The sequence below is a fragment of the Mycobacterium deserti genome (assembly GCF_025345615.1).
GTDB lineage: Bacteria > Actinomycetota > Actinomycetes > Mycobacteriales > Mycobacteriaceae > Mycobacterium > Mycobacterium deserti.
In genome coordinates, this window is record NZ_JAODWD010000003.1 from 735,110 (window position 1) to 792,086 (window position 56,977).

56 protein-coding genes and 1 pseudogene (2 of these 57 cut by a window edge) are annotated in these 56,977 nt (G+C 67.0%); 38 read left to right on the plus strand and 19 right to left on the minus strand.

Translation table 11 applies throughout. The features are described 5' to 3' along the window. The 7 genes in view from pyrR to pyrF are tightly spaced (at most 41 nt apart) and all read left to right on the plus strand, a layout consistent with a single transcriptional unit that may run on beyond the window. Window positions 1-581, plus strand: partial view of a bifunctional pyr operon transcriptional regulator/uracil phosphoribosyltransferase PyrR gene (gene pyrR / locus N4S67_RS15005; protein WP_260993758.1) — the 3' portion only. The gene continues 4 nt to the left of window position 1, outside the view; the window shows 581 of its 585 coding nt (coding positions 5-585); the start codon falls outside the window, past its left edge; its stop codon occupies window positions 579-581. Continuing rightward, window positions 578-1,522, plus strand: coding sequence for an aspartate carbamoyltransferase catalytic subunit (locus tag N4S67_RS15010; protein ID WP_260993759.1), 945 nt, complete (start codon window positions 578-580; stop codon window positions 1,520-1,522). The genes pyrR and N4S67_RS15010 overlap by 4 nt, the downstream gene beginning before the upstream one ends. After that, complete coding sequence (locus N4S67_RS15015) at window positions 1,519-2,823, plus strand: dihydroorotase (protein ID WP_260993760.1); 1,305 nt, start codon at window positions 1,519-1,521, stop codon at window positions 2,821-2,823. Before N4S67_RS15010 ends, N4S67_RS15015 begins: the two co-directional genes overlap by 4 nt. Further along, window positions 2,820-3,317, plus strand: coding sequence for a PH-like domain-containing protein (locus tag N4S67_RS15020; RefSeq protein WP_260993761.1), 498 nt, complete (start codon window positions 2,820-2,822; stop codon window positions 3,315-3,317). Before N4S67_RS15015 ends, N4S67_RS15020 begins: the two co-directional genes overlap by 4 nt. Before the next feature lie 11 nt (window positions 3,318-3,328). Further along, complete coding sequence (gene carA / locus N4S67_RS15025) at window positions 3,329-4,468, plus strand: glutamine-hydrolyzing carbamoyl-phosphate synthase small subunit (protein WP_260994047.1); 1,140 nt, start codon at window positions 3,329-3,331, stop codon at window positions 4,466-4,468. A gap of 41 nt (window positions 4,469-4,509) precedes the next feature. Further along, window positions 4,510-7,848, plus strand: a complete 3,339-nt coding sequence (gene carB / locus N4S67_RS15030; protein ID WP_260993762.1) for a carbamoyl-phosphate synthase large subunit — start codon at window positions 4,510-4,512, stop codon at window positions 7,846-7,848. Continuing rightward, window positions 7,845-8,663, plus strand: a complete 819-nt coding sequence (gene pyrF, locus N4S67_RS15035; protein ID WP_260993763.1) for an orotidine-5'-phosphate decarboxylase — start codon at window positions 7,845-7,847, stop codon at window positions 8,661-8,663. Before carB ends, pyrF begins: the two co-directional genes overlap by 4 nt. A gap of 50 nt (window positions 8,664-8,713) precedes the next feature. On the opposite strand, the gene N4S67_RS15040 is transcribed toward pyrF, so the two are convergent. Continuing rightward, window positions 8,714-9,055, minus strand: coding sequence for a hypothetical protein (locus N4S67_RS15040; RefSeq protein ID WP_260993764.1), 342 nt, complete (start codon window positions 9,053-9,055; stop codon window positions 8,714-8,716). Window positions 9,056-9,609: 554 nt separating this feature from the next. Here N4S67_RS15040 and mihF point away from each other — a divergent pair. The 5 genes from mihF (at window position 9,610) to metK (ending at window position 13,483) form a co-directional block, all read left to right on the plus strand. Then, window positions 9,610-9,927, plus strand: coding sequence for an integration host factor, actinobacterial type (gene mihF, locus N4S67_RS15045; protein ID WP_003889986.1), 318 nt, complete (start codon window positions 9,610-9,612; stop codon window positions 9,925-9,927). A 10-nt stretch (window positions 9,928-9,937) separates the two neighbouring features. Beyond that, a complete protein-coding gene (gene gmk, locus N4S67_RS15050; protein ID WP_260993765.1) occupies window positions 9,938-10,525 on the plus strand; it encodes a guanylate kinase in 588 nt (195 codons plus the stop codon). Window positions 10,526-10,575: 50 nt separating this feature from the next. Next, on the plus strand, window positions 10,576-10,893 hold the full coding sequence (gene rpoZ / locus N4S67_RS15055) for a DNA-directed RNA polymerase subunit omega (RefSeq protein WP_390893369.1): 318 nt from the start codon (window positions 10,576-10,578) through the stop codon (window positions 10,891-10,893). Between the two features lie 18 nt (window positions 10,894-10,911). Further along, window positions 10,912-12,162 carry a bifunctional phosphopantothenoylcysteine decarboxylase/phosphopantothenate--cysteine ligase CoaBC gene (gene coaBC / locus N4S67_RS15060; RefSeq protein WP_260993766.1) on the plus strand — a complete coding sequence of 417 codons (1,251 nt, stop codon included), beginning with the start codon at window positions 10,912-10,914 and terminating at the stop codon, window positions 12,160-12,162. Window positions 12,163-12,274: 112 nt separating this feature from the next. Continuing rightward, entirely contained in the window at window positions 12,275-13,483 is a 1,209-nt protein-coding gene (gene metK / locus N4S67_RS15065) for a methionine adenosyltransferase (RefSeq protein ID WP_260993767.1), read from the plus strand. A 3-nt stretch (window positions 13,484-13,486) separates the two neighbouring features. Here metK and N4S67_RS15070 read toward each other — a convergent pair whose 3' ends face one another. After that, window positions 13,487-14,965 (minus strand): flavin-containing monooxygenase, encoded by a 1,479-nt coding sequence (locus N4S67_RS15070; protein WP_260994049.1) that lies wholly within the window; start codon window positions 14,963-14,965, stop codon window positions 13,487-13,489. A 140-nt stretch (window positions 14,966-15,105) separates the two neighbouring features. Here N4S67_RS15070 and N4S67_RS15080 point away from each other — a divergent pair. Beyond that, a pseudogene (locus N4S67_RS15080) lies at window positions 15,106-15,375 on the plus strand (helix-turn-helix transcriptional regulator); the annotation flags it as partial. Here the strand turns inward: N4S67_RS15080 and N4S67_RS15085 are convergent. Then, a complete protein-coding gene (locus N4S67_RS15085) occupies window positions 15,353-15,994 on the minus strand; it encodes an HD domain-containing protein (RefSeq protein WP_260993768.1) in 642 nt (213 codons plus the stop codon). The pseudogene N4S67_RS15080 and the gene N4S67_RS15085 overlap by 23 nt on opposite strands. An 83-nt stretch (window positions 15,995-16,077) precedes the next feature. Here N4S67_RS15085 and N4S67_RS15090 point away from each other — a divergent pair, with 83 nt between their 5' ends. Next, complete coding sequence (locus N4S67_RS15090) at window positions 16,078-17,037, plus strand: GlxA family transcriptional regulator (protein WP_260993769.1); 960 nt, start codon at window positions 16,078-16,080, stop codon at window positions 17,035-17,037. Between the two features lie 3 nt (window positions 17,038-17,040). On the opposite strand, the gene N4S67_RS15095 is transcribed toward N4S67_RS15090, so the two are convergent. Next, window positions 17,041-17,433, minus strand: coding sequence for an ester cyclase (locus N4S67_RS15095; RefSeq protein WP_313959949.1), 393 nt, complete (start codon window positions 17,431-17,433; stop codon window positions 17,041-17,043). Window positions 17,434-17,459: 26 nt separating this feature from the next. Then, window positions 17,460-18,431: an alpha/beta hydrolase gene (locus tag N4S67_RS15100; protein WP_260993771.1), complete on the minus strand. Its 972-nt coding sequence runs from the start codon at window positions 18,429-18,431 to the stop codon at window positions 17,460-17,462. On the opposite strand from N4S67_RS15100, the gene N4S67_RS15105 reads away from it, so the two are divergent. The 8 genes from N4S67_RS15105 to ribD are packed head-to-tail and all read left to right on the plus strand — an operon-like array spanning window position 18,430 to window position 27,519. Further along, on the plus strand, window positions 18,430-19,149 hold the full coding sequence (locus tag N4S67_RS15105) for a lysoplasmalogenase (RefSeq protein ID WP_260993772.1): 720 nt from the start codon (window positions 18,430-18,432) through the stop codon (window positions 19,147-19,149). The genes N4S67_RS15100 and N4S67_RS15105 overlap by 2 nt on opposite strands. Window positions 19,150-19,197: 48 nt before the next feature. Next, window positions 19,198-21,144, plus strand: coding sequence for a primosomal protein N' (locus N4S67_RS15110; RefSeq protein ID WP_260994050.1), 1,947 nt, complete (start codon window positions 19,198-19,200; stop codon window positions 21,142-21,144). Between the two features lie 36 nt (window positions 21,145-21,180). Beyond that, window positions 21,181-22,992: a DUF2207 domain-containing protein gene (locus N4S67_RS15115; protein WP_260993773.1), complete on the plus strand. Its 1,812-nt coding sequence runs from the start codon at window positions 21,181-21,183 to the stop codon at window positions 22,990-22,992. After that, a complete protein-coding gene (locus tag N4S67_RS15120) occupies window positions 22,986-23,522 on the plus strand; it encodes a LemA family protein (RefSeq protein WP_260993774.1) in 537 nt (178 codons plus the stop codon). The genes N4S67_RS15115 and N4S67_RS15120 overlap by 7 nt, the downstream gene beginning before the upstream one ends. Before the next feature lie 22 nt (window positions 23,523-23,544). After that, window positions 23,545-24,474, plus strand: a complete 930-nt coding sequence (gene fmt, locus N4S67_RS15125) for a methionyl-tRNA formyltransferase (protein ID WP_260993775.1) — start codon at window positions 23,545-23,547, stop codon at window positions 24,472-24,474. Further along, window positions 24,471-25,838: an RsmB/NOP family class I SAM-dependent RNA methyltransferase gene (locus N4S67_RS15130; protein ID WP_260993776.1), complete on the plus strand. Its 1,368-nt coding sequence runs from the start codon at window positions 24,471-24,473 to the stop codon at window positions 25,836-25,838. Before fmt ends, N4S67_RS15130 begins: the two co-directional genes overlap by 4 nt. 5 nt (window positions 25,839-25,843) lie before the next feature. Next, window positions 25,844-26,521 (plus strand): ribulose-phosphate 3-epimerase, encoded by a 678-nt coding sequence (rpe, locus tag N4S67_RS15135; protein WP_260993777.1) that lies wholly within the window; start codon window positions 25,844-25,846, stop codon window positions 26,519-26,521. Further along, window positions 26,518-27,519 (plus strand): bifunctional diaminohydroxyphosphoribosylaminopyrimidine deaminase/5-amino-6-(5-phosphoribosylamino)uracil reductase RibD, encoded by a 1,002-nt coding sequence (ribD, locus tag N4S67_RS15140; protein WP_260993778.1) that lies wholly within the window; start codon window positions 26,518-26,520, stop codon window positions 27,517-27,519. The genes rpe and ribD overlap by 4 nt, the downstream gene beginning before the upstream one ends. Here the strand turns inward: ribD and N4S67_RS15145 are convergent. Genes N4S67_RS15145 through N4S67_RS15155 form a run of 3 tightly spaced genes read right to left on the minus strand, consistent with a single transcriptional unit; the run spans window position 27,500 to window position 30,175 of the window. Further along, complete coding sequence (locus N4S67_RS15145) at window positions 27,500-28,513, minus strand: ABC transporter ATP-binding protein (RefSeq protein ID WP_260993779.1); 1,014 nt, start codon at window positions 28,511-28,513, stop codon at window positions 27,500-27,502. The genes ribD and N4S67_RS15145 overlap by 20 nt on opposite strands. Window positions 28,514-28,516: 3 nt before the next feature. Then, the gene (locus N4S67_RS15150) at window positions 28,517-29,566 is read right to left on the minus strand and encodes an ABC transporter permease (RefSeq protein ID WP_260993780.1); all 1,050 of its coding nucleotides are present in this window, start codon (window positions 29,564-29,566) and stop codon (window positions 28,517-28,519) included. 45 nt (window positions 29,567-29,611) lie between these two features. Continuing rightward, window positions 29,612-30,175 (minus strand): type 1 glutamine amidotransferase domain-containing protein, encoded by a 564-nt coding sequence (locus N4S67_RS15155; protein ID WP_260993781.1) that lies wholly within the window; start codon window positions 30,173-30,175, stop codon window positions 29,612-29,614. A gap of 173 nt (window positions 30,176-30,348) precedes the next feature. On the opposite strand from N4S67_RS15155, the gene N4S67_RS15160 reads away from it, so the two are divergent. Further along, window positions 30,349-30,507: a hypothetical protein gene (locus tag N4S67_RS15160; RefSeq protein ID WP_260993782.1), complete on the plus strand. Its 159-nt coding sequence runs from the start codon at window positions 30,349-30,351 to the stop codon at window positions 30,505-30,507. Between the two features lie 8 nt (window positions 30,508-30,515). On the opposite strand, the gene N4S67_RS15165 is transcribed toward N4S67_RS15160, so the two are convergent. Both N4S67_RS15165 and N4S67_RS15170 read right to left on the minus strand, forming a co-directional pair. Further along, window positions 30,516-32,165, minus strand: coding sequence for an MFS transporter (locus N4S67_RS15165; RefSeq protein ID WP_260993783.1), 1,650 nt, complete (start codon window positions 32,163-32,165; stop codon window positions 30,516-30,518). Next, the gene (locus N4S67_RS15170; RefSeq protein ID WP_260993784.1) at window positions 32,165-32,866 is read right to left on the minus strand and encodes an LppX_LprAFG lipoprotein; all 702 of its coding nucleotides are present in this window, start codon (window positions 32,864-32,866) and stop codon (window positions 32,165-32,167) included. The genes N4S67_RS15165 and N4S67_RS15170 overlap by 1 nt, the downstream gene beginning before the upstream one ends. 78 nt (window positions 32,867-32,944) lie before the next feature. On the opposite strand from N4S67_RS15170, the gene N4S67_RS15175 reads away from it, so the two are divergent. The 5 genes from N4S67_RS15175 to N4S67_RS15195 all read left to right on the plus strand — a co-directional run bounded on the left by N4S67_RS15175 (window position 32,945) and on the right by N4S67_RS15195 (window position 36,481). Beyond that, entirely contained in the window at window positions 32,945-33,547 is a 603-nt protein-coding gene (locus N4S67_RS15175; RefSeq protein WP_260993785.1) for a riboflavin synthase, read from the plus strand. A gap of 217 nt (window positions 33,548-33,764) precedes the next feature. After that, a complete protein-coding gene (locus N4S67_RS15180) occupies window positions 33,765-34,049 on the plus strand; it encodes a WGxxGxxG family protein (protein WP_260993786.1) in 285 nt (94 codons plus the stop codon). A 170-nt stretch (window positions 34,050-34,219) separates the two neighbouring features. Then, a complete protein-coding gene (locus N4S67_RS15185) occupies window positions 34,220-35,545 on the plus strand; it encodes a bifunctional 3,4-dihydroxy-2-butanone-4-phosphate synthase/GTP cyclohydrolase II (RefSeq protein ID WP_260993787.1) in 1,326 nt (441 codons plus the stop codon). A gap of 70 nt (window positions 35,546-35,615) precedes the next feature. Then, window positions 35,616-36,035, plus strand: coding sequence for a 6,7-dimethyl-8-ribityllumazine synthase (gene ribH, locus N4S67_RS15190; RefSeq protein WP_260994051.1), 420 nt, complete (start codon window positions 35,616-35,618; stop codon window positions 36,033-36,035). Continuing rightward, window positions 36,032-36,481, plus strand: a complete 450-nt coding sequence (locus N4S67_RS15195; protein ID WP_260993788.1) for a PH domain-containing protein — start codon at window positions 36,032-36,034, stop codon at window positions 36,479-36,481. Before ribH ends, N4S67_RS15195 begins: the two co-directional genes overlap by 4 nt. On the opposite strand, the gene N4S67_RS15200 is transcribed toward N4S67_RS15195, so the two are convergent. Continuing rightward, complete coding sequence (locus tag N4S67_RS15200) at window positions 36,468-36,929, minus strand: GNAT family N-acetyltransferase (protein WP_260993789.1); 462 nt, start codon at window positions 36,927-36,929, stop codon at window positions 36,468-36,470. The genes N4S67_RS15195 and N4S67_RS15200 overlap by 14 nt on opposite strands. Continuing rightward, a complete protein-coding gene (locus tag N4S67_RS15205; protein ID WP_260993790.1) occupies window positions 36,926-38,884 on the minus strand; it encodes a gamma-glutamyltransferase family protein in 1,959 nt (652 codons plus the stop codon). Before N4S67_RS15205 ends, N4S67_RS15200 begins: the two co-directional genes overlap by 4 nt. Window positions 38,885-38,936: 52 nt before the next feature. Between N4S67_RS15205 and uvrC the strand changes: the two genes are divergently transcribed. From uvrC to ppc, 10 genes are all read left to right on the plus strand, one after another. Further along, window positions 38,937-40,922 (plus strand): excinuclease ABC subunit UvrC, encoded by a 1,986-nt coding sequence (gene uvrC / locus N4S67_RS15210; RefSeq protein ID WP_260993791.1) that lies wholly within the window; start codon window positions 38,937-38,939, stop codon window positions 40,920-40,922. 11 nt (window positions 40,923-40,933) lie between these two features. Continuing rightward, on the plus strand, window positions 40,934-41,845 hold the full coding sequence (gene rapZ, locus N4S67_RS15215) for an RNase adapter RapZ (RefSeq protein ID WP_260994052.1): 912 nt from the start codon (window positions 40,934-40,936) through the stop codon (window positions 41,843-41,845). Continuing rightward, window positions 41,842-42,864 (plus strand): uridine diphosphate-N-acetylglucosamine-binding protein YvcK, encoded by a 1,023-nt coding sequence (gene yvcK, locus N4S67_RS15220; protein ID WP_260993792.1) that lies wholly within the window; start codon window positions 41,842-41,844, stop codon window positions 42,862-42,864. Before rapZ ends, yvcK begins: the two co-directional genes overlap by 4 nt. Beyond that, a complete protein-coding gene (whiA, locus tag N4S67_RS15225; protein WP_260994053.1) occupies window positions 42,861-43,838 on the plus strand; it encodes a DNA-binding protein WhiA in 978 nt (325 codons plus the stop codon). Before yvcK ends, whiA begins: the two co-directional genes overlap by 4 nt. 5 nt (window positions 43,839-43,843) lie before the next feature. After that, window positions 43,844-44,557, plus strand: a complete 714-nt coding sequence (locus tag N4S67_RS15230) for an ABC transporter substrate-binding protein (RefSeq protein WP_260993793.1) — start codon at window positions 43,844-43,846, stop codon at window positions 44,555-44,557. Between the two features lie 78 nt (window positions 44,558-44,635). Beyond that, a complete protein-coding gene (gene gap / locus N4S67_RS15235) occupies window positions 44,636-45,655 on the plus strand; it encodes a type I glyceraldehyde-3-phosphate dehydrogenase (RefSeq protein ID WP_260993794.1) in 1,020 nt (339 codons plus the stop codon). A 2-nt stretch (window positions 45,656-45,657) separates the two neighbouring features. Continuing rightward, window positions 45,658-46,872: a phosphoglycerate kinase gene (locus N4S67_RS15240; protein ID WP_260993795.1), complete on the plus strand. Its 1,215-nt coding sequence runs from the start codon at window positions 45,658-45,660 to the stop codon at window positions 46,870-46,872. 8 nt (window positions 46,873-46,880) lie between these two features. Further along, a complete protein-coding gene (gene tpiA, locus N4S67_RS15245) occupies window positions 46,881-47,666 on the plus strand; it encodes a triose-phosphate isomerase (RefSeq protein ID WP_260993796.1) in 786 nt (261 codons plus the stop codon). Window positions 47,667-47,696: 30 nt separating this feature from the next. Beyond that, on the plus strand, window positions 47,697-47,930 hold the full coding sequence (secG, locus tag N4S67_RS15250; protein WP_260993797.1) for a preprotein translocase subunit SecG: 234 nt from the start codon (window positions 47,697-47,699) through the stop codon (window positions 47,928-47,930). Between the two features lie 169 nt (window positions 47,931-48,099). After that, entirely contained in the window at window positions 48,100-50,889 is a 2,790-nt protein-coding gene (ppc, locus tag N4S67_RS15255; protein WP_260993798.1) for a phosphoenolpyruvate carboxylase, read from the plus strand. Here ppc and N4S67_RS15260 read toward each other — a convergent pair. The 7 genes from N4S67_RS15260 to tkt form a co-directional block, all read right to left on the minus strand. After that, window positions 50,886-51,179, minus strand: coding sequence for a hypothetical protein (locus tag N4S67_RS15260; RefSeq protein ID WP_260993799.1), 294 nt, complete (start codon window positions 51,177-51,179; stop codon window positions 50,886-50,888). The two genes, ppc and N4S67_RS15260, sit on opposite strands and share 4 nt — an antisense overlap. Window positions 51,180-51,205: 26 nt before the next feature. Beyond that, window positions 51,206-51,577, minus strand: a complete 372-nt coding sequence (locus N4S67_RS15265; RefSeq protein ID WP_260993800.1) for an ATPase — start codon at window positions 51,575-51,577, stop codon at window positions 51,206-51,208. Between the two features lie 273 nt (window positions 51,578-51,850). After that, window positions 51,851-52,588, minus strand: a complete 738-nt coding sequence (pgl, locus tag N4S67_RS15270) for a 6-phosphogluconolactonase (protein WP_260993801.1) — start codon at window positions 52,586-52,588, stop codon at window positions 51,851-51,853. Beyond that, window positions 52,585-53,496 carry a glucose-6-phosphate dehydrogenase assembly protein OpcA gene (gene opcA / locus N4S67_RS15275; protein WP_260993802.1) on the minus strand — a complete coding sequence of 304 codons (912 nt, stop codon included), beginning with the start codon at window positions 53,494-53,496 and terminating at the stop codon, window positions 52,585-52,587. The genes pgl and opcA overlap by 4 nt, the downstream gene beginning before the upstream one ends. Window positions 53,497-53,545: 49 nt before the next feature. Further along, on the minus strand, window positions 53,546-55,072 hold the full coding sequence (zwf, locus tag N4S67_RS15280; RefSeq protein ID WP_260993803.1) for a glucose-6-phosphate dehydrogenase: 1,527 nt from the start codon (window positions 55,070-55,072) through the stop codon (window positions 53,546-53,548). After that, window positions 55,069-56,187 (minus strand): transaldolase, encoded by a 1,119-nt coding sequence (gene tal / locus N4S67_RS15285; RefSeq protein WP_260993804.1) that lies wholly within the window; start codon window positions 56,185-56,187, stop codon window positions 55,069-55,071. Before tal ends, zwf begins: the two co-directional genes overlap by 4 nt. 27 nt (window positions 56,188-56,214) lie before the next feature. Further along, a protein-coding gene (gene tkt, locus N4S67_RS15290) for a transketolase (protein WP_260993805.1) crosses the window boundary here: on the minus strand, window positions 56,215-56,977 show its final stretch. 1,328 nt of this gene lie beyond the right edge of the window; the window shows 763 of its 2,091 coding nt (coding positions 1,329-2,091); the start codon falls outside the window, past its right edge — the gene reads right to left on this strand; the stop codon is at window positions 56,215-56,217.

A 56,977-nucleotide genomic window follows, 5' to 3' on the forward strand; every position in this document is an offset into this window, starting at 1 on the left:
GCGCACCCCAAGACGCTCCAGGCACCGATCGGGAGTTGATGTCCGCGGCGGACGTCGGCCGCACCATCTCCCGTATTGCCCATCAGATCATTGAGAAGACCGCACTCGACGGTCCCGACGCGCCCCGCGTCATCCTCCTCGGCATTCCCACTCGCGGTGTGACGATCGCCAACCGCCTGGCCGAGAAGATCGAGGAATTCTCCGGCGTTACCGTTGCCTGTGGCGCCCTCGATATCACGCTCTACCGCGACGACCTCGACTCCAAGCCGCCGCGGCCGCTGGAGAACACATCGATACCCGAGGGCGGCATCGACAAGGCGCTCGTCGTGTTGGTCGACGACGTCCTCTACACCGGTCGGTCGGTACGTGCCGCGCTCGACGCACTTCGCGACGTCGGTCGGCCGAAGATCGTGCAACTCGCGGTGCTCGTCGACCGCGGCCACCGCGAACTACCACTGCGGGCCGACTATGTGGGCAAGAACGTACCCACGTCGCGCAGCGAGAACGTCAAGGTGCGCCTCGCCGAGGACGACGAGGTTGACGGAATCTGGATCGCACCCCACGGAGGGCCTCAGCGATGAAACATCTGCTTTCGGCGGGCGACCTGTCGCGCGGCGAAGCCGTCGCAATTCTCGACGACGCCGACAAGTTCAGCCAGGCGCTGCTCGGCCGCGAGGTCAAGAAGCTGCCGACCCTGCGCGGGCGCACCGTGATCACGATGTTCTACGAGAACTCCACCCGTACCCGCGTGTCGTTCGAGGTGGCGGGCAAGTGGATGAGCGCGGACGTCATCAACGTGAGTGCCTCGGGATCGTCTGTCTCCAAGGGTGAATCGCTGCGTGACACCGCGCTGACGCTGCGCGCGGCGGGTGCTGACGCGCTGATCATCCGCCATCCCGCCTCGGGCGCGGCGCAGCAGCTCGCCGAATGGACGGCCACCGAGGACGGCGGCCCGACCGTGATCAACGCCGGCGACGGTACGCACGAACATCCGACGCAGGCGCTGCTCGACGCACTGACGCTACGCCAGCGCCTGGGCGACATCGAGGGCAAGCGGGTCGTCATCGTCGGCGACGTCCTGCACAGCCGGGTCGCACGGTCCAACGTGCTGTTGCTGCACACGCTCGGCGCCGAAGTGGTTCTCGTCGCCCCGCCCACGCTCCTCCCGGTGGGAGTGGCCGGTTGGCCCGTGACGGTCTCGCACGACCTCGATGCCGAACTGCCGACGGCCGACGCGGTGCTGATGCTGCGCGTTCAGGCCGAGCGGATGAACGGCGGGTTCTTCCCCTCGGCGCGTGAGTACTCGACCCTCTACGGACTGTCGGAGAAGCGTCAGGCGTTGCTTCCCGGGAATGCGGTAGTCCTGCATCCGGGTCCGATGGTGCGCGGCATGGAGATCGCCTACTCGGTAGCCGACTCCTCGCAATCGGCGGTGTTACAACAGGTGTCGAATGGCGTGCACGTCCGCATGGCCGTGCTGTTCCACCTCCTGGTGGGCGCTGAAGAGGCGGTTGGCGCATGAGCACGCTCATCAGAGGGGTTCGGCTCTACGGCGAGGGGGACCGCGTCGACGTGCTGGTCGACGACGGGCAGATCGCCGACATCGGCGTGAACCTCGCCGAGCCTGCAGGACTCGACCACGACTGGGACGTCATCGACGCCACCGGTCAAGTCCTGCTGCCCGGTTTCGTCGACCTGCACACACACCTGCGCGAGCCCGGCCGGGAATACGCCGAGGACATCGAAACCGGTTCGGCTGCAGCTGCTCTCGGTGGCTACACCGCGGTGTTCGCGATGGCCAACACCAATCCGGTCGCCGACAGTCCCGTCGTCACCGACCACGTATGGCACCGCGGTCAGCAGGTCGGCCTCGTCGATGTGCACCCCGTCGGTGCCATCACCATGGGCCTGGCCGGAGCCCAGCTCACCGAGATGGGCCTGATGGCCGCCGGTGCGGGCCAGGTCCGGATGTTCTCCGACGACGGCATCTGCGTGCACGATCCGCTGATCATGCGTCGCGCGCTCGAGTACGCCACGGGCCTGGGTGTGCTCATCGCCCAGCACGCCGAGGAACCCCGGCTGACCGTTGGCGCGGTGGCGCACGAAGGCCCGAACGCCGCTCGCCTCGGGCTGGCGGGCTGGCCCCGTGCCGCCGAGGAGTCGATCGTCGCGCGCGACGCACTGCTCGCCCGTGACGCGGGCGCGCGGGTCCACATCTGCCATGCGTCGACCGCAGGGACCGTCGAACTCGTGAGATGGGCCAAGGAGCAGGGCATTTCGATCACCGCCGAGGTGACGCCGCACCACCTGTTGCTGGACGACGGCCGATTGGCCAGCTACGACGGTCGCAACCGGGTCAATCCGCCGCTCCGGGAAGCCGGCGATGCCGTGGCGTTGCGGCAGGCGCTGGCCGACGGGGTCATCGACTGTGTGGCCACCGACCACGCGCCGCATGCCGAGCACGAGAAGATGTGCGAGTTCGCCAACGCCAGGCCCGGCATGCTCGGGTTGCAGACCGCGCTGTCTGTCGTCGTCGAGACGATGGTCCGCCCCGGCTTGCTGACGTGGCGTGACGTCGCTCGGGTGATGAGCGAGAACCCAGCGCGCATCGTGGGATTGCCCGATCAGGGCAGGCCTCTGGAAATTGGTGAGCCAGCCAACTTGACCGTCGTCGACCCGGATGCCGTGTGGACCGTGGCGGGGACGGAACTGGCCAGTCGTTCAGACAACACCCCCTTTGAATCGATGGAGCTGCCAGCAACCGTCACGCTCACCCTGCTGCGCGGCAAGGTCACCGCTCGTGATGGGAAGAGCCCCGCATGAACACCGGAACGCTCGTCGCGTCGCTGATCATGGCCGGGGTGCTGGCGGTGGTGATCGCAGTGCTCATCTCGGTGATGATCCGGGGCTGGCGTCGGCGCGCCGAGCGCCAGGCCGAGTTGATCGGCACGCTGCCTTCGCTGCCCGACAGCGTCGGGCCCGCACTCATCCCCGCGACCCGGGGGTTGTACGTCGGCAGCACTCTGGCCCCGCATTGGAACGACCGTGTCGCCGTCGGCGATCTCGGTTTCCGCAACAAGGCGGTGCTGACCCGCTATCCCGAAGGAATCATGTTGCAGCGCAGTGGTGCCGGTCCGATCTGGATCCCCGACGAGTCGATCACCGCGATCCGCACCGAGCGCGGGATGGCCGGAAAGGCCCTTACCCACGAGGGCATTCTTGCGATCAGGTGGAGGCTGCCGTCGGGTGCCGAGATCGACACCGGGTTCCGGGCAGACAACCGCGCCGACTACGAGCCGTGGCTGGAGGCGGTATGACCAAGCCAGCGATGAGCGCCCGTCGCGAAGAGCAGAAGGCGCTGCTCGTCCTCGAAGATGGTCGCATCTTCACCGGCACGCCGTACGGGGCGGTCGGGCAGACGCTCGGCGAGGCGGTGTTCTCGACCGGGATGTCCGGTTATCAGGAGACGTTGACCGACCCGAGCTATCACGGACAGATCGTGGTGGCGACTGCGCCGCAGATCGGCAACACCGGCTGGAACCATGAGGACGCCGAGAGCCGTGGCGACAAGATCTGGGTGGCCGGCTATGCGGTGCGCGATCCGTCGCCGCGCGCGTCGAATTGGCGTGCGACCGGCACACTGGACGACGAGTTGGCCCGGCAGGGCATCGTCGGGATCGCGGGCATCGACACCAGAGCGGTGGTACGCCATTTGCGCAGCCGCGGGTCGATGAAGGCCGGCCTGTTCTCTTCAGAGGCGCTCGCCGAGGCCGACGTGCTGCTCGACAGGGTGCGCAACCAGCCGTCGATGCTCGGCGCCAACCTCGCCGGACAGGTCAGCACCGATGCCGCGTATGTCGTCGAACCCGACGGCCCGCAACGCTTCACCGTCGCCGCTATCGACCTGGGTATCAAGACCAACACTCCGCGGAACTTCGCGAGCCGAGGCATCCGCAGTCACGTGCTGCCGTCGACGGTCAGCTTCGCGGAGATCGACGAGCTCAAACCCGACGGGGTGTTCCTGTCGAACGGACCCGGTGACCCGGCCACAGCCGAACACATCGTCGGCGTCACCCAGAGGGTGCTCGAAGCCGGTATACCGCTGTTCGGGATCTGTTTCGGCAATCAGATTCTCGGTCGGGCGTTGGGCCGGTCCACCTACAAGATGGTGTTCGGGCACCGCGGCATCAACGTGCCCGTCATCGACCACGCCACCGGCCGCGTCGCGGTGACCGCGCAGAACCACGGGTTTGCGCTGGAGGGTGAGGCCGGAGAACAGTTCGACACGCCGTTCGGTCCGGCGATCGTCAGTCACACATGCGCCAACGACGGAGTGGTCGAAGGCATCAAACTCGCTGACGGACGTGCCTTCTCGGTGCAGTACCACCCGGAGGCCGCGGCGGGTCCGCACGACGCGAACTATCTGTTCGATCAGTTCATCGACTTGATGGCAGGGGAGAAGCAGTAGATGGTGCACGCTCGCGGTGGGTGTGACGAGGGGGGCCGGTAATGCCGAAGCGCGCCGACCTCAACCACGTGCTGGTGATCGGCTCCGGGCCGATCCTCATCGGGCAGGCCGCCGAATTCGATTACTCGGGCTCGCAGGCGTGCCGTGTGCTGCGCGCTGAGGGGTTGCAAGTCACGCTGATCAACTCGAACCCGGCGACGATCATGACCGACCCCGAGTACGCCGACAACACCTACATCGAGCCGATCACCCCTGCCTTCGTCGAGCGGGTGATCGCTCAACAAGCCGAGCGCGGCAACAAGATCGACGCGATGCTGGCGACTCTCGGCGGTCAGACCGCGCTGAACACGGCCGTCGCCCTGTACGAGAACGGCGTTCTGGAACGCTATGACGTGGAACTGATCGGCGCGGACTTCGACGCGATCCAGCGCGGCGAGGACCGGCAACGGTTCAAGGACATCGTCGCCAAGGTCGGCGGCGAGTCGGCGCGCTCCCGCGTGTGTTTCACCATGGAGGAGGTCCGCGAGACCGTCGATGACCTCGGTCTGCCGGTGGTGGTTCGGCCGTCGTTCACGATGGGCGGTCTCGGCTCCGGCATGGCCTACTCCGCCGAGGACGTCGAGCGGATGGCAGGCGACGGGCTCACCGCGTCGCCGAGCGCCAACGTTCTGATCGAGGAATCGATCTTCGGCTGGAAGGAATTCGAGCTCGAGTTGATGCGCGACGGCCACGACAACGTCGTGGTGGTCTGTTCTATCGAGAACTTCGACCCGATGGGCGTGCATACCGGCGACTCCGTCACCGTTGCACCGGCGATGACCCTGACCGACCGCGAGTACCAGACGATGCGCGACCTGGGCATCGCGATCCTGCGCGAGGTCGGTGTCGACACCGGCGGTTGCAACATCCAGTTCGCGGTCAACCCGGTCGACGGCCGACTCGTCGTCATCGAGATGAATCCGCGCGTGTCGCGCTCGAGTGCGTTGGCGTCCAAGGCCACCGGCTTCCCGATCGCCAAGATCGCCGCCAAGCTTGCGATCGGCTACACCCTCGACGAGATCCTCAACGACATCACCAAGGAGACGCCGGCCTGCTTCGAGCCGACGCTCGACTACGTCGTCGTGAAGGCGCCGAGGTTCGCGTTCGAGAAGTTCCCCGGCGCCGACGGCACCCTCACCACCACCATGAAGTCGGTCGGCGAGGCGATGTCGTTGGGCCGCAACTTCATCGAGGCGCTCGGTAAGGTGATGCGCTCGCTGGAGACCAGTCGTGCCGGGTTTTGGACCGCGGCGGACCCCGACGTGTCCGTCGACGAGCTGCTCGAGCGGCTCAGGACGCCGACCGACGGGCGGCTCTACGACCTGGAGCTGGCGTTGCGCGTCGGCGCCAGCGTCGAGCAGGTGGCCGAGGCGTCCGGCGTCGATCCGTGGTTCGTCGAGCAGATCGCCGGACTCGTCGCACTGCGGACTGAGCTGCTTGATGCACCCGTGCTCGACGAACACCTCCTGCGGCGCAGCAAGTACCACGGTCTATCGGACCGGCAGATCGCCGCGCTGCGGCCCGAACTCGCCGGCGAGGTCGGTGTGCGGGCGCTGCGTCAACGCTTGGGCATCCACCCGGTGTACAAGACGGTTGACACCTGCGCCGCGGAATTCGAGGCCAAGACGCCGTACCACTACAGCAGCTACGAACTCGACCCCGCCGCCGAATCCGAGGTGGCCCCGCAGACCGAGAAGCCGAAGGTCCTCATCCTCGGCTCCGGGCCCAACCGCATCGGCCAGGGCATCGAATTCGACTACAGCTGTGTGCATGCCGCAACGACGCTGAGTCAGGCCGGCTTCGAGACGGTGATGATCAACTGCAACCCCGAGACGGTGTCCACCGACTACGACACCGCCGACCGGCTCTACTTCGAGCCGCTGACGTTCGAGGACGTACTGGAGGTCTACTACGCCGAGTCTCTCTCCGGCGCAGACGGTCCCGGTGTTGTCGGGGTCATCGTGCAGCTCGGCGGGCAGACACCGCTGGGACTCGCCGAACGCCTGGAGAACGCCGGTGTGCCGATCGTCGGCACCAGCCCCAAGGCCATCGACCTGGCCGAAGATCGCGGCGCGTTCGGCGAGGTTCTCAACCAAGCCGGCCTGCCGGCCCCGCGGTTCGGTATGGCGACCAGCTTTGAACAGGCCCGTCGTATCGCTGCCGACATCGGCTACCCGGTGCTGGTCCGGCCGTCGTACGTGCTGGGCGGGCGTGGCATGGAGATCGTCTACGACGACGAGACGTTGGACGGCTATATCACCCGTGCCACCGAACTGTCGCCCGAGCATCCGGTTTTGGTCGACAGATTCCTCGAAGACGCGATCGAGATCGACGTCGACGCGCTCTGTGACGGCGCCGAGGTGTACATCGGCGGCATCATGGAGCACATCGAGGAGGCCGGTATCCACTCGGGCGACTCGGCCTGTGCGCTCCCGCCGGTGACGCTGGGCCGCAGCGACATCGAGTCGGTGCGGCGCGCCACGGAGGCGATCGCCCACGGCATCGGGGTGGTGGGACTGCTCAACGTGCAGTACGCGCTGAAGGACGACGTGCTGTACGTGCTGGAGGCCAACCCGCGCGCCAGTCGCACCGTGCCGTTTGTCTCGAAAGCGACGGCGGTACCGCTGGCCAAGGCCTGCGCGCGGATCATGCTCGGCGCCACGATCGCTCAGTTGCGCGAGGAGGGGGTGCTGGCCCGTACGGGCGACGGCGCGACGACTCCGCGCAACGCGCCGGTCGCGGTGAAGGAAGCGGTGCTGCCATTCCACCGGTTCCGCAAGGCCGACGGCTCGCAGATCGACTCGCTGCTGGGCCCGGAGATGAAGTCCACCGGCGAGGTGATGGGCATCGACCATGACTTCGGCAGCGCGTTCGCCAAGAGTCAGACCGCCGCGTACGGTTCGTTGCCCACCGAAGGCACCGTGTTCGTCTCGGTCGCCAACCGCGACAAGCGGTCGCTGGTGTTCCCGGTCAAGCGCCTGGCCGATCTGGGCTTCCGGGTGCTGGCCACTGAGGGCACCGCGGAGATGTTGCGCCGCAATGGTATTCCTTGCGACGAAGTACGCAAGCACTTCGAACAGCCCGGGGAGGGCAGGCCGCCCATGTCGGCCGTCGACGCCATCAAGGCCGGCGAGGTCGACATGGTGATCAATACCCCCTACGGCAACTCGGGCCCGCGCATCGATGGCTACGAGATCCGTTCGGCTGCGGTGTCGGTCAACATTCCGTGCGTGACGACCGTGCAGGGCGCTTCGGCGGCGGTGCAGGGCATCGAGGCCGGCATCCGCGGGGACATCGGGGTGATGTCGCTGCAGGAGTTGCACAGCGTGTTGGGTCCGTGACCGGGTTCGGTCGACGCCTCGCCGATGCGGTGACGCGGCGCGGACCGCTGTGCCTCGGGATCGACCCGCACCCCGAGTTGTTGCGGGCGTGGGACCTGCCGGTCGACGCCGACGGACTCGGCCGGTTCTGCGACATCTGCGTGGCGGCCTTCGCTGACCACGCGGTGGTCAAGCCGCAGGTGGCCTTCTTCGAAGCCCATGGGTCAGCGGGCTATGCGGTGCTCGAGCGCACCATCGGCGCTCTGCGGGAGACGGGCGTGCTGGTGCTCGCCGATGCCAAGCGCGGTGACATCGGCTCCACGATGGCCGCCTACGCCCAGGCGTGGGCCGGGGATTCTCCGCTGGCCGCCGACGCGGTGACCGCATCGCCGTACCTCGGATTCGGCTCGTTGCAGCCGCTGCTCGACACGGCCCTGGCCAATGGGCGTGGCGTGTTCGTGCTGGCCGCCACGTCCAATCCGGAAGGTATCGGTGTGCAGCGAGCCGAACGCGGCGGCCGAACCGTCGCGCAGGCCATCGTCGACGCCGCAGCAGCGGTGAACCGGGATGCACAGCCGGAGCCGGGTTCGGTCGGGGTGGTGGTCGGGGCGACGCTGGCCACACCGCCGGATGTGAGCGCGTTGGGCGGACCGGTCCTGGTGCCCGGTGTCGGAGCGCAGGGTGGCCGGCCGGAGGCGCTCGGCGGCCTCGGCGGGGCGCACCCCGGCCAGCTGCTGCCCGCGGTCTCGCGAGAGGTGCTGCGCGCAGGACCCGACGTCACCGCGTTGCGGGCTGCTGCCGACGCAATGCGCGACGCCGTCGCCTACCTCGCGTAGAGGACCCGACCTGGGCCTAGCAGGCTGTTAGCGGTTTGAATCGCGATGAGTCACAGCGGAATCCACAGACCGAACAACCAGAAGCCCCAGTTGTTGAATTGAGGATTGAAGACCGGTGTCACCCAATTGCCGTTGTAATTGAATGGCTGGCGGTCGATCCGTCCTTGATCGATGCCACGCCAGGCGAGCCCGGGGGGCGGGCCTGTTCGGCTCCGATCGCCGCCGATTGCCGGGCCGTTGTGCCCCCCCGGTCCAACGGGGCCCTGACAGGCCCCGAGCCCGCAGCCAGGCCCGGGTTGCGCGGCCGCGCTACCGGCGCCGGCGGTAAATGACGCAAGGCCGACGCCGAGGGCGACGGCGGCGGTACCTGCCAGACGGTTGAACTTCCTCATGGTGATCGCTCCTTCTGCTCCCGGGGTGGGAGGCTGGTCGACCCGACTGCCGAACGCTATGGCGCCCAGCTGTGCGCGGGCTGTCCGGCGGGTATGAGGGCGATAGGCGCCGCGTCGATCGTCACATCTGCACCATGTGAACCTCTAGAAACACCTGTAACGGGTGTTTCACCTGGCGATTCTTGCGACCGTTGTCCGGTCACCGGCGACACGCCCAAACGGCATGACCAGCGAAAATTTTTAATTTCGAGCCGCCCGAGGATGGCGTGGTGTGGTCCAGGTCACGTCCTGACGGTGTCGGATCGCCGTTCCGGCCCTCTGAAATGCCTTGATATGCAGGCAGTTCCAGCGGCCGCAGGTCGGGATCGGACGGTTCAGTGCCCGATCCGGACATGCCCCGACGGGTGAGCGACGGCCTAACACGCTGGGCTTTTAACGCTCAAAGCAGGGGGTGGGGTTCGCTTTCGTCAGGATGCGTGGGTACGGTCGTCGTCGCTGGCTGTTGACGTATCAGCCGAGACAAAACAGATGATGTGACGAGACGGAGGAACCCCGTGGCCCTTCCCCAGTTGACCGACGAGCAGCGCGCGGCAGCGTTGGAGAAGGCTGCTGCCGCACGTCGAGCACGAGCCGAGCTCAAGGATCGTCTCAAGCGCGGCGGCACCAACCTCAAGCAGGTGCTCAAAGACGCCGAGACCGACGAGGTCTTGGGCAAGATGAAAGTCTCTGCGCTCTTGGAGGCGTTGCCGAAGGTCGGCAAGGTCAAGGCGCAGGAGATCATGACCGAACTGGAGATCGCCCCCACGCGCCGCCTGCGCGGCCTGGGTGACCGTCAGCGCAAGGCGCTGCTGGAAAAGTTCGACCAGTCCTAGGCGCAATAAGTTGAGCGCCGGCCGAGGGGCCGGGCGGGTAGTCGTACTGTCCGGCCCCTCTGCCGTCGGGAAATCCACTGTTGTTCGCTGTCTTCGCGAACGCATTCCCGACCTGTACTTCAGCGTGTCCGTCACCACTAGGGCGCCCCGTCCGGGCGAGGTGGATGGCGTCGATTATTCGTTCGTGACCATCGAAAAGTTCCAGCAGCTCATCGACGACGGTGCGCTACTGGAATGGGCGGAGATCCACGGTGGACTGCATCGTTCCGGCACGCCGGCCCAGCCCGTCCGCGACGCCACCGCGGCAGGCAAACCAGTCCTCATCGAGGTCGATCTGGCCGGTGCGCGCGCCGTGAAGAAGGCGATGCCCGAGGCGCTGGCCGTGTTCCTGGCCCCGCCCACCTGGGAAGCGCTCGAGACTCGGCTGACCGGACGCGGCACGGAAACGCAAGAGGCGATGGAGCGCCGGCTGGCCACCGCGCGGGCCGAATTGGCCGCCCAAGGCGAGTTCGACGAGGTAGTGGTCAACAGTCAATTGGAGTCTGCCTGCGCCGAATTGGTATCCTTGCTGGTAACCGGACGTGATCAAGGCGCCTAACGCGGCGCGAACCGGAATTGTATTCATCTGAACTTCAGGAGATTTTCTACGTGAGCACCCCGCACGCCGATGCGCAGCTGACCGCTGTGAGCGACATCGACGCGTCCGCCGCAGCTGCCTACGACACGCCGCTGGGCATCACCAACCCGCCGATCGACGAGCTGCTGAACCGCGCGTCGAGCAAGTATGCGCTGGTGATCTACGCCGCCAAGCGCGCGCGCCAGATCAACGACTACTACAACCAACTCGGCGACGGCATCCTCGAATATGTCGGCCCGCTGGTCGAGCCCGGCCTGCAGGAGAAGCCGCTGTCCATCGCGATGCGTGAGATCCACGAAGACCTGCTCGAGCACACCGAAGGCGAGTAGCAACAGGGAGCGGCCCGCATGGAGTCCAAGCGGATCATCGTCGGCGTCGCCGGTGGCATCGCCGCCTACAAGGCGGCCACCGTTGTCAGGCAGCTCACCGAGGCGGGCCATTCCGTCCGGGTCGTGCCCACCGAATCCGCGCTGCGCTTCGTCGGCGCGGCCACCTTCGAAGCGCTGTCAGGCAATCCCGTGCACACCGGCGTGTGGGATGACGTGCACGAGGTGCCGCACGTGCGGATCGGTCAGGAGGCCGACCTCGTGGTCGTCGCCCCCGCCACCGCGGACCTGCTTGCGCGGGCCGTGGCCGGCCGCGCCGACGACCTATTGACCGCGACCCTGCTGACCGCACGATGTCCGGTGCTCTTCGCTCCGGCGATGCACACCGAGATGTGGTTGCACCCGGCCACCGCCGACAACGTCGCCACGCTGCGACGTCGCGGCGCGATCGTGCTGGAGCCGGCGTCGGGCCGACTGACCGGGGCGGACACCGGCGCAGGACGGCTACCCGAGGCCGAGGAGATCACCACACTGGCGCAGCTGCTACTGACCCGTGCCGATGCGCTGCCGTACGACCTGGCAGGCGTCAACGTACTGGTGACCGCGGGTGGGACCCGTGAGCCGATAGACCCGGTGCGCTTCATCGGCAACCGCAGCAGCGGCAAGCAGGGGTATGCGATGGCTCGGGTGATGGCCCAGCGCGGCGCCGACGTCACGCTGATCGCAGGCAACACCGCCGGTCTCATCGATCCCGCGGGAGTCCACGTCGTCCACATCGGGTCGGCGGCCCAGCTCAAAGACGCGGTGTCCAAGCACGCGCCGGACGCGCACGTGCTCGTGATGGCGGCCGCCGTCGCAGATTTCCGGCCGTCGCAGGTGCAGACCAGCAAGATCAAGAAGTCCAGCGACCCGGACGCGGCTACGCCGGGGATTGAGCTCACCCGTACCGACGACGTGCTCGCCGGCACGGTGCGTGCACGCACCGACGGTCAGCTGCCGAACATGCGGGCCATCGTCGGCTTCGCCGCCGAAACCGGCGACGCCAACGGCGACGTACTTTTCCACGCCCGCGCGAAATTGCAGCGCAAGGGATGCGATTTGCTCGTGGTCAATGCCGTCGGGGAGAATCGGGCGTTCGAAGTGGACAACAACGACGGATGGTTGCTCGCGTCCGACGGCACCGAGTCCGCCTTGGAACACGGTTCGAAGACTCTGATGGCCAGCCGTATCGTGGACGCGATCGCGGCCTTCCTGCAGAGCGGCGGCGAGTAACTCGGATCACGCGACTCGCTGCGGGTAAGGGTTGCGCGCCACCGGCGGGCACGCTTGGGTGCTCTAGGGCAGCAATATAATTCGATTAACTAAGTTTCGGAAGGATCACACCGTGAGTGAAGCTCGGCTGTTTACCAGTGAGTCGGTGACCGAAGGCCATCCCGACAAGATCTGTGACGCCATCAGCGACTCGGTGCTCGACGCGTTGCTCGCGGACGATCCCCGGTCCCGCGTCGCGGTGGAGACACTGGTGACCACCGGGCAGGTGCACGTGGTCGGCGAGGTCACCACCGCGGCCAGGGAAGCCTTCGCCGACATCACCAACACGGTGCGCGCGCGCATCCTCGACATCGGCTACGACTCGTCGGACAAGGGCTTCGACGGGGAGACCTGCGGAGTGAACATCGGGATCGGCGCGCAGTCGCCCGACATCGCCCAGGGCGTCGACACCGCCCACGAGACCCGGGTCGAGGGCGCCGGTGACCCGCTGGACGCCCAGGGCGCCGGTGATCAGGGGCTGATGTTCGGCTACGCCATCAAGGACACCCCCGAGTTGATGCCACTGCCCATCGCGCTGGCGCACCGGCTGTCGCGGCGGCTGACCGAGGTCCGCAAGAGCGGCGTGCTCGACTACCTGCGCCCGGACGGCAAGACCCAGGTCACGGTGCAGTACGACGGCACCACCCCGGTTCGTCTCGACACCGTGGTGCTGTCGACGCAACACGCTGCCGGCATCGACCTGGATGCGACCCTGGCACCGGATATCAGGGAGAAGGTCGTCAACACGGTGCTGGCCGACCTCAACCACGACTCGATGGACACCTCTGACTTCCGCCTCCTGGTCAACCCGACCGGCAAGTTCGTGCTCGGCGGTCCCATGGGCGACGCCGGCCTGACCGGCCGCAAGATCATCGTCGACACCTACGGCGGATGGGCCCGCCATGGCGGTGGCGCGTTCTCCGGCAAGGATCCGTCCAAGGTGGACCGGTCAGCGGCGTACGCGATGCGCTGGGTGGCGAAGAACGTCGTCGCGGCAGGCCTGGCCGAGCGCGTCGAGGTCCAGGTCGCTTACGCGATCGGCAAGGCGGCGCCCGTCGGGCTCTTCGTCGAGACGTTCGGCAGCGAGACCGTCGATCCCGCACGGATCGAGAAGGCCATCACCTCGGTGTTCGACCTGCGGCCCGGCGCGATCGTGCGCGACCTCGACCTGCTGCGCCCGATCTACGCCCAAACCGCCGCGTACGGCCACTTCGGCCGCACCGACGTCGAACTGCCGTGGGAGCAACTGAACAAGGTCGACGAGCTGAAGGCCGCGGTCTAGGTCCTACGAGGTGAACGCGTAGTCGTCGAGCGGGAATCGGCGGCTACGCCACATCGCCTCGAGCGTCGTCGTCGGCCGCAGCGGCGCATCGCCGTTCTTGTCGAAGTAGTAGCTGTTGGCCAGCTGGCAGCTGTCCTGCCAGAAGATCTGCCGATGCCGCTTGCGCATCATCTCGGCGAAGTAGCGGTCGTTGGCCTCCTGCGTGACCTCGACGCGACGGGCGCGCGTGCGGCGGGCCTGCTTCAGGCAGCGCACGATGTGGTGGGTCTGCGTCTCGATCAGCGCGAAGTACGAGGAACCGACGTAGCCGTACGGGCCGAACACGGTGAAGAAGTTCGGGAATCCGGGCACGCTGACGCCTTCGTATGCCTGTAACCGGTGCTTGTCCCAGTGCTCGCGCCACGATCGGCCGCCGGACCCGGTGAGTGGGAACGTGGGCATGTCGTCGGCATCCATCACCCGAAAGCCGGTCGCCAGGATCAGCACGTCGACATCGCGGGTCTCGCCGTCGACGGTCGCCACTCCCGATCCGGTGATCTTGTCGATCGGCTCGGTCACCAACTCGACGTTGTCGCGGTTGTACGTCGACAGGTAGGTGTTGTGGAAGCCCGGACGTTTGCAGCCGACGGCATAGCGCGGGGTGAGCTTCTCGCGGAGTTCGGGGTCGTGAACCTGCTTACGCAGATACGCCTCGCCGACCTTCGACATGTTCTTAGCCATCGGATTCACCGTGAAGTACTGCGCAGGCAGCGTGAACGTCAGCTCCACGTAGGCCTGACTGAGCAACCGCTGCACAGTGTTGCCTCCCGGCAGCCGCATCATTCGCCGCGCCGTGGGTGACAGCGGGACGTCAGGCTTGGGGAAGCACCAGATCGGCGTGCGCTGAAAGACGCTGAGCTGCTCGACGATCGGCGCGATTTCGGGAATGACCTGCACCGCAGACGCGCCCGTCCCGATGATCGCCACCCGCTTACCGGTCAAGTCCTGCTGGTGGTCCCACCGCGCGGTGTGCATCGTGACTCCGGCGAACGAGTCGACGCCGTCGATGTCGGGCAGATTCGGAGTGATCAGCACGCCGCAGGCATTGACCAGGAATCTCGCGGTCACCGTCCGGCCGCTGTCGACTTCGACGTGCCACAGGGCCTCGTCGTCGTCGAAGGCCGCCCCCAGCACCTTGGTGTTGAACCGGATCTTCGGGCGGAGTCCGTACGTGTCGACACAATGCTCGGCGTAGGCCTTCAGTTCGTTGCCCGGGGCGTATGTGCGTGTCCAGTCCGGACTCTTCTCGAAGGAGAACTGATAGGAGAACGACGGAATGTCAACGGCGATACCAGGATAGGTGTTCCAATACCAGGTGCCGCCGGGTCCGTCTCCTGCCTCAATCACGAGGTAGTCGCCCAGGCCGGCCTTGTCGAGTTTGATCGCGGCACCGATACCGGAGAATCCGGCGCCGACGATGACGGTCTCGTAGTCCGGCTTCATCATGAGGCCTCCCGTTCCTGCGCGATGACCCGCAGACCGTGTTTGGGCCGCAGCGTCAACGTCGCCTCCAATTCCACCGGAAAACCCGGTACGACGTCAAAGGTGAACCGCTGACTCAATGATCGCGGCGGTCAGCACCATTTCCCGACGTCGCGGCCCAACTCGATGTGCACCCGCGCACGCTGCGCCGCCAACTCGCCGACGAGGGCACATCGTTTCGCGCCCTGCTCAACGAGGCCCGCGCAACGCTGGCCGTCGACCTGTTGTGCAACGTGGTCCCGACCGTCGGTGAGGCGTCGAAACGCTTGGGCTACACCGACACGTCGACGTTCTGCCACGCGTTCAAACGCTGGTACGGCGTGCTGCCGAGCGCCTACCCGCGCAGGTCTACTCAGGCCAGCCGTTGTTGAGGATGACTTCGACGAAGTCCTCACGCACGAAATCCGGGTCGAAGTGTGCCAGCACGTCTGCGTTGATCGTGCCGTATGTGCTGTGTGGGCGGTGCAGGTTGCCGTCGGCGAACGCCCGCAGAATACGGCGTTTGAAGTCGGGTCGCGGGTGGGCTGTCGTGACGGCGTCGCGCGCCTCGTCGGGTAGGTCCTCGAGACCGACCCCGACAACGTCGACGGCCACGCCGGCGTGGACAAGCGCGATCTCCGGGTCGAGAAACTCGGGAACGCCCGGCGTGGTGTGCAGCGCAATGGACAACCAGACCTTGCGCACCACCGCGTCGTCGAATCCGCGGTCCCGCAGGAATTTCGCCGCTTCGTTGGCTCCGTCGACCTCGAAGCGAAGAGTGGAATCACCGAAGCCGGTGGTCAGGCCGATGTCGTGGAACATTGCCCCGACGTAGAGCAGTTCGAGGTCGGAGTCGATTCCCAGACGGCGGCCCTGCAGCGCGCCGAACAGAAACACCCGACGGGAGTGGTCGAAAAGCAGATCGTCCTCGACCTCACGAATGTACTCGGTGACTTCTCGCACCAGAGTGGTGTCTGGGATCGCGATTCCCGCGATTGTCTGTGTAGTCATGGCTTCAGTCTCGGCGCGAGGTGGCCGAGTCAGCCGTGTCCGTTGAGCCATCTTTCCCACAAAAAGAGACATAGAATGGTGGCATGGCCGACGAACGCTTCGTTGTATTCGTGGTCTTCGATCACATGAAGCTGCTTGATGCAGCAGGGCCGGCAGAGGTGTTCGCCGAGGCGAATCGATTCGGCGCGTCCTACCGCGTCGCCATGACGTCGGTGGACGGCAAAGACGTGACAACTTCGGTCGGCACGCGGATGGCGGTCGCGTCGTCGATCGGTGCGGTGGAAATGGCGGACACCGTGGTGGTTGCCGGCGGCGACGATCTCGTGGGCCGCCCGATCGATCCGCGATTGGTGGACGCGGTGGCCGATCTGCGGCCGCGGACCCGGCGTATGGCGTCGATCTGCACGGGTTCGTTCATCTTGGCCCGAGCCGGCATCCTCGATGGGCGGCGGGCGACCAGCCATTGGCGGCACACCGGCCTGCTGTCGCGTGCGTATCCGCGAATCCGCGTCGAACCGGACGCAATATTTGTGCGCGACGGCGATATCTACACCTCGGCCGGGGTTTCGGCGGGCATCGACTTGGCGTTAGCGCTCGTCGAAGAGGACTACGGCGCGGATCTCGTTCGTGACGTCGCCCGTTCGTTGGTCGTCTATCTGAAGCGGGCGGGTGGGCAATCGCAGTTCTCCGCGCTCGTCGAATCAGGTCCGCCCCAACGGCCTCAGCTGCGCGTGCTCACCGAGGCGATCGCCGCTGACCCCGGCGCCGACCACACCGTGAAAACGCTTGCGGCACAAGCATCTCTTAGCACAAGGCAACTCACCCGGCTGTTCCACAGCGAACTGGGAACCACCCCCGCCCGCTATGTCGAAACCATCCGCATCGACGTCGCGCGGTCGGCGCTCGATGCCGGTCGCTCGGTGGCGTACTCGGCGCAGGTGGCCGGGTTCGGTAGCGCCGAGACACTGCGGCGGGCCTTCGTAAGCCAGCTGGGTATCTCGCCGAAGGCCTATCGCGACCGGTTCAAGTCGACCGGCGCTTAGGTGTCATGACGTGGCGGCGGTGAGCCGCTGCAACTGTTCGAACGCTGCACGCTCGACGTGGTTGCTCAGCAGCTTCCCGTCCGCACGCACGGCCCACACGGCCGTACCGGTCATAGCGATCACCCGCCCATCGGGATCGGTACCCAGGTAGCCGTTGTTCTTCCCGGTCAGCAGCCACCTCGACGTGACGCGGCTGCCGTCCGCGTTCTGGAAGGATTCGAGGACCTCAAGATGCAGGTCGTCTACCGCGGCGAGGAAGTCGGCGACCCAGTTCTTGAAGTTCTCGCGACCGTGGAGCGGCTCACCGCCGGTGACGATCACGAAGTCGTCGACCACAAAGCGGTCGACAGCCTCCGCGTCATGCGCATTCCAGACCTGGTCCCAGAATGCGTGCACGACGTCAACTGCATTCGTTGTACGCATCACGAATGCAACGCATCACGCAACGCGGATAGTCCTCGCTCCATGGCCTCCGTGGCCGCGGGTACCACGCCCGCGTACCCGAGGTAGCCATGGATCAGCGTCTGCGCATTGTGCAACTCGACGGGCACACCCGCAGCGGTCAGCAGCTCGGCGTAGCGGATGCCGTCGTCGCGAAGGGGGTCATGGCCTGCCACGGCGATATAGGCGGGCGCGAGGTCAGCCAGTGTCTGTGCCCGCGCTGGTGCCAACGTCGCCGGCATGTCGGCCAGGTGCAGGTTGCCGGCCAGCTCACCCAGATACCAGCGGGACAACCCCGCTACTGCGCCGCCGCCGAGGATCGGGGCGTCGGCGTTCTCGGTGAACGACGGCAGCGACGTGTCCCATGTCGTCGCCGGATACCAGAGCAATTGGAATCGAATCGGCGGGCCGCCTGCATCGCGGGCCAACATCGCGACCACCGCGGCGAGGTTGCCGCCTGCAGAGTCGCCTGCCACCGCCAAACGCTCGGCGTCGACACCCAATTCGTCGGCGTGCGCGGCCACCCACTGCGTCGCGGCCCACACGTCGTCGACCGCGGCGGGGTACGGGTGTTCGGGTGCCAACCGGTAGTCCACCGACACCACCACAGCGCCCGCGGCCACCGCGTGCGTGCGCGCCTCGCCGTCGTAGGAGTCGAGATCGCCCACCGCCCAGCCACCGCCGTGGATGAACACCACTACCGGCGGTGGATCCTGTGATTCGAGGGGCGGCCGGTACACCCGCAGTGCGATCTTGCCTGCAGGCCCGTCGATAGCGCGATCCTCGGCCTGCACCTCCGGATGGAGCGGGCGGCGCGGCAGGTCGCGGAACCGCTTCCGTGCTGCCTCTACACCTCCATCGGTTGTCAAATGGAACGGCACCGCCTCCAGTACCTTCAGCAGGATGGCGTCTATGGGTTCCGGGCTGGCGGGCCCTTCATCGGCTGCGGACATGGGGACACCGTACGCAGCCCCACGCACGCGACGGTTGTGGGTGGCGGCCGCCGTCGTTGCGGCCTGCTATGGAGTCTTCCTGATCGTGACCGCGCTGCGCCTACCAGCGGGCTCCGAACTGACCGGGCAGTTCCCGCTGCAGCCCGCAGTCAAGGCGCTGGCCGCCGTGCTGCTGGCCCTCGCGGCGCTGACGCATCCGATTGCGCGAGAACGGCGCTGGCTGGTCGCCGCGCTGGCGTGCTCGGCCGCCGGCGACTACTTCCTCGCAATGCCGTGGTGGGAGCCGTCGTTCGTGCTGGGTCTCGGCGCGTTCCTCGTCGCGCACCTGTGCTTCCTTGCCGCGTTGCTGCCGCTGGCCACGTGGTCCGCACCCAGGCTCGCCGCCGCGGGACTCACCCTCGTGGCCTGTCTGGCACTGCTGGTGTGGTTCTGGCCGCGTCTGATCGCCGACGGGATGGCGGTACCCGTGACGCTCTACATCGCGGTACTCGGCGCGATGGTGTGCACGGCGCTGCTGGCCCGGCTACCGACGCCATGGACGGCGCTGGGCGCGGTCTGCTTCGCGGTGTCCGACGCCATGATCGGTATCGGCAGGTTCGTTCTGCGTTCCGAGTCCCTTGCCGTACCGATCTGGTGGGCGTATGCGGTGTCGCTGCTGTTGATCACCGCAGGGTTCTTCGTGGGTCGGGCGTCTGAGCCGTCTGCTACATCTGCGTAGGTGACGAGCATTCAGGCCGAACACGAGCCGATCGCGCGCGTGCTGCCAATGCTGACGGTGCCGCACCTCGACCGAGATTTCGACTACCTGGTGTCGGCCGAGCAGTCCGACGACGCACAACCCGGCGTCCGGGTGCGGGTGCGGTTCCACGGTCGACTGGTCGACGCGTTTGTGCTCGAAAGACGTTCGGACACAGACCATGTCGGCAAGCTGGGCTGGCTTGACCGAGTGGTATCGGCGGAACCGGTGCTGACGCCCGAAGTGCGCAGGCTGATCGACGCTGTCGCAGCGCGGTACGCGGGCACCCGCGCCGACGTCGTGCGGCTGGCCGTTCCACCGCGGCACGGAAGCGTCGAAAAGCAGGCACCTGCGGAACTCGCGCCGCTGGCCGCCAAGCCCGTTGACACCACCGCGTGGGCCGCCTACGCCCGCGGCGAGCAGTATCTAAGCGCTGTGCAGGACGGCCGCGCTGCCCGTGCGGTATGGCAGGCGCTGCCGGGAGAGCCATGGGCTCAGCGACTGGCGGAGGCCGCGGCGGTCGCGGTGAACTCGGGGCGCGGGGTGCTGGCCGTCCTCCCAGATCAGCGAGACGTCGACATGCTGCATGCGGCCGCGATCCAGACGGTCGACGAGACTCGGGTGGTCGCACTGTCGGCGGGTCTGGGTCCCGCCGCCCGCTACCGGCGGTGGCTTTCGGTGCTGCGCGGCAGCGCCCGGCTGGTGATCGGTACGCGCAGCGCGGTGTTCGCGCCTGTCGCCGATCTCGGCCTGGTGATGGTCTGGGACGACGGGGACGACACGCTGTCCGAACCGCGCGCGCCCTACCCGCACGCCCGCGAGGTGGCGATGCTGCGCGCGCACCAGCTTCGGTGCGCGGCGCTCATCGGCGGGTACGCGCGCACCGCCGAAGCCCAGGCACTGGTCCGCAGCCGCTGGGCCCACGACCTGGTGGCCCCCCGCTCGGTGGTCCGCGCGCACTCGCCGCGTGTGGTCGCACTCGAAGACAGCGGCTTCGCCCAGGAACGCGATCCCGCCGCGCACACCGCTCGCCTGCCGTCGATGGCGCTGCGCACCGCCCGCACCGCGCTCGAGAATCAGGCGCCGGTGCTGGTGCAGGTGCCGCGGCGGGGCTACGTGCCCGCCCTGGCATGTGCCCGCTGCCGGGCCGTTGCGCGGTGCAGGCACTGCACCGGTCCGCTGTCTCTGCCCGATCGGCAGACGGCCGGGGCGGTGTGCCGATGGTGCGGCCGCGATCAACCCGCACTGCGTTGTGCGCGTTGCGGTTCGGACGCGGTGCGCGCCGTGGTCGTCGGGGCGCGCCGCACGGCAGAAGAGCTCGGAAGGGCGTTTCCCGGCGTCACAGTCATCACCTCGGGCGGTGACGCGATGGTGGCCTCGGTGCCTGCCGAACCGGCCGTCGTCGTCGCGACGCCGGGCGCGGAACCGAGAGCCGACGGCGGCTACGGCGCGGCGCTGCTCCTCGACAGCTGGGCACTGCTCGGACGGCAGGACCTGCGTGCGGCAGAGGACACCCTGCGCCGGTGGATGGCCGCCGCCACTCTGGTCCGTGACCGTGGAGCGGGCGGGGCGGTCGCGGTGGTGGCCGAGACGGCGATCCCCACCGTGCAGGCCCTGATCCGGTGGGATCCCGTCAGCCATGCCGACGCCGAACTCGAGTCCCGCACGGAGGTGGGCCTGCCGCCCGCGGCGCACATGGCTGCCGTCGACGGTGCGCCCGACGCGGTGCACGCGATGCTCGAGACCGCCGAGTTGCCGGAAGCGGCGCAGCTTCTCGGTCCGGTCGACCTGCCGGTCGGCGCTCGACGGCCACCCGGCATGCCCGCCGACAGTCCGGTGAGTCGCATGCTGGTGCGGGTGCCGCGCGACGGCGGACTCGAGCTGGCGGCGGCGCTGCGACGGGCGACGGTGATCCTAAGCGCCCGGCACGACCAGCAGCCGGTTCGTGTGCAAATCGACCCGTTGCACATAGGGTAATTCGACGCAATGCGACACGTCGGACAGGAGTTGAGTATGCGGCGGATCCTCCTGGCCCTGATCCCTCTGGCACTGATCGCATTTGGAGTGCTGTGGCCGCTCGTTTTCCGCGGCGGGTCGGAGGCCTCAGACGTCGTTGATCCCGTGCAGTTCAGCAACTACCGCGCCGATTTCGTCGTCAACGCCGATGGCGATCTCGACGCGGTAGAGCGGATCACCGCCGAGTTCCCCGGCGGGCGTCACGGCATCTTCCGGTACTGGGACGTGACGAATCCGAACAGCCCGCACGTGCGGCAGGAGCCGGAGATCACCTCTATACAGCTCGACGGGGAGTGGGTCTCCTACCAGAAGCTGTGGGAGGACGCCGACCGCTTCGTCGTGGCGAAAATCGGTGATCCCGACAAGTACCTTTCTCCGGGCACGCACGAATTCGAGATCCGCTACATCGTCGACGGCGTACTCGATCCCGGGAGCACCGGCGCCGACAAGACCTTCGCCACGTCGACCGGTGAGCCGACCACTGTCGGGTCGGTGTTCTTCTGGAACGTCATCGCCCCCGCGTGGAACAACCGCATCGACGAAGCTGACATCTCGATAACGCTGCCCGACAACGTCTCTGGCGTACAGTGCTCTGTCGGTTACGGCGTCGGCAGGGCCTGCAGCGACCTGACGGTGCAGGGGGACACGGTCGTCCGACTGTCGGCGTCGAACATCCCGCCGCGCACCCCGCTGACAGTGCGGGCGAGCGTCGACATGCCGGCCCCGCCGCGCACGGAACTGCCTTGGTCGTATGAATGGGACCGCATCCTCGGACGGTCGATGACCGGTGTCCTCTGGGTCGCGGGATTGACGTTGGCGTTCGGCGTCTGCGCGGCCCTCTGGTACCGCACGACCGTCGAACCGTCGCCGGGGTTCCCGTTGCAGTACGGGCCACCACCGGGACTCGGTCCGGTGCAGACCGAATACATCCGCACCGAGAGCGTTCCGAAGAACGGCTTGACCGCCACGCTGTTCTACCTCGCCGATCGCGGGCTCGTCGATCTACGGCAGATCGGCGTCAAGCAGTGGAACGTTCGCGGCACGGCGGAGAAAAGCGCTTGGGCTGACGTCGATCCGGTGAGCGTGGCCGTCGGTTCGGCGCTCAAGGTGATGGGGCCCGACACGGAATTCGAGGCCGAACACACCGTCAAGGCGGGCGAGAAGCTCACCAGGGCCAAAAAGGACATGGCCGACGCCGTGGAGAACTGGGCTTTCGACAACGGCCTGATGGTCAAGCGCAAGAAGGAACTGTGGATTCGCACGGTCAACGCCCTCGCCTTCCTGGCAATGGTGTTCGGCTTCTTCTGCTGGCCCTTCCCGAACACGATGTGGGCGCTGCCCTTCGCCGCGTTCTTCCTGTTGTCGGTGGGGTCGTGGAAGGACGGCGTCGGCATGCGACGCACCGAAGCCGGACGCGAACTGTGGTCGCGCGCGGGCGGTTTCCATCGCATGCTGACGACCGACTCGGCCGAGGCCCGCTTCGACTTCGGAGCTCGCAAAGATCTCTACATGGCCTACGTACCGTTCGCCGTGGCGGCCGGAGCGGCGGCGCTGTGGGCGAAAAAGTACGAGGCCACCACCGGCGCCGCTGCGCCGCAACCGGATTGGTACCACTCGTCGTCGGCGACAAGTTGGGGTTATGTCGGCGGTTCGGGGCAGACGAATTTCGACAGCTTCGAATCGGCGTTGTCGTCGTCCATCGGCGCCTATACGGCGTCCCAGGCCTCGTCGTCGTCCTCGAGCAGCGGCAGCAGCTTCAGCGGCGGTGGCGGAGGCGGCGGTGGCGGGGGAGGTGGCGGATCGTGGTGAGTGCGCTTCTGATCATCGCGCTGGCACTGGCGGTGTTGGCGTTGGTCGTTGTCATCGTGGGCTACAACAAGATTCGAGCGGCAGACGTACGGGTTGCCGAAGCGCTGTCGGGTGTCGACGTGGAGCTGACACGACGCGCGTCGCTGATTCCCAGCCTGGTGCACACCGTGCAGACGTTCGCCGTCCACGAGAAGGGGATCCTCGACCACGTCACGAACGCCCGAGCTGCGCTTGCCTCTGCGACGACCGGCAAGTCGGTGGCCCAGCGCAGCGCCGCCGAAAAAGACCTCGACAGTGCGCTGGCGCCGCTGCTGGCGCTGGGTCAGAGCTACCCCCAGCTCAATTCGTCGAACAATTTTCTCAACCTGCAGGACAACCTGGCCGACACCGAGAACAAGCTGGCCTTCGCACGCCAGTACTACAACGACTCGGTGGCCGGCCTCAACCGGCTGATCGCGACCATCCCGTGGATGTTCGTCGCTCCGCTGACCGGGGTGTCGGAGCGGGAGTACTACCAGACCCCGCGCTGAACACGATCCCTAGACTGTGCCGGTGCGTCTCGTCTTCGCCGGCACTCCCGAGCCCGCAGTGCCCGCCCTGCAGAAACTCGTGGAATCGCCACGCCACGACGTCGTGGCCGTACTGACGCGCCCCGACGCGGCCTCGGGCAGGCGCGCCAAGCCGTCGCCGTCGCCTGTGGCCCGGTTCGCGATGGAACACGACATCCCCGTGCTGCGGCCTGCCCGACCGAACGCCGATGAATTCGTCGCCCAGTTGAGCAAGCTCGAGCCAGAGTGCTGTGCGGTCGTCGCGTACGGCGCGCTGCTGAGCGAGCGGCTGCTCGCGGTGCCCACGCACGGGTGGATCAACCTGCACTTCTCGATTCTGCCCGCGTGGCGTGGGGCAGCGCCCGTACAGGCGGCCATCGCGGCGGGCGACACGGTGACCGGCGCGACCACCTTCCAGATCGAACCGGCGCTCGACAGCGGCCCCGTATTCGGGGTGGTGACCGAGACCATCCGGCCAACCGACACCGCAGGTGAACTCCTTGACCGGCTGTCGATGTCGGGTGCGACGCTGCTCGCGACGACGCTCGACGGCATCGCCGACGGTTCCCTGACACCCGTGCCGCAACCGCAGGACGGTATCAGCGTCGCGCCCAAGATCACCGTCGACGAGGCAAGAGTGCGGTGGGACCTGCCCGCCCACGTCGTCGACCGTCGGATCCGTTCTGTCACACCGACCCCCGGTGCCTGGACGATGATCGGCGACCTGCGGGTCAAGCTCGGGCCGGTCACCATCGACGAGTCCGCGGATGCCCTGGCACCGGGAGCCATCCGTGCCGACCGCGACGGCGTGCACATCGGCACAGGGTCGCAGCCGGTGGTGCTCGGCATGATCCAGCCGCCCGGCAAGAAGCTGATGAACGCCGCCGATTGGGCCCGCGGCGCCCGTCTCGATGAATCGACGCGAGCCGAATGACGCGGCCTCAGGGCAGACGTCCGCGACGCAAACCGCTGGATCCCGCCCGCCGCGCCGCGTTTGACGTCCTGCGCGCGGTGTCGGAGCAGGACGCCTACGCGAACCTCGCCTTGCCGCCGATCCTGCGCGACCGCGGGATCACCGGTCGTGACGCCGCGTTCGCCACCGAATTGGCCTACGGTGCGTGTCGCACCCGCGGACTGCTCGACGCTGTCATCAGTTCTGCCGCAGGCCGCTCGACCGACGACATCGACGCGGTCCTGCTGGACCTGCTGCGACTGGGCACCTACCAGCTGCTGCGCACCCGCGTCGAACAGCACGCCGCCGTATCCACCACGGTCGAACAGGCCGGTGTCGAATTCGACTCGGCACGAGCGGGTTTCGTCAACGGGGTGTTGCGCACCATCGCCCGCCGCGACGAGAAGTCCTGGGTGGCCGAACTGGCACCCGACCCGACCGCCGACCCGGTAGGCCATATCGCCTTCGAGCACGCGCATCCGCGCTGGATCGCTCAGTCGTTCGCCGATGCGCTCGGCGCCCGGGCAGGCGAGCTGAACGCGTTGCTCACCAGCGACGACGAGCGGCCCACCGTGCACCTGGCCGCCCGGCCCGGCGTGTTGACCGCCGAGCAGCTGGCTGAACAGGTCGGCGGAACTGTCGGCCGTTATTCGCCCTATGCGGTCTACCTGTCGGGCGGCGACCCGGGTCGGCTCGCGCCGATCCGCGACGGCTCCGCTCTGGTGCAGGACGAGGGCAGTCAGCTGGTGGCACGGGCAATGACGCTCGCCGAGCTCGACGGGCCCGACTCGGGGCGCTGGCTGGATCTGTGCAGCGGGCCGGGTGGCAAGACCGCGCTGCTTGCGGCTCTGGCGGGGGAGGGCAGGGTGACTGCGGTCGAACCGGCAGCGCGCCGTGCCGACCTCGTCGAGCAGAACACCCGCGGGCTTCCGGTCGACATCGCGCGCGTCGACGGTCGCGACTCCGGACTGGAACCCGGCTTCGACCGCGTGCTGGTGGACGCCCCGTGCACGGGCCTTGGTGCTCTGCGGCGCAGGCCCGAGTCGCGCTGGCGGCGCTCGCCGGCCGACGTGCCGCAACTGGCGAAACTGCAGCGCGAGCTGCTGGCGGCCGCGATCGCGCTGACCCGGCCCGGCGGCGTGGTTCTCTACGCCACGTGTTCGCCGCACGTTGCGGAGACGGTCGGCATCGTGGCCGATGCAGTGCGCCGGCATCCGGTCACCGCCCTGGACACCCGGCCCCTGTTCGCGCCCGTCGACGACTTGGGCGACGGTCCGTATGTCCAGCTGTGGCCCCACCGGCACGGCACCGATGCGATGTTCGCCGCCGCGTTGCAAGTAGGGTGACGACCATGTCGAAGCCGCTGATTGCGCCGTCGATTCTGGCCGCAGACTTCGCCCGGTTGGCCGACGAAGCCGCCGCGGTGCCGGGCGCGGACTGGTTGCACGTCGACGTGATGGACAACCACTTCGTGCCGAATCTGACCATCGGCCAACCCGTCGTCGAGGCGTTGCTGAAGGTGACCGACATCCCGATGGACTGCCATTTGATGATCGAGAACCCCGAGCGCTGGGCACCGCCATACGCCGAAGCGGGCGCCCACAACGTCACCTTTCACGCCGAGGCGACGGACCACCCCGTCGGCGTCGCCCGCGATATCCGCGCAGCCGGAGCCAAGGCCGGACTGTCCGTCAAGCCCGGCACCCCGATTGACCCTTATCTAGAGATTTTGCCCGAGTTCGACACGGTGCTGATCATGTCGGTCGAGCCCGGCTTCGGCGGCCAGAAGTTCATTCCCGAAGTGCTGCCGAAGGTCGGTCTGGTCCGCCGCCTGATCGACGCAGGCGAACTGACCATCGTGGTCGAGATCGACGGCGGCATCAACGACGAGACCATCGAGCAGGCCGCCGAGGCGGGCGTCGACTGCTTCGTCGCCGGCTCCGCCGTGTACAGCGCGCACGACCCCGCCGCCGCGGTGCAGGCATTGCGGCGCAAGGCCGCCGCGGCGTCCAAACATCTGCAGCCATGAACCTCGACGCCGCGATGCGGTTGGCGATTCAGCACGCCGACGGCGTCAAGGGCGGCACCTACCCCAATCCACCGGTCGGCGCGGTCATTCTCGACCGCGATGGCGAGGTTGTCGGTGTCGGCGCAACCGAACCACCCGGGGGGCCGCACGCAGAGGTGCTCGCCTTGCGCCGGGCGGGGGAGCGCGCTACCGGTGGCGCCGCCGTTGTCACGCTCGAGCCGTGCAACCACCAGGGCCGGACGCCGCCGTGCGTCGACGCGCTTGTCGCAGCGGGTGTTTCAAAGGTGGCCTACGCGGTCACCGACCCGAATCCCGTCGCGGCCGGGGGAGCCAGCAGGCTCGCCGAAGCCGGAATCGACGTCGTTGGCGGTGTCTTGGCCGACGAGGCAGCAGGTGGTCCGTTGCGTGAATGGCTGCACAAGCAGCGCACCGGATCACCGCATGTGACATGGAAGTTCGCCACCAGCATCGACGGCCGCAGTGCCGCGGCGGACGGCACCAGCCAGTGGATCACCAGTGAGGCCGCCCGCGCCGACGTGCACCGCCGGCGCGCCGCGGCCGACGCGATCCTTGTCGGCACCGGCACGGTGTTCATCGATGATCCCTTGCTGACGGCCCGCCTGCCCGACGCCTCGCTCGCTGAGCGCCAGCCACTGCGGGTCGTTGTCGGTGAACGCGAAATACCCTCGGAAGCCAAGATTCTCAACGACGACACCCGGACGATGGTGATCCGCACCCGTGATCCGCACGAGGTCCTCAAGGCGTTGTCCGACCGCACCGACGTCCTGCTGGAGGGCGGCCCCACACTGGCGGGGGCCTTCCTTCGGGCCGGGGTGATCGACCGCATTCTGGCCTACGTCGCGCCCATCCTGCTGGGCGGGCCGATCACCGCGATCGACGACGTCGGGGTGCTGTCGATATCACAGGCCCAGCGGTGGCGGTACGACGGTATCGAGCCGATCGGACCTGACCTGCTGCTCAGTCTGATTCCGAGTTAGCCGGCGGCACGTCGAGCGGGCGGTGTTCGATCAGGTCGCGGACCCCGCCGACGCCCAACCGTTCCCGAAACGTCCGCACCGTGTAGCCGACGACCTCGGCATCGGTGCGAGCCCGCGCGGTCGCCGAGCGCGGCAGGTGGAACACCGGACCGATCTCGCCGAAGTAGTCACCGGCCGCCGCCACCCTGAGCAATTCCTCAGCACCGCTGGAGGATTCACGGACGATTTCGAGCTCGCCGTCGGACACGACGTATATCAAGTCGCCCATCGTGCCCTGTTCGAACAGCACGTCGCCTGCCGCCAACCGCGTGGTGTCCGGCGGCCGTTCGGTGGAAGCGAAATCGGGGACGAGTTCGACGACGCGGTCGGCCAACGGCAGAATTCGGCTGTCGTGCGTCGCGACGACAACCATCCGGTCACCTGAGGCGAGTTCCCGGATGAGACGCAACACCTCTTCGACCTGAATGAAGTCCAGGTGCGCGGTCGGTTCGTCGGCGAGGATCAGCGGCGGGTCAAGTGCGATCGCACGTGCGACGGCGACTCGCTGTTGCTGGCCGCCGCTGAGGTCGCCCGGTCGGTGGGTCATGCGCTCCTGGAGGCCGACGCGCGCCAAGAGTTGTCCAGCCCGTTTGTGCGCGGCGCGGCGAGACATCCCGGACGCGGTCAGCGGCACCATCACATTCTCAACAGCGGTCAGACTCGGGACGAGGTTGAACGCCTGGAATACGATGCCCACCGTCTGGCGGCGGTATGTCGACAATCCGCGTGCGTCAAGGGATGTGACGTCGACGTCGCCGAACTTGATTGCGCCTGCGCTGGGCCGCAGAATGCCGCCCAGGCATGACAGCAGTGTCGTCTTGCCACACCCGCTGGGGCCCATCAGGATGACCAGCGATCCCGCGGCCACATCTAGTGAAAAGCCGTCGATCGGACGCACGGTGTCCGCACCGCTGGAGTATTCGACCACCAGATTCTGAATGCTGAGATCACCCATGGGTCAGGGCCCCCCGAACGCGATCGCCGGGTCGACGGACACGGCTCGGTGCAGGCCGGTCGCACTGGCGATCAGCCCGATCACGACGGCGATCAACGGCAGGGCGATGAAGGCCTCCCCGGGCACGATCACCTGCATCGGAAACAGCGGCCCGAGCAGCATCGAGAGCCCGGCGCCGACGAGCGCGGCCAGCAGCGCGACGATCACGGCCTGCAGTGCCAGCCCGGCCGCGATGTTGCGCGTCGGTACGCCGATTGCCTTGAACACCGCGAAGTCTCGCAGTCGCTCCAGTGCGGACAGATAGATCACCGAGCCAACGACCAGTGCCGCCACCACCCAAAGCAACACGGCCACAATGGTGATCGAGTTGACCGCGACCCTCAGCGGCCGCAGGAGGTCGTCGATCGCCCCGGTTCTGTCGATTCCCCGGTAGCCGGGCGGAACTTGTGCAGGTGTACCGCGCACACCGATCGAGGCCACCAAAGGCTCGCCGCCGTAGACCAATTGCTGCGCGCCCTGCGTGGTAAGGAAGATGTTCGGCAGGTTGGCCAGAGCCGTCGAATTCTCGACGATGCCGACGATGCGCAGCTTCCTGGATGCGATCTCGATGTCGTCGCCGATTCTGCGGTCGAGCGTGCTGGACGCGGCGACCTCGTCCGGCGTCGACGGTGGGCGCCCCTCGGATACTGCAGGCATGCCCGGGCCGCGCTGCGGTGCACCGAACAGGTCGGCGTTGCGCGTCGAGTCGCCGAGCGTGACTGTGCCGCCGGCGTACACCAACGGCACTGCGGACTCGACGCCGGGTGTCTCGACCACCCGCTTGAGGTCCACAGGGGCGAACGGTGTCGCGCCGACGAACGGCCCCGATGCGCCGGCCTTCACCAGGAACAGGTCCACACCAAGGGAATCGACGGTCTTCTCGGCTTCGACACGGAACCCGTTCGCCAGGCCGGTGAGAACAAGGGTCATCGCGAAGATGATGGCGGTGGACAGGACCGCGATCACGAAACGCCGCCGTCGCCACTGCATGTCACGCAGGGCGGCAATGAGCATATGGGCGACGTTACCGAGGGGCAGGCGTCGGCGGGTCGAGTTCGGCTACGAATCGGCCTTCGAGAACGCGCCGACCAGAGCGTCGCAGAACGCCGGCAGATCGTCGGGCTTACGGCTCGAAATCAAAGTGTTTGGCCCGCGCGAACATTCGACCACTTCATCGTCAACCCAATTGGCCCCGGCGTTGACGAGGTCGGTCTTGACGCTCGGCCACGACGTCATCATGCGTCCCCGCACCACGTCGGCCTCGACGAGCGTCCATGGACCGTGGCAGATGACCGCGACGGGCTTGCCGGCCTCGAAGAAGCTCTTCGCGAACGCGACCGCGCCGGAGTTCATGCGCAGGTTGTCCGGGTTGGCCACACCGCCGGGCAACACGAGGCCGGCGTAATCGGAAACCGACGCGCTGTCGGCGGCTTTATCGGCCTCGAAGGTGTCGGCCGGTGTCAGGTGGTTGAAGCCTTGAACCTTGCCGACCTCGGTGGAGACCAGTTCCGGGGTTCCGCCCGCCTCTTCGATGGCCTTCCACGGCTCGGTGAGCTCCACCTGTTCGACGCCTTCGGGGGCGACCAGAAACGCAATTTTCTTGCCATTCAGTGAACTTGACATGAATTCTCTCCGGTGAAGTTGTTGCCTATCGCACGCATACCCGGCGCGGCGAGGGGCCAATCAGCGCGTCTGCGCCAGTAGACTCGGGGCAGTGGGTCTTACGGACCCGCTTGTCATATCGCGCTTTCACCGACGAGTTGCGCGCTTGGTGAGCACGAACAAAGGACACGAGCATGACTGCGTTGCAGGACTGGCTCAGCAGCACTATCGACCCTCGAAGCATCAAGGCGCTGATCTGGGACACGATCCGCGGTTCTGCCGACGACCAGCCCTCGGCGGTTGCCGAGGTGGCCGCGCCCCCGCTGATCCGCAGGGGTCTCGAGCGCTGCTGAGCCTCCGATCAGCCCGAGCGGTGCCTGCCGCCGGAGGTTTCCTGACCCCGAGCTGGATCGTTTGCACTGACATTGTCTGCGGGGGCCGCCGCTTCGTCGGCATGCTCGTGCTTGCCGCTGATCAGTAGCCCCAGCACCGCCCCGACGAGGCAGACCACCACGGTGACCAGGAAGATGTCCCCGTATTGCAGGACGTAGGCCTCGCGGTAGCGGTCAGCCTGTGCGGCCAGCCGCTCGGCCAAGGTGTCGGCGCCGCGGGGGAACGGCAAGGTCTGAAGGTGCTGGTTGAGGCGATACAACCCCCAGGCCGTCAGCGCAGCCAGACCAATCAACATGCCGATCATGCGGGCGACGACAACGGCCGCCGACGCGATGCCGTGCTGGGCGGCAGGCACCACCCGCAGTGTGGCTGATGTCAGCGGACCGATCACGAGACCGAGGCCGATGCCGGCGATTGCCAGGTCGGTGTCGAGAACCGGCAGGCTGACGAAGCCGAGGTCGTGGTACGCCGACAACAGGCCCACCGGCCACTTGGAGATCAGCCAGTAACCGCCCGCGGCAATGAGCAGGCCGGTGAACGCGACGATGCGGTCGCCGATGCGGCTGGCGATCCATCCGCCGATCACGGCGCCGATGGGCAGCGCTATCAGGAAGCGCAGCAGCAGCAGCACCGCTTCGGTCTGGTTCTTGCCGAGCACGCCCTGCCCGAACAGCTCGACATTGACCAGCGTCACCATCAGCGCGGCGCCGGCGCACAACGATGCGCCCAGGGCCGCCAGGAAGGGCCGGAAGTGCACGCCTGTCGGCTCGATGAGCCGCGTCTTCGCGAACCTTTCCCAGACGAAGAACGCCACAAGGGCGACGACGGTGCCGGCAAGCATGGGAAGTCCGTAATCGGGCAGGATCTTCTTCCCGTCGGGAGCCGGGTTGTAGAGGCCGATCACCGCCAGGCCGAGTGCGATGGCCAGCAGCACGCCGCCGACCACGTCGACCTTCTCGGGTTGGTCCGCCTTGAGGCGCGACGGCAGGCTGAAATGAATCAGCACCATCGCGAGGACTGCCAGCGGCACATTGATCCAGAACACGTCGCGCCAGGAGGTCAGAGCTGCGACCACAGCGATGCCGTACAGGGGTCCCAACACACTGCCGAGCTCCTGTGCGGCGCCGATCCCGCCCAGCACCGTGGCCCGGTTGCGGGTTGCCCACAAGTCAGCGGCCAACGCGAGGGTGACCGGCAGCAGGGCGCCGCTGGCGACACCCTGAATGGTGCGGCCGACCACCATGGGAATGAGGTCGCTCGACATCGCGGTCACCACCGAGCCCAGCGCGAAACCGGCCAGGCTGACCTGGAGGACCATTTTTCGGCCGAACCGGTCGGAGGCGCGGCCGAGCAACGGCATGGCGGCGATGTAGCCCAGCAGATACCAGGTGATGATCGGTGTCACCCGCTGGAGCTGATTGATCGCGATGCCGAGGTCCATGATGATGTCGCGGATGATCGCGACCACGACATAAGTGTCGAGCGCGCCGAGGAGTACGGCGAGACCGCCTGCGCTGATGGCGATCCGGCGATTGGACGTCGGTGCCGTGACGGCTCCGGTGTCGGGTGTCGCCACCCGAGCGGCTCCGGCGTTGCCTGCCTCTTCTGCAGTGGACATCAGACCGCAGGCTTGGTGACCGTGACCGGCTTACCCCACTCGGACAGCGTCATCGTGACGCTGTTGCCCGCCGAGGGCTCCAGCTTCACCTGCGCCAGTTTGTGGTCGCCTTCCTCGGCGATCCACGCGGTACCGGGAACCGGGCCGGTGGCACCGATCTGTGGGGCGATCTTGTTGACCGCATCGGCGCTGACGGTGCCGGTGACGCGGACCGCCTCGACGCCGTTGAGGGTCTCGCGGCCGTCGGCCTTGGGGTCGGAGAAGTTGGCGAGCACATTGGCCAGCCCCGTGTCGGGGTTCAGAATCGCCGAGGCGTCGTAGATGTCGGCAGCCGGGCCGAAGTCTTGAAAGGCGCTGCCTGGCGTGAGGGTGCCGTAAAGAATGCCGTCGGCGACGATGAATTCGATGCCCTCGAGCCGCTGGCCCAGGAAGATGATGTTGGCCTTGCCCTGCGCGGCGACCGCGGGGGTGTTGGTCAGGTCGCCCTCGAGGGATTCGATCGGCAGTTCCTCGATGGTGCCCTGCACCGTGAGCAGCATATGGACGCTCGTCTGGGCCTTTGTGGTCTCGCTGGACTGCTTCAGCAGCGTCGCGGCATCCGGCAGCTCCTTGCCCGAATCCTCGGACGACTTCGAACACCCGGCGACGAGGGCGATGACAGCGATGAGGGCGGCGAAGATCGCCACAAGGCGGGTCTGCATGACTGCATCGTAGAGGGTGCGGATGTCGTGGGGCTGTCCCCGCACTCGCGGTCGTCGTACTCGCCTAGCCTGGAATCCGTGTTCACCGGAATCGTCGAAGAATTGGGCGACATCGTCGGCAAAGATGACCTGGGCGACTCGGCGCGACTGGTCATTCGCGGCCCTATCGTCACCGCCGATGCCAGGCACGGCGACTCGATCGCGGTTAACGGCGTGTGCCTGACCGTGGTCGACGTGCTGTCCGATGGCGCCTTCACCGCCGACGTGATCGGCGAGACGCTCAATAGGTCGAGCCTGCGCGGGGTCGGCGTCGGCAGCAAGGTCAACTTGGAACGTGCCGCCGCGGTCAACAGCAGATTGGGTGGTCACATCGTGCAGGGCCATGTGGACGGCACGGGTCATGTCATCGCGCGCACACCGTCCGAGCGCTGGGAAGTGGTGCGAATCGCGCTACCGCTCGGACTGTCTCGATACGTCGTGGAAAAGGGGTCGATCACTGTCGACGGAGTGTCGCTGACGGTTTCCGGACTCGGTCACGACTGGTTCGAGGTGTCGCTGATCCCCACGACGATGAATCTGACGACGCTCGGTCAGGCCCAGGTCGGCGCGCAGGTCAACCTCGAGGTCGACATCATCGCCAAATACGTCGAACGCCTCCTCGCCCCCCAGTCGCCAACCTGAGTGCATCGCTTGCGCATCGACTGGATTTGCTTGCGCACGATAATACGTCGTACCTGACGTCACGTTTAGGGCGCTGAACAGCCCGTAACGGGTTTAGCGGGCTTGGCCGACTTCATTCGGGTGGTTTAGCTACCACCTGGCCGGGCTATCAAGCTGCCGTGAGCCGGGGGGCTGAGCAAATGCTCAACTGGTTCCGTCAACCAAGAGGAGTAGAAGCATGCGTAAATCACTCGTGATCGGCACGACCGCCCTGACGTTGTTGTTCGGTGGGGCTGGGGTGGCCAACGCCACCGAACCGACCGCACCGGCGACGACGACCATCGTCGCGCAGGAAACGGAGCACGAGGACGATGGCGGCGACAACGGCCTGTGGGGGCTCGCGGGCCTGCTGGGTCTGCTCGGCCTGGCCGGCCTGAAGCGACGCAAGGACGCCGACCATCCGGCTACGCGGGGCACCGCGGGTCCTGCGGGTCCGGCGGGTCCGGGTACTCCGCGCGCCTGACATCTACGGTGGCGGCCCCCGTCAGGACTGGTCCTGACGGGGGCCGCACTCTCTGCGACGCGCCATGAGGTGAGTTCTCCATCACACCGGCCTGCCGATCCAGCTGATGACTTGCGCGTTGAGCATGACGGGGCAATAAGGACCGTCCGTCAGTGGTTCATACTGATGTGATGACGAGGCTGGACTCGATCGAGCGGGCGGTCGCCGACATCGCTGCGGGGAAAGCCGTCGTCGTTATCGACGATGAGGATCGCGAGAACGAGGGCGATCTCATCTTCGCCGCCGAGAAGGCCACGCCTGAACTCGTGGCGTTCATGGTGCGCTACACCTCCGGGTACCTGTGTGTGCCGCTGGACGGTGCGATCTGCGACAAGCTCGGCCTGCTGCCGATGTACGCGGTCAACCAGGACAAGCACGGCACCGCCTATACCGTGACCGTCGACGCGAAAAACGGTGTCGGAACCGGAATCTCGGCGTCCGATCGCGCGACAACAATGCGCCTGCTCGCCGATCCGTCCAGCGTCGCAGACGATTTCACGCGCCCGGGCCACGTCGTTCCGCTGCGGGCAAAGGACGGCGGGGTGCTGCGCCGGCCCGGCCACACCGAGGCCGCCGTCGACCTGGCCCGGCTGGCCGGTCTGCAGCCGGCGGGGGCGATCTGTGAGATCGTCAGCCAGAAGGACGAAGGCGCCATGGCGCAGACCGATGAGCTGCGGATCTTTGCCGACGAGCACGACCTCGCGCTGATCTCGATCGCGGACCTGATCGAATGGCGCCGCAAGCACGAAAAACACATCGAGCGCATCGCCGAGGCGCGCATCCCCACCCGCCACGGCGAATTTCGGGCCGTCGGCTACGCCAGCATCTACGAGGACGTCGAACACGTCGCGCTGGTCAGGGGCGACATCGCCGGACCGCACAGCGACGGGCATGACGTGCTGGTGCGCGTGCACTCCGAATGCCTCACCGGTGACGTGTTCGGTTCCCGCCGCTGCGACTGCGGCCCCCAGTTGGACGCCGCGCTGGCCATGGTCGCCCGCGAGGGCCGCGGTGTCGTGCTCTATATGCGCGGACACGAGGGCCGTGGCATCGGCCTGATGCACAAGCTGCAGGCCTATCAACTGCAGGACGCCGGCGACGACACGGTCGACGCGAACCTCAAGCTCGGGTTGCCCGCCGACGCCCGCGACTACGGCATCGGCGCGCAGATCCTCGTCGACCTCGGTGTGCGCTCAATGCGGCTGCTGACGAACAACCCCGCCAAGCGGGTCGGCCTCGACGGCTACGGACTGCACATCATCGAGCGGGTGCCGCTGCCGGTGCGTGCGAACGCGGAGAACATCCGCTACCTGATGACGAAGCGTGACCGCATGGGCCACGACCTCGTCGGCCTCGAGGACTACCACGAGGCCGCGAGCATGGATTCCTACGACGAGGGCGTCTACCTGCTCGGTGATCGGCGGACCACCGACCGCGACCTCGGTGGCGCGCTGTGAGTAGCGGAGCCCTGAAGTGAGTGGCGGCGGCGTTCCCGATCTGCCCCATCTCGACGCCTCCGACCTCAAGATGGCCATCGTCGCGAGCACGTGGCACGAGAAGATCTGCGACGCGCTGCTCGACGGCGCCCTGCGCGTCGCATCCAACGCGGGCATCGACAATCCCACGGTGGTGCGTGTGCTCGGTGCGATCGAGATACCCGTCGTGGCACAGGCTTTGGCCGCCAGCCATGAGGCAGTCGTCGCACTCGGCGTGGTGATCCGCGGGGAGACGCCGCATTTCGACTATGTCTGCGACGCCGTGACTCAGGGCCTCACTCGTGTGTCGCTCGACGCTTCGACACCGGTGGCCAACGGGGTGCTGACCACCGACACCGAACAGCAGGCATTGGACCGAGCCGGGCTGCCGTCGTCGGCGGAGGACAAAGGCGCCCAGGCCGCCGCTGCGGCTCTGTCGACCGCACTGACACTTCGCGGTCTCCACTCATGAGTGACTGGGACGTCGAGATACGACCCCGTCTGACACCGTATTTCGCGTACGGCGCGGCGGCGGTGATTCTCGCCGCACACATTGCAGTTGGCGCCCTACTGAAAGTTGCGTCCACCGGTGTGATCTTCCAGACCGCCGATCAGGTGGCGATCGCACTGCTTGGTGTCGTCATTGCCGGGGTGGCGTTGTTGTTCGCCCGGCCGCGGCTGCGTGTCGGCGCTGACGGCATCGCCGTGCGAAATCTGTTGAGTTATCGGCTCATTCCGTGGTCGGACATTGTCGGCGTTTCGTTTCCGCGAGGCGCCCGCTGGGCGCGTGTCGACCTGCCCGACGACGAATATGTTCCCGTACTGGCCATCCAGGCCGTCGACAGGCGCCGCGCCGTCGAGGCGATGGACAGTGTCCGCGGACTGCTGGAACGCTACAAGCGCATCAATTCACGTTGAGGGTCATCGCGAGTTCACGACGGTTGCGGCTTTCGGCCGACGGGCTGAATCCGAGGCTCTCGTAGACCGTGCGCGCCGGAGTGTTGTCGACGGCGACCCGCAGCCGCACGGTGCGCGCGTGCCTGCGCTGCGCCCAATCCAGCGCAGCGACGACCAGCTGACGGGCCAGCCCGAGCCCGCGGGCCGACGGATCGAGCCACAGCGAGTACAGGTAGACAGTGTGGGTGTTCTGCGGCTGCGCCCCGATCAGCCCCACGGCGCGGTTTCCGATCACCGCGGCGAATTGGGCGTGATCCCGCAGCCGCCGACGCCATCTCGCAGCGGTGAAGGTCACCTCCTCGCGAAACTGCGGATCGTTCTCGCCGAGAGATTCGGTCAACGCCCGCAGGCGGACGGTGGCGAACAGCCGCCAGTCCTTCTCGGTGAGACGGACGATCCTGACGGTCACCGGGTGTCGCCCATGACCAAACCCTCGCGTCGTGGGTCGGCACCGCCGATCAGGCCGGGGTCGTCGCGGGCGATCGCCGAAAGGCCGCTCGACTGATCGGCCAAATCGACCTGGTGCCCGAGTTTGCGCAGGCCCTGCACGAGCGGGTCGTGGTCGCCGTTGTCGGAGATGTCGATGATCGGGTGCTCACCACCGACGTTGGTCTTCGGTGTGTTCGCCGCACCGAAATCGACGGATGACACCGCCTGCTGCGGGTTGAGGCCCCAATCCAGCATGCTGACAAGCGTTTTCACGACGAACTGAATGATCACCGAACCGCCCGGTGAGCCCAGAACCGCGTACAGCGGGCCGCGGTCCTGACCCGCAGCGGGCTGTCCGAAGACGAGGGTCGGGGCCATGGTGCTGCGCGGCCGCTTGCCCGGCTGGATGCGGTTGGCCACCGGTGCCCCGTCCGGGCCTGCGGGTTCTGCCGAGAAGTCGGTCAGCTGGTTGTTGAGAATGAACCCGTCGACCATGTGGAACGACCCGAACGCCGATTCCACCGTCGTGGTCAGCGACGCTGCGTTGCCCTGCGCGTCGACGATGCTGATCTGACTGGTGCCGTGCTCGGGGGTCGGCGGCGCCAGCGCGGTCGGCGGTCCGAACTCGCCCGGCTTCGCGGTGCCCATGGTGCGCTCCTGCGAGATCAGGGCCGCGCGCCCCGCGAGATAGTCGCTACCGAGCAGGGTGTTGGGTGAGCCGCCCGGCAGTGGCACGAAATCGGTATCCGCGACGTACTTGTCGCGATCGGCGTAGGCAAGGCGCTCGGCCTCGGCGATCAGATGCACGCCCATCACCGACGGTCTGCCGCCGTTGAGGTCCACGTCGGTGGGTTTGTGGTCGGCCATCGGGAAGCGCTCGAGCATCCCCAACGTCGCGGCCACGGCGATACCGCCGGACGACGGGGGAGGCATCCCGCAGACCTCCCGGCCGCGGTACGGCGCGCACAGGGGTTCGCGCTTCTTGACGGTGTATCCCGACAGGTCCTCCAACGCCAGCTGGCCGGGTGTACGGCCACCCGCGGCGTCGGCCGCGGCTCGGACGATCGCCCTGGCGATCTCTCCGCTGTAGAACGACTGTGGGTCGGTTGCGATGACGCCCAACGTTTTCGAGTACGCAGGGTTCGTCAGACGCGTGCCCGAAGCCTTCGGGCTGCCGTCCGGGTTGAGAAAGTATTCGGCGGCCTGCGGATCGACCTTCAACTGGGGCGCGGCGTCTGCGATGGCGGCCGCCAATCGCGGGCTGATGTCGAACCCGTCGTCGGCCAGCGTGACGGCGGGGGCGAACAGGTCGCGCCACCCCGTCTTGCCGTGCTCCGCGTGCACGTCCTGCAGCAGTCGCAGGATCCCGGGCACGCCGATGGATCGCCCGGAGGCCCTGGCGTCCGGTTTCGGTTCGGTGCGGTCGGTGTCGGAGATCCAGCGCAGGTAATTCTCGGTGGCCGCAGCGGGCGCGGTCTCGCGGCCGTCGTAGGCCTGCACAGCACCCGACGCGGCGTCGAAGTACAGCAGGAAGCCGCCGCCGCCGATTCCCGAAGCCTGCGGTTCGACCAGACCCAGCACCGCCTGTGCGGTAACGAGCGCGTCGGCGGCCGTTCCGCCGTCGCGCAGCACTCCGCACGCGGCCTGCGTGGCCAGCGGATTCGCGGTCACCACCGCATAGCGGGAGGTGCGCACGGCCGTCATGTCGGTGCGGTAGCCGGTAGCGACCTCAGGATTGGTGGAGATGTTGCGCGAGGGGGTCGGCCCCGACGTTGGCGCGGGCGCCTTCGACGTCGGTGTGCCGTTGGCGATGATCTCGCATGGTCCCGCCGCGGCCGGAGGCGGCGCTTCGGTGTCCTCGGTGCCGCAACCGGCCAGCACCAATACCGCCCCCGCCAGCGGGGCCATCAGCTTCTTCAGCGAGGAGATCCGCATCACTCGACCGTAGTTGATCGGAGCCGTCCGACGGCGGCAGTAACCTGAATCCGTGCCCGATCCAGCGACGTACCGACCCGCTCCCGGGTCCATTCCCGTCGAACCGGGCGTCTACCGCTTCCGCGACCCGCACGGACGGGTCATCTACGTCGGCAAGGCCAAGAGTCTGCGCAGCCGGCTGAACTCCTACTTCGCCGACATCGCGAACCTGGCCCCGCGGACGCGGCAGATGGTGATGGCAGCGGGCAGCGTCGAGTGGACCGTTGTCACCACCGAGGTCGAGGCGCTCCAGCTCGAGTACAACTGGATCAAGGAGTTCGACCCGCGGTTCAACATCCGCTACCGCGATGACAAGTCCTACCCGGTGCTGGCCGTGACGCTCAACGAGGAATACCCGCGCCTGATGGTCTACCGCGGGGCACGGCGCAAGGGCGTGCGCTACTTCGGGCCGTACTCGCACGCGTGGGCCATCCGCGAGACACTGGACCTGCTCACCCGCGTCTTTCCCTCGCGAACGTGCTCGGCCGGAGTGTTCAAGCGGCACAGGCAAATCGACCGTCCGTGCCTGCTCGGATACATCGACAAGTGCTCTGCACCCTGCGTCAATCGGGTGAGCGCAGAAGAGCACCGGCGGATCGTGCTGGATTTCTGCGACTTCCTCGCGGGCAAGACCGACCGGATGATCCGCGATCTGGAACGCCGGATGAACAAGGCCGCCGAGGAACTGGACTTCGAGCGCGCCGCCAGGCTGCGTGACGATGTCGGAGCGCTCAAGCGGGCGCTGGAGAAACAGACGGTGGTCTTCGGCGACGGCACGGACGCCGATGTGGTGGCGTTCGCCGACGACGAGTTGGAGGCCGCCGTCCAGGTGTTCCACGTCCGAGGCGGCCGGGTGCGCGGCCAGCGCGGCTGGATCGTCGAAAAGTCAGGTGAGCCGGGCGATTCCGACGGTCAGGAACAGCTCGTCGAGCAGTTCCTCACGCAGTTCTACGGCGACCAGGCCGAACTGGGTGGTGCTGCGGACGAGTCGACGAACCCGGTCCCGCGACAGGTGCTGGTGCCCTGTCTGCCCGGGAACACCGACGAACTGGCGACGTGGCTGTCGGGCCTGCGCGGCTCGCGGGTGTCGATCCGGGTGCCGCAGCGGGGCGACAAACGCGCACTGGCCGAGACCGTGAAACGCAACGCTGCGGGCGCGCTGGCCCAGCACAAGCTCAAGCGCGCCGGCGACTTCACCGCCAGAACTGCTGCGCTGCAGAGCATTCAGGATGCGTTGGGGTTGGCTGACGCGCCGCTGCGTATCGAATGTGTCGACATCAGCCATGTGCAGGGCACCGATGTGGTCGCATCGTTGGTGGTGTTCGAGGACGGGCTGCCGCGCAAGTCGGATTACCGGCATTACGCGATCAGGGAGGCGGCGGGCGACGGCCGATCCGACGATGTCGCATCCATCGCGGAGGTGACCCGGCGGCGGTTCTATCGTCATCTTCAGGACATCAGTCACCCGACAGAGCTTGCGCCGGAGGGCAAGTCGCGTAAGTTCGCGTATCCGCCCAATCTGTACGTCGTCGACGGCGGCGCGCCGCAGGTGAACGCCGCGCAGGCGGCGCTCGACGAGCTCGGGGTCACCGACGTCGCGGTGATCGGGCTCGCGAAACGACTGGAAGAGGTGTGGGTGCCGTCCGAACCGGATCCCGTGATCATGCCGCGCAACAGTGAAGGACTTTACCTGCTGCAGCGAGTGCGCGATGAGGCGCACAGATTCGCGATCGCCTATCACCGCAGCAAGCGATCGAAGCGAATGACCGCCTCCGCGCTGGACTCGATTCGCGGGCTGGGGGAGCACCGTCGCAAGGCCCTGGTGATGCATTTCGGGTCGGTCGCGCGGTTGAAGGAGGCTACCGTCGAGGAGATCACCGCTGTACCGGGAATCGGGGTGGCGACCGCCAAAGCCGTGCTCGAGGCGCTTGGTGTGCCGGTCGATTCCGATGCGCCAGAACCGGTTGTCAGCGATGATCACAGCAGGGCATCGGGATGACAGAGCAGAATATGCGCGACGACACGGGCGGGGAGGCGGGAATCAGCGCGGACGCCGAGTCGGGCATCGACGTCGTGCTCGTCACCGGCCTCTCCGGTGCCGGTCGCGGAACCGCGGCAAAGGTGCTCGAAGACGTCGGCTGGTATGTCGCCGACAATCTGCCGCCGGAGTTGATCGCGCGCATGGTCGAACTCGGACTGGCGGCCGGATCGCGGATCACCCAGCTAGCGGTCGTGATGGACGTCCGGTCACACGGTTTCACCGGTGACCTGGACTGGGTGCGCACCGAGTTGGCGACCCGTAACATCTCGCCTCGAGTGTTGTTTCTGGAGGCGTCCGACGACATCCTGGTGCGCCGTTACGAACAGAACCGTCGCAGCCATCCGCTGCAGGGGAATCAGACGCTCGCAGAGGGTATCGCTGCCGAGCGCGCCCTCCTTGCGCCGGTGCGAGCGGCCGCCGACCTGGTGATCGACACGTCCAAGTTGTCTGTGCCCGCATTGCGGGAAAGCATCGAACGGGCCTTCGGCGGGGAGACTGTCGCGGACACGAGCGTCACGGTGGAGTCGTTCGGCTATAAATACGGCTTGCCGATGGACGCGGACACGGTCATGGACGTGCGGTTCCTGCCCAACCCGCACTGGGTGGACGAATTGCGGCCCCATACCGGGCAGCACGAGGCGGTCCGCGACTACGTCCTGGGCCAACCGGGCGCCGTCGAGTTCCTCGACACCTACCATCAACTGTTGGACGTCGTCATCGACGGTTACCGCCGGGAGGGAAAGCGCTACATGACCGTTGCCATCGGCTGCACCGGCGGCAAGCACCGCAGCGTCGCGATGGCCGAGGCCCTGGCGGCTCGCCTGCAGGGCGGTGAGAATCTCACGGTGCGGGTGTTGCACCGGGATCTGGGCCGCGAATGAGCCCGCGCATCGTCGCGCTGGGCGGCGGCCACGGTCTCTACGCCACACTGTCGGCGGCACGTAGGCTCACACCGCACGTCACGGCCATCGTCACGGTCGCCGACGACGGCGGTTCGTCGGGCCGGCTGCGCAGCGAACTCGATGTGGTGCCGCCGGGCGATCTTCGAATGGCATTGGCGGCGTTGGCATCTGACAGTCCCCATGGGCGGCTGTGGGCCACCATCATTCAGCATCGATTCGGTGGCAGCGGAGCACTCGCCGGCCACCCGATCGGCAACCTCATCCTGGCCGGCCTCAACGAGGTGCTGGCCGATCCGGTGGCTGCGCTCGACGAACTGGGTCGCATTCTCGGCGTCAAGGGCCGGGTGTTGCCGATGAGCCCGGTCGGTCTGAGTATCGAGGCGGACGTGGCGGGCCTGGAGTCCGACCCCAGGATGTCGCGGGTGATCCGCGGACAGGTGGCGATCGCCACCACGGTGGGCAAGGTGCGACGGGTTCGGCTGCTGCCGGGCGATCCACCGGCAACCCGGCAGGCCGTGGACGCGATCATGTCCGCCGATCTGGTGGTGCTCGGGCCGGGTTCCTGGTTCACCAGCGTGATCCCGCACGTGCTGGTGCCGCAGCTGGCTTCGGCCCTGCAGTCGTCCCCGGCTCGGCGGGCGTTGGTGCTGAACCTGGTTGCCGAGCCGGGCGAGACGGCGGGCTTCTCCGTCGAACGCCACATCCACGTGTTGTCCCAGCATGCCCCCGCGTTCACCGTCCATGACATCGTCGTCGACTCGAGCCGGGTGCCCGGCGAGCGCGAGCGTGAACAGTTGCGGCGCACCGCGAACATCCTCGCGGCCCGCGTGGAGTTTGCTGACGTATCCAGACCTGGTACACCTTTACATGACCCGGCGAGGTTGGCCGCGGCGCTGGAAGGTGTATTGCTGCGCGGGTCGACGCCGGCCCCGGCCGTCCAGCAGCCGACCGTGCCCACCCCAGCGAATGGACCGAGAGGTGACGACCCGTGGCGATGACAGCCGAGGTCAAAGACGAGCTGAGCCGGTTGGTGGTCAACTCCGTCAGCGCCCGCCGGGCCGAGGTGGCCTCACTGTTGCGCTTCGCCGGGGGACTGCACATCGTCTCGGGGCGCGTCGTGGTCGAGGCCGAGGTCGATCTGGGCATCATCGCGCGGCGACTGCGCAAGGACATCTACGACCTGTATGGCTACAACGCGGTGGTTCATGTGTTGTCGGCCAGTGGCATTCGGAAGAACACGCGCTATGTGGTGCGGGTGGCCAAGGACGGTGAGGCGCTGGCCCGCCAGACCGGATTGCTCGACCTGCGCGGGCGACCGGTGCGTGGATTGCCCGCACAGGTCGTCGGCGGCAGCGTTGCCGACGCCGAAGCTGCTTGGCGCGGAGCGTTTCTGGCGCATGGATCGCTGACCGAACCAGGGCGGTCTTCGGCGTTGGAGGTCAGCTGCCCGGGCCCGGAGGCCGCGTTGGCGTTGGTGGGCGCTGCGCGGCGTCTCGGGGTGTCGGCGAAGGCCCGCGAGGTACGGGGCGCCGACCGGGTGGTGGTGCGCGACGGTGAAGCCATCGGCGCCCTGCTGACGCGGATGGGCGCCCAGGACACCAGGCTGACGTGGGAGGAGCGTCGGATGCGCCGCGAGGTGCGCGCCACCGCCAATCGGTTGGCGAACTTCGACGACGCGAACCTGCGGCGGTCGGCGCGAGCCGCGGTTGCGGCGGCGGCCCGGGTGGAGCGCGCGCTGGAGATCCTCGGCGACACTGTGCCCGACCACCTCTCGGCGGCGGGCAAGCTGCGCGTGGAGCACCGGCAGGCCTCACTGGAGGAGCTGGGCCGCCTCGCCGATCCGCCGATGACGAAAGACGCTGTCGCTGGCCGTATTCGGCGTTTGCTGTCGATGGCCGATCGCAAGGCGAAACAGGACGGCATTCCCGACACCGAGTCGGCCGTCACACCAGATCTGCTCGAGGACGCCTGACGCAGATGGAGACGTTGAGGGTCGGTGCAGCTTTCCCCGATCCGCCGTTCAACGGCATGCCGGACGACAGCGGCCTCGACATCGACCTGATGACGGAGCTGGCCAAAAAGCTCGGCGCCACAGTGCAGTTCATTCCTCACGAGGGCGCCGACTTCAACGGCATCTTCGATGCGCTCAACTTCGGCGCGTACGACTGCGTGGCCGCGGGCACCACGGTGACGACCGAGCGCGAGGGGCTGGCCGACTTCGTTCCGCCCTATCTCATCTCCGGTCAGTCCTTGGCCGTCGACACCAGGCGTCTCCCGCGCGTCATGTCGGTCAACGACCTCGATGGCCTGACCGTCGGCGTGCAGCGGGGCGACACCAGTCAGGCGATCGCCCAGCGCCTCGTCGACGACGGCAAAGCCGCCGCCGTGCGCGTGTACGAGTACGGCGCCATTCGCACCGCGCTGACCGACCTCACCGTCGGGGTTTGCGACGCGGTGATGAAGGTTGCCCCGGTGCTCACCGAGTTGGTCAAGCCGGTGAGCGGCGTCGAGGTCGTCGCGCGGGGCATTTCCGTCGAGAACATCGCCATTGCCGTCGCCCGGGGAAATCAGGTAATGCTCGGCCGGCTGACCGTCGCGCAGGCCGAACTGGAGGACGACGGCACGCTGCAGCGGATCCGCCGCAAGTGGCTCGGCAACCCCTACGCGGACCAGGCGCTGGCGGTGCACTGACCAGGCCGCACGTGGCGGTTGTCACACCACTAGGCTGGTCGGTGAGCATTTGAAGAGTCATCGACGAGGAGAGATCACGTGACCATCCGGGTAGGCGTCAACGGTTTCGGCCGCATCGGACGCAACTTCTTCCGTGCGCTGGCTGCGCAGAAGCAAGAGGGCAAGAGCGCCGACGTCGAGATCGTTGCGGTCAACGACCTCACCGACAACGCCACCCTTGCCCACCTGCTCAAGTTCGACTCGATCCTGGGCCGGCTGCCGTTCGACGTCTCCGTCGAGGGCGACGAGATCATCGTCGGCGGTACCCCCCTGAAGGGCCTGTCGATCAAGGAGGGACCCTCCGCGTTGCCGTGGGGTGACCTCGGGGTCGACGTGGTCGTCGAGTCCACCGGCATCTTCACCGCGCGCGCGAAGGCGCAGGGCCACCTGGACGCGGGCGCCAAGAAGGTCATCATCTCCGCGCCTGCCAGCGACGAGGACATCACCATCGTGCTCGGGGTCAACGACGACAAGTACGACGGCAGCCAGAACATCATCTCCAACGCGTCGTGCACCACGAACTGCCTTGGTCCGCTGGCCAAGGTGCTCAACGACGAGTTCGGCATCGTCAAGGGCCTGATGACGACGATTCACGCCTATACCCAAGACCAGAACCTGCAGGACGGTCCGCACAAGGATCTGCGCCGCGCCCGCGCCGCCGCGATCAACATCGTGCCGACCTCGACCGGTGCCGCCAAGGCCATCGGCCTGGTGCTGCCCGAACTGAAGGGCAAGCTCGACGGCTACGCGCTGCGCGTGCCGATCCCCACGGGCTCGGTCACCGACCTCACCGCCGAGCTGAGCAAGTCGGCGACCGTCGACGAGATCAACGCCGCGTTCAAGGCCGCCGCAGACGGGCCGCTCAAGGGCATCCTCAAGTACTACGACGCGCCGATCGTCTCGAGTGACATCGTCACCGATCCGCACAGCTCGCTGTACGACTCGGGGCTGACCAAGGTGATCGACAACCAGGCGAAGGTCGTGTCCTGGTACGACAACGAATGGGGCTACTCCAACCGCCTCGTCGACCTCGTCGCGCTCGTCGGCAAGTCGCTCTGACCGTGGCTGTCCGGTCCCTCGACGACCTTCTGGCCGAAGGAGTTTCGGGGCGCGGCGTTCTGGTGCGCTCGGACCTCAACGTGCCCCTCGACGACGACGACGGCACGATCACCGATCCCGGCCGCATCATCGCGTCGGTGCCCACTCTCAAGGCACTGTCCGACGCGGGCGCCAAGGTCGTCGTCACGGCGCACCTCGGCAGGCCCAAGGATGGTCCGGACCCGAAATACTCGCTCGCCCCGGTGGCGAAAGCGTTGGGGGACCAGCTCGGTCGACACGTCCAGCTCGCCGGCGACGTGGTCGGTACCGACGCGTTGGCGCGCTCCGAGGGCCTGACCGACGGCGATGTCCTGTTGTTGGAGAACATTCGCTTCGACAAGCGGGAGACCAGCAAGGACGATGCCGAGCGCGTGGCGCTGGCCAAGCAACTCGTCGAACTGGTCGGTGACGACGGGGCTTTCGTCTCCGACGGCTTCGGCGTCGTACACCGCAAGCAGGCGTCGGTGTACGACGTGGCTACACTGCTGCCGCATTATGCAGGCACCTTGGTGGGCGCCGAGATCAAGGTGCTCGAGCAGCTCACCAGTTCGACCGACCGGCCGTACGCCGTGGTTCTCGGCGGTTCCAAGGTGTCGGACAAGCTGGCGGTCATCGAGTCGCTTGCCGAGAAAGCCGACAGTCTGGTCATCGGCGGCGGAATGTGCTTCACATTCCTTGCCTCGCAGGGGGTTTCGGTTGGTAGTTCGCTGCTCGAAGAGGGCATGATCGACACCTGCCGCAAGCTGCTCGAGACCTACGGCGACGTGATCCATGTGCCGGTCGACATCGTCGTCGCTGACGAGTTCAAGGCAGACTCGCCGTCGGAAGTCGTTGCCGCCGATCGCATTCCCGAAGGGAAGATGGGCCTCGACATCGGACCGGAGTCGGTGAAGCGATTCACCGCGCTGCTGTCCAACGCCAGGACCGTGTTCTGGAACGGCCCGATGGGTGTGTTCGAGTTCCCGGCGTTCGCCGCGGGTACCAAGGGGGTCGCTGAGGCGATCATCGCCGCGACGGGCAAGGGCGCGTTCAGTGTGGTCGGCGGTGGCGATTCCGCGGCCGCCGTGCGTCAACTCGGCCTCGCCGAAGACGGCTTCTCGCACATTTCCACCGGAGGCGGGGCGTCGCTGGAATACCTTGAGGGCAAAACTCTGCCCGGCATCGAAGTCCTCGACTAGGAGACGCCGTGTCCCGTAAGCCGCTCATCGCTGGCAACTGGAAGATGAACCTCAACCACTTCGAGGCCATCGCCCTAGTGCAGAAGATCGCCTTCTCGCTGCCGGACAAGTACTTCGACAAGGTCGACGTCGCGGTCCTGCCGCCGTTCACCGACCTGCGCAGCGTGCAGACTCTGGTCGACGGCGACAAGCTTCGGCTCACCTACGGCGCTCAGGACGTGTCGCAGCACGAGTCCGGCGCCTACACCGGTGAGATCAGCGGTTCGTTCCTCGCCAAGCTCGGGTGCACCTACGTCGTCGTCGGGCACTCCGAGCGGCGCACCTACCACAGCGAGGACGACGCACTCGTCGCTGCGAAGGCCGCCGCTGCGTTCAAGCACGGACTCGTGCCGATCGTCTGCATCGGTGAACAGCTCGAGGTCCGCGAGGCGGGCGATCACGTCGCCCACAACGTCGAGATGCTGCGGGGCTCGCTGTCCGGGCTGTCCGCCGAACAAATCGGCCAGGCGGTCATCGCGTACGAGCCGGTGTGGGCGATCGGCACCGGCCGGGTCGCGAGCGCCGCGGACGCGCAGGAGGTCTGCAAGGCCATTCGCGGAGAGCTCGGCTCGCTCGCGTCCCCGCAAGTCGCCGCCGGCGTGCGAGTGCTCTACGGCGGATCGGTCAACGCCAAGAACGTCGGCGAGATCGTCGCGCAGGAGGATGTGGACGGCGCCCTGGTCGGCGGAGCGTCTCTGGACGGCGAGCAGTTCGCGACGTTGTCGGCCATCGCCGCTGGTGGGCCGCTTCCTTGACAGCCCCCTGCGGCCTGTAGTCTGGCGGCCATGGTTTTAGCCCTGCAGATCACGCTGATCGTCACCAGCCTGCTGGTGGTGCTGCTCGTGCTGCTGCACCGCGCGAAGGGCGGCGGCCTGTCCACCCTGTTCGGTGGCGGCGTCCAGTCCAGCCTGTCGGGGTCGACGGTCGTGGAGAAGAACCTGGACCGGGTCACGCTGTTCGTCACCGGCATCTGGCTGGTGTCCATCGTCGGCGTCGCGCTGCAGATCAAATACAGCTAAGCCCCGAATAGGCCCCCGGTTGGTGCCGACGGCCCTTCGGCGGGTGGGGCCATCTCGTCGGTCGGTTTGATGTCGTCAACCGCCCCCATTTCGGACACCTTGCCCATTTCTGAATCTGCTGGTCAGGGTTCGTCGTGCGAGGTGGTTGGCGGACGTCGATACTTGAGCGATGGTTGACGTCGGCGAACTCGAACCCATCGGTGCGGTTCAACGCACCCAGGTCGGGCGTGAAGCCACCGAGCCGATGCGTGAGGACATCCGCCTTCTCGGTGCGATCCTCGGCGACACCGTTCGCGAGCAGAACGGTGAGGCGGTCTTCGACCTTGTCGAGCGGGCCCGCGTCGAGTCGTTCCGGGTGCGGCGCTCCGAGATCGACCGTGCGGACCTGGCCGGCATGTTCGACGGAATCGACGTTCGCATGGCCATCCCGGTGATCCGCGCGTTCACCCACTTCGCGTTGCTGGCCAATGTCGCCGAGGACATCCACCGCGAACGCCGTCGGGCGATCCACGTCGCTGACGGCAAGCCGCCGCAGGACAGCAGCCTGGCCGCCACGTACGCGAAACTCGATTCGGCCGACCTCGATTCTGCGACGGTCGCTGAAGCGCTCGCTGCGGCGCAGGTCTCACCGGTGATCACCGCACACCCCACCGAGACCCGCCGTCGCACCGTGTTCGACACCCAGCACCGGATCACCGAACTGATGCGACTGCGCATGCACGGGCACTCACAAACCGATGACGGCCGCGACGTCGAACGCGAGCTGCGCAGGCACATCCTCACGCTGTGGCAGACGGCGTTGATCCGGTTGTCACGGCTGAAGATCCAGGACGAGATCGAGACGGGGCTGCGCTACTACCCGGCTGCGTTCTTCGACGTCGTCCCGAAGGTCAACGCCGAGGTGCGCGGCGCGCTGCGTGCGCGATGGCCGGACGCTCGATTGCTCGACGAGCCCATTCTGCGGCCGGGATCGTGGATCGGCGGCGACCGTGACGGCAACCCGAATGTCACCGCCGACGTGGTGCGACAGGCCACGGGCAACGCCGCGTACGTCGCGTTGGAGCACTACTTCGTCGAGCTCACGGGGTTGGAGCAGGAGCTATCGATGTCGGCGCGCCTGGTCTCGGTCACCGACGACCTGGTCGCGCTCGCCGACCAATGTCATGAGCCGGCCCGCGCCGACGAGCCGTATCGCCGCGCCCTGCGCGTAGTGCACGCGCGGCTCACCGCAACCGCGCGCGAAATCCTCGACAGCCAGCCGGAACACGAACTCGATCTGGGGCTGTCACGCTACGAGTCCCCGCACGACTTGCTGGCCGACCTCGACGTGATCGATGCGTCGCTGCGCGCCCACGGCAGTGCGGTACTTGCCGACGACCGGCTCGCACGACTGCGGGAGGCGGTGCACGTCTTCGGGTTCCACTTGTCGGGTCTCGACATGCGGCAGAACTCCGACGTGCACGAGGAAGTCGTTGCCGAGCTGCTGGCGTGGGCGGGGGTGCACGCCGACTATCGGTCACTACCCGAGCCGGAGCGCGTCGAGTTGCTGGCCGCAGAACTGGCCACCCGCCGTCCGCTGATCGGTGGCGGAGCGCAATTATCGGATCTGGCCCGCAAGGAACTCGAGATCTGCCGCGCGGCGGCACGCGCCGTCGGCGTGTACGGCCCGCGATCGATTCCGAACTACATCATCTCCATGTGCCAGTCGGTGTCCGACATGCTCGAAGCGGCGCTTCTGCTCAAGGAGGTCGGTCTCTTCGACGCCTCGAAAGACGCGCCTTATGCACCGGTCGGCATCGTGCCGTTGTTCGAGACCATCGACGACCTGCAGCGCGGATCGTCGATTCTCGAAGCGGCACTCGACCTTCCGCTGTACCGCGCGGCCGTGTCGGCGCGTGGGGACAACCAGGAGGTCATGCTCGGCTATTCGGACTCCAACAAGGACGGCGGATACCTGGCGGCCAACTGGGCGCTGTACCGAGCCGAACTCGACCTCGTCGAGTCGGCCCGCAAAACCGGGATTCGGTTGCGGCTCTTCCACGGTCGAGGGGGAACGGTGGGCCGGGGCGGCGGTCCGAGCTACGAGGCGATCCTGGCGCAGCCGCCAGGTGCGGTGAACGGCTCGCTGCGGATCACCGAACAGGGCGAAGTGATTGCTGCTAAGTACGCCGAGCCGCGGACCGCGCACCGCAATCTCGAGACGCTCCTGGCCGCGACACTCGAGGCCACGCTGCTCGACGTCGAAGGACTCGGTGATGCGGCGGGGCCCGCCTACGACGTGCTCGACGACCTGGCCGCACGAGCCCAGCGGGCATACTCCGAATTGGTGCATGAAACACCGGGTTTCGTCGACTACTTCAAGGCGTCGACGCCGGTCAGCGAGATCGGAGCGCTGAACATCGGCAGCAGACCCACGTCGCGCAAGCCCACGACGTCAATCAGCGATCTGCGGGCGATTCCGTGGGTGCTTGCGTGGAGCCAGTCGCGAGTGATGCTGCCCGGCTGGTACGGCACCGGCACCGCATGCGAGGAGTGGATCGCCGGTGGCGACGGGCGGCTGGAGGTGCTGCAGGACCTCTACAGGAATTGGCCGTTCTTCCGCACGGTGTTGTCGAACATGGCGCAGGTACTGGCGAAGTCGGATCTCGGTCTGGCAGCGCGCTATTCGGAGCTCGTCGATGACGAGAAACTGCGGCGACGGGTGTTCGACAAGATTGTCGACGAGCACCAACGCACAATCCGCATGCACAAGCTCATCACCGGCCAGGACGACCTGCTGGCCGACAACCCGGCGCTGGCGCGGTCGGTGTTCAACCGGTTCCCGTACCTGGAGCCGCTGAACCATCTTCAGGTGGAACTGCTGCGGCGCTACCGCTCCGGCGACGAGGACGAACTGGTGCAGCGTGGCATCCTGCTGACCATGAGCGGCCTGGCGACCGCGCTACGCAACAGCGGTTAGGACCTCGCGCGGTCGCGCGCCTGCTCGAGTTCTGCGATGAGTGCATCGACCTCGGCGCGTCGCTCCGCGGGCACCATCAGGGAGTAGAACGTGCCGACGCTGACGATCACCTGCAGCAGATGCTCTTTCTCACCGCCGAACAGCTTCTTGCGGCGGGTGAGCTCTTTGACCTCCGTCCCGGAGTACTGGTCCGCTGGGTTGCGGCCGCGCGAGGTATTGGCCCTCAGCTTCTCGACCCAGGCTCCGTCGACCACGATGCTCTCGCCGTTGATGCCGTCGATGCGAAACACCAGGCGATCCTAACGGCTGACTCGCCCTAGAGGCCGGCGGTCCGACGCATCCTGTTGACCGCGCCGCGGACGGCCTGCTCGGTCGCGGCCAGCGGCGTCATGACCGACTCGCCGATGCCCACAATGCGCTCGACGCGGTCGACGATGCCCTCCATGCGGTCGACGACCGCGTTGAGTCGCGGTGCGAGCTGGTTGATCTGGCTGATCGTGTCGTTGAACCGCTCAAGGGTCGCGTCCAGATTCTCGGTCGACTTGTTCAGGTCGACGAGGGTTTCGCTCAGACCCTCGAGGATGGTGTCGACCTGTTCGACGGTCACGTCGGCGTTCAGCGCCGCCTGCGCGAGCTTCCTGATCCGTTCGGAGCCGGTGCGTACCGGTTTGCCATCCTTGTCAGCCATGACGGTCATTTGATCACAGTCGCGGGAACCGTCGGGGCTGACTCGACGTCTGAACCAGGTGTGGGGAAGTGGGCAGGCGACGCGCCGTCGCGGCAGTGCGCAGCGGATCCCCGGCGGCGGCTCCGCGCGTCGGATTTTTCCGGGCGGACCGCCGAGTACGCGGCCGGGCTGCGCGACGGTGAGGAGGACCATCGGGCAGCCGCGCGTGAATGACGCGCTTTCAGTAGGACACGACGGGAGGCACGATGTCGCCGGTGCGTCAGCCGTGGTGGCTCAGAGCTTGCTGGCGGCCGACTCGTCCAACAGCCACACAGTTGCGTCGCCCCCGATCCCCCCTGCGGCGGGCACATCCACCGGATCGGCACCGTTGACGGCGGCGGCCACCGCATCGGCTTTGCCCTCGCCCGAGCAGACCAACCACACCTCGCGAGACCGCTGAATAGCGGGCAGGGTCAACGTGATTCGCTTCGGTGGCGGCTTTGGGGAGTCGGGAACGCCAAGCACGAACCGGCTGGTCTCCCGCACCGCAGGGGTATCGGGGAACAGTGAATTGATGTGGCCTTCGGGGCCGACCCCGAGCAGGTGCACGTCAAACGTCGGTGCCGGCTCGCCGTGTTCGGCGTTGGCGGCCAGCACCTGCTCATATGCCAGCGCTGCGGCGTCGAGATCATCGCCGTACTCGTCGTCCAGCGCCGGCATCGCATGCACGTTGGCCGCGGGGATGTCGATGTGGTCCAGCAGCGCCTCGCGGGCCTGCTTGTCGTTGCGCTCGTCGTCGTCCGCGGCGACGTAACGCTCGTCGCCGAAGTAGATGTGAACGTTCGACCAGTCGATCCGATCGGCGTGTTCGAGAAGCTTCTTCAGCATCCCGATCCCGGTTCCGCCGCCCGTCAGCACGATCGAGGCCCGACCGCGGAAGTCGGCAACAGAGATTATCTGCTCGGCCAGCCGCTCAGCCGCTGCCGTCACCAGCGCGTCGGGGTCGGCATAGGTGTGCACTGAGGTGTTCACACGTACTCCACTTTGTCGATGCCCTGCAGGGCCTCGTGATAGATCTCGTCGGGGTCAAGCCGGCGCAGATCCTCGGCGAGACACTCTTTGGCCTCCCTGCGCGCCAGCGGAATCAAGGCTTCCGGCCGGGACGTGCGGGTCAGCTTCGCCGTCGTCCCCTCCTGGGGACGACTCAACGTCACGGTCTCGCTGGACCGCGTCAATTCGACCTTCAAGTCGCCAACCGCCCGCTTCACGGGACCGTCGATGCGCGCGGCCAACCAGCCGGCCAGCACATCGAGAGACGGCTCGTTTCGCAGACCGGACACCAGTGCCGACGTGATCTGCTCATGCGGTTCCTGGTCGACCGCCGCGGCGAGCAAGGCGCGCCAGTAGGTGATCCGAGCCCACGCGAGATCTGTGTCGCCTGCGCTGTAACCCTGGAGGCGGCCCTTGATCGCGGCCAACGGATCAGTGCATGCCGTCGCATTGGTGATTCGTCGCTTCGCCAACCGGCCCAAGGGATCCTGGGCCGGGACAGCGGGTCCGCCAATCGGCCACCACGCCACCACCGGGGTGTCAGGCAACAGGAAGGGCAGCACCACGCTGTCGGCGTGGTCGGCGAGATCGCCGTGCAGACGCAGGGCAACGATCTCTCCGGCCCCGGCGTCGCCCCCGACGCGCAATTGCGCATCCAGCCGCGAGTCGGCACCGTCACGATCGCCGGGCACGACCACGATGACCCGGCAGGGGTGCTCGCGGCTGGCGAAGGCTGCCGCCTCGATCGAGTCCTCAAGCGATTCGTCGGAGTCAAGCGAGATCACCAACGTGAGCACCCGGCTCAAGGTAATGGCGCCGCCCTCTTCACGCAGGCCCGTGATCTTCTTGTTGATGTCGTTGGTTGTGGTGCCCGGCAGATCAATAATCATTGCTCGACTCCTCCGCGCTGCGATGCTCGCGCATGGTCGCCTTGCGGGCTCACGGCCGCCTCCATTCCCGACCCATGCGGTGCATCATCTCGTCGGCCGATGCCGGCCCCCACGTACCTGCTTCGTAGGCATCGGGTTTTCCTTGCGAGGCCCAATGGTCCAGCACCGGATCGAGTATTTCCCAAGACATTTCGACTTCTTTGTTCACCGGGAACAGTGACGGCTCGCCGAGCAGCACATCGAGGATGAGCCGCTCGTACGCCTCGGGGGAGTCCTCGGCGAACGCTGAACCGTACGAGAAGTCCATGTTGACGTCGCGGACCTCCATCGCGCTACCGGGGACTTTGGACCCGAACCGGGTGGTGATGCCCTCGTCGGGCTGCACCCGGATCACCAACGCGTTCTGACCGAGTTCCTCGGTCATCGTCTTGTCGAACGGCAGATGCGGGGCGCGTTTGAATATCAGCGCGATCTCAGTCACACGGCGACCCAGACGTTTCCCGGTGCGCAGGAAGAACGGGACGCCTGCCCATCGGCGGGTGTCGATCTCCACGGTGATCGCCGCATAGGTCTCCGTGATGGAGTCTTCGGAGAAGCCCTCTTCTTCGAGCAGTCCGACGACCTTCTCGCTGCCCTGCCAGCCCGCGGCGTACTGACCGCGAGCGGTCGTCTGATCCAGTGGCTGCATCGGCTGGGTGGCGGAGAGCACTTTGATCTTCTCTGCCTGCAGTTCCGACGGACCGAAGCTGACCGGCTCTTCCATGGCGGTCAGTGCGAGCAGCTGCAGCAAGTGATTCTGGATCACATCGCGCGCCGCGCCGACTCCGTCGTAATAGCCGCCGCGGCCGCCGAGTCCGATGTCCTCGGCCATCGTGATCTGCACGCTGTCGACGTAGTTGTTGTTCCAGATCGGCTCGTACAACTCGTTGGCGAACCTCAGCGCGAGGATGTTCTGGACGGTTTCCTTACCGAGGTAGTGGTCGATACGGAACACCGATTCCTCGGGGAACACGCTGTTGACGACGCCGTTGAGCTCCTGCGCGCTCTGCAGGTCGTGTCCGAACGGCTTCTCGATGACGACCCGGCTCCAGCGACCTTCCTGCGGACGGGCCAGACCGGATTTCTGCAGCTGCTCGCACACCTGCTGGAAGGCTTTCGGCGGGATCGACAGGTAGAAGGCGTGATTGCCGCTGGTGCCGCGCTCGGCATCGAGCTTGTCGAGCTGCTCGGCAAGCCGCCCGAACGCTTCCTCATCGTCGAAGGTGCCCTGGACGAACCGGATTCCCTCGGCCAACCGGTCCCAGACTTCCTGACGGAACGGGGTGCGCGCGTGCTGTTTCACCGCTTCGTAGACCACCTGGCCGAAATCTTCATGCTCCCAGTCACGTCGGGCGAAGCCGATCAGGGAGAAGCTTGCGGGTAGCAGGCCGCGGTTGGCGAGATCGTAGATTGCCGGCATCAACTTCTTGCGGGCCAGGTCGCCGGTCACGCCGAAGATGACGACGCCGCACGGTCCCGCGATGCGGGGCATCCGCTTGTCGCGCTTGTCGCGCAGCGGATTGACCCAGCCGCTCATTTCTTCGCGGCGTCGAGCTGGCCCTTAGTGGCTTCGAGCAGTTCGAGCCATGACTTCTCGAACTTCTCGACACCCTCGTTCTCCAGAACGAGGAACACGTCGGTGAGGTCGATACCCACCGACTCGAGCTTGTCGAAGACGGCCTGTGCCTCGTCGGCTTTGCCCGTGACGGTGTCACCGGTGATGACACCGTGGTCGGCTACGGCGTCAATCGTCTTCTCCGGCATCGTGTTCACGGTGTTGGGGGCGACCAGCTCGGTCACGTAGAGGGTGTCGGAGTAGTCGGGGTTCTTCACACCGGTCGACGCCCACAGCGGACGCTGGACGCGTGCGCCGTCACTCTTGAGCGCCTCGAACCGCGACCCACCGACGAAGATCTCCTCGTAGGCGGCGTAGGCCAGGCGGGCGTTGGCCACACCGGCCTGACCGCGCAGCGCCAACGCCTCGTCGGTACCGATTTCTTCGAGCCGCTTGTCGATCTCGGTGTCGACGCGGGAGACGAAGAACGAAGCGACCGAATGAATCTTCGACAGGTCGTGGCCGGCCTCCTTGGCCTTCTCCAGACCCTCGAGGTAGGCGTCCATCACCGCGCGATAACGCTCGACGGAGAAGATCAGCGTCACGTTGACCGAAATCCCCTCGCCCAGTACGGCGGTGATAGCGGGAACGCCTTCCTTCATCGCCGGGATCTTGATGAAGAGATTCGGCCGGTCGACGATTTTCCACAACTCGACGGCCTGTGAGATCGTCTTGTCCGCGTCGCGTGCCAGCCGCGGATCCACCTCGATCGACACCCGACCGTCGACGCCGTCAGAGTTGCGGTAGACGTCGGCCAGGACGTCGCAGGCGTCTCGGACGTCGTCGGTAGTGACGGTTCGGATCGTGGCGTCGACGTCCGCGCCTCGTTCCGCAAGCTCCGACACCTGCGCGTTGTACGCGTCACCCTTCGACAGCGCCGCCTGGAAGATCGACGGGTTGGTGGTGACACCGACGACGCTCTTGGTGTCGATCAACTCTTTCAAGTTGCCGGTCTGCAACCGGTCGCGGGACAAATCGTCGAGCCATACGGACACGCCCGCCGCGGACAGCGCCGCGAGATTCGAATTCTGTGCCATTTCTGTGCCTTTCAGGACTTGTCGATATCAGTTGTCTATGGAGCGTTCCGCCGCGGCCACCACGGCCTCGGGAGTGAAGCCGAACTCACGGAACAGCGTCTTGTCGTCGGCCGATTCGCCGTAGTGCTCGATCGAGACGATCTCGCCGGTGTCGCCGACGAGCTTGTACCAGCTCTGCGCGACCGCAGCTTCGACGGCCACGCGCGCCGACACGGCCGGCGGCAGGACGCTGTCGCGGTACTCCGCCGGCTGCGACTCGAACCACTCGACGCACGGCATCGACACCACCGTCGCGGTGATTCCCTTGTCCGCCAACAGCTTCTGCGCTTCGACACACAACTGCAGCTCCGACCCGGTGCCGATCAGCACCACGTCGGGCTTCTCGGCCGGGGCGCCGCCCAGCACGTAGCCGCCTTTCGCGACGCCGTCGGGATCGGTGCCCTCCAGCACCGGAATGCCCTGTCGGGTCAGAATGAAACCCACCGGCCCGCTGCCGTTGCCGCGCGCCAGGATGCTGCGCCACGCGTACGCCGTCTCGTTCGGGTCGCCGGGCCGCACCACGGAGAGGTTCGGGATGGCCCGCAGCGCCGCCAGGTGTTCGATCGGTTGGTGCGTCGGTCCGTCCTCGCCGAGACCGATCGAATCGTGGGTCCAGATGTAGATCGTGTCGATGTCCATCAGCGACGCCAACCGGACCGCCGGACGCATGTAGTCGGAGAACTGCAGGAACGTCCCGCCGAAGGCGCGCGTCGGACCGTGCAGCACGATGCCGGACAAAATCGAGCCCATT

Coding starts and splice junctions, on each gene's coding strand:
- N4S67_RS15010 (WP_260993759.1), top strand. CDS start 578: ATGAAACATCTGCTTTCGGCGGGCGACCTGTCGCGCGGCGAAGCCGTC.
- N4S67_RS15015 (WP_260993760.1), top strand. CDS start 1,519: ATGAGCACGCTCATCAGAGGGGTTCGGCTCTACGGCGAGGGGGACCGC.
- N4S67_RS15020 (WP_260993761.1), top strand. CDS start 2,820: ATGAACACCGGAACGCTCGTCGCGTCGCTGATCATGGCCGGGGTGCTG.
- carA (WP_260994047.1), top strand. CDS start 3,329: ATGAGCGCCCGTCGCGAAGAGCAGAAGGCGCTGCTCGTCCTCGAAGAT.
- carB (WP_260993762.1), top strand. CDS start 4,510: ATGCCGAAGCGCGCCGACCTCAACCACGTGCTGGTGATCGGCTCCGGG.
- N4S67_RS15040 (WP_260993764.1), bottom strand. CDS start 9,055: ATGAGGAAGTTCAACCGTCTGGCAGGTACCGCCGCCGTCGCCCTCGGC.
- coaBC (WP_260993766.1), top strand. CDS start 10,912: ATGGAGTCCAAGCGGATCATCGTCGGCGTCGCCGGTGGCATCGCCGCC.
- N4S67_RS15070 (WP_260994049.1), bottom strand. CDS start 14,965: ATGAAGCCGGACTACGAGACCGTCATCGTCGGCGCCGGATTCTCCGGT.
- N4S67_RS15085 (WP_260993768.1), bottom strand. CDS start 15,994: ATGACTACACAGACAATCGCGGGAATCGCGATCCCAGACACCACTCTG.
- N4S67_RS15090 (WP_260993769.1), top strand. CDS start 16,078: ATGGCCGACGAACGCTTCGTTGTATTCGTGGTCTTCGATCACATGAAG.
- N4S67_RS15105 (WP_260993772.1), top strand. CDS start 18,430: ATGGGGACACCGTACGCAGCCCCACGCACGCGACGGTTGTGGGTGGCG.
- N4S67_RS15100 (WP_260993771.1), bottom strand. CDS start 18,431: ATGTCCGCAGCCGATGAAGGGCCCGCCAGCCCGGAACCCATAGACGCC.
- N4S67_RS15110 (WP_260994050.1), top strand. CDS start 19,198: ATGCTGACGGTGCCGCACCTCGACCGAGATTTCGACTACCTGGTGTCG.
- N4S67_RS15115 (WP_260993773.1), top strand. CDS start 21,181: ATGCGGCGGATCCTCCTGGCCCTGATCCCTCTGGCACTGATCGCATTT.
- N4S67_RS15130 (WP_260993776.1), top strand. CDS start 24,471: ATGACGCGGCCTCAGGGCAGACGTCCGCGACGCAAACCGCTGGATCCC.
- rpe (WP_260993777.1), top strand. CDS start 25,844: ATGTCGAAGCCGCTGATTGCGCCGTCGATTCTGGCCGCAGACTTCGCC.
- ribD (WP_260993778.1), top strand. CDS start 26,518: ATGAACCTCGACGCCGCGATGCGGTTGGCGATTCAGCACGCCGACGGC.
- N4S67_RS15145 (WP_260993779.1), bottom strand. CDS start 28,513: ATGGGTGATCTCAGCATTCAGAATCTGGTGGTCGAATACTCCAGCGGT.
- N4S67_RS15150 (WP_260993780.1), bottom strand. CDS start 29,566: ATGCTCATTGCCGCCCTGCGTGACATGCAGTGGCGACGGCGGCGTTTC.
- N4S67_RS15155 (WP_260993781.1), bottom strand. CDS start 30,175: ATGTCAAGTTCACTGAATGGCAAGAAAATTGCGTTTCTGGTCGCCCCC.
- N4S67_RS15160 (WP_260993782.1), top strand. CDS start 30,349: ATGACTGCGTTGCAGGACTGGCTCAGCAGCACTATCGACCCTCGAAGC.
- N4S67_RS15165 (WP_260993783.1), bottom strand. CDS start 32,165: ATGTCCACTGCAGAAGAGGCAGGCAACGCCGGAGCCGCTCGGGTGGCG.
- N4S67_RS15170 (WP_260993784.1), bottom strand. CDS start 32,866: ATGCAGACCCGCCTTGTGGCGATCTTCGCCGCCCTCATCGCTGTCATC.
- N4S67_RS15180 (WP_260993786.1), top strand. CDS start 33,765: ATGCGTAAATCACTCGTGATCGGCACGACCGCCCTGACGTTGTTGTTC.
- N4S67_RS15185 (WP_260993787.1), top strand. CDS start 34,220: ATGACGAGGCTGGACTCGATCGAGCGGGCGGTCGCCGACATCGCTGCG.
- ribH (WP_260994051.1), top strand. CDS start 35,616: ATGGCCATCGTCGCGAGCACGTGGCACGAGAAGATCTGCGACGCGCTG.
- N4S67_RS15195 (WP_260993788.1), top strand. CDS start 36,032: ATGAGTGACTGGGACGTCGAGATACGACCCCGTCTGACACCGTATTTC.
- N4S67_RS15205 (WP_260993790.1), bottom strand. CDS start 38,884: ATGCGGATCTCCTCGCTGAAGAAGCTGATGGCCCCGCTGGCGGGGGCG.
- rapZ (WP_260994052.1), top strand. CDS start 40,934: ATGCGCGACGACACGGGCGGGGAGGCGGGAATCAGCGCGGACGCCGAG.
- yvcK (WP_260993792.1), top strand. CDS start 41,842: ATGAGCCCGCGCATCGTCGCGCTGGGCGGCGGCCACGGTCTCTACGCC.
- whiA (WP_260994053.1), top strand. CDS start 42,861: ATGACAGCCGAGGTCAAAGACGAGCTGAGCCGGTTGGTGGTCAACTCC.
- N4S67_RS15230 (WP_260993793.1), top strand. CDS start 43,844: ATGGAGACGTTGAGGGTCGGTGCAGCTTTCCCCGATCCGCCGTTCAAC.
- secG (WP_260993797.1), top strand. CDS start 47,697: ATGGTTTTAGCCCTGCAGATCACGCTGATCGTCACCAGCCTGCTGGTG.
- ppc (WP_260993798.1), top strand. CDS start 48,100: ATGGTTGACGTCGGCGAACTCGAACCCATCGGTGCGGTTCAACGCACC.
- N4S67_RS15265 (WP_260993800.1), bottom strand. CDS start 51,577: ATGGCTGACAAGGATGGCAAACCGGTACGCACCGGCTCCGAACGGATC.
- opcA (WP_260993802.1), bottom strand. CDS start 53,496: ATGATTATTGATCTGCCGGGCACCACAACCAACGACATCAACAAGAAG.
- zwf (WP_260993803.1), bottom strand. CDS start 55,072: ATGAGCGGCTGGGTCAATCCGCTGCGCGACAAGCGCGACAAGCGGATG.
- tal (WP_260993804.1), bottom strand. CDS start 56,187: ATGGCACAGAATTCGAATCTCGCGGCGCTGTCCGCGGCGGGCGTGTCC.